Source organism: Bacillus salitolerans (assembly GCF_042680805.1).
Taxonomy (GTDB): Bacteria; Bacillota; Bacilli; order Bacillales; family SA4; genus Bacillus_CJ; species Bacillus_CJ salitolerans.
Genome location: NZ_JBHUEM010000020.1, coordinates 263,114 through 320,784 on the forward strand (window position 1 = coordinate 263,114; position 57,671 = coordinate 320,784).

The window sequence follows — 57,671 nt, forward strand, 5'->3', positions numbered from 1 at the left end:
GAGTTCATCAAATGAATCCATATAAAACACGTGAAGAGGTACCAGTTCATGAAACGTGGAGGTTAGAGGACATATATGAGGACATACAAGCTTGGGAAAAGGATTATAAACAGGTGGAAGAGCTTACTGATCAGGTAAAGAGCTATGATGGTAACATAAATAGCGGTGAATCTTTATTACGCTATTTAAAGCTTGAAGAACAAATGGGTTATTTGTATAGAAAGCTGTTCGCATATGGGATGCTTCTCTCTGATCTTGATACCCGAGTTACTTCATCCCAAGCTCTTCGTGATAAAGCAAGTCACCTTGGACAAAAAGTAAGCTCAGCCCGGTCATTCTTTATGCCATATCTTTTAAGTTTAGAAGAGGAGTTATTAAGGAAGTATATCTCAGAAACTGTAGGTCTTGAATACTTTGAGAAAGAGCTGTATGAAGCATACCGTTACAAAAAACATGTTTTATTAAAAGAACAGGAAGAAGTACTAGCATTAATGGGTGAAGCATTATCTGCACCGAGTAAAATATTTGGAATGATCAATAATGCCGATATTAAGTTTGGTGACGTAACAAGTGATAGTGGAGAAAAGGTAGAACTAACTCGTGGTATGTACGCAAAACTCATTAAAAGTGAAGATAGGGAGAAACGGAAGGAAGCATATGAAGCCTATTACAGACCGTATAAGGCCGCTCAAAATACAATTGCATCAACATTAGCTTCTGCGATTAAAAACAATGTAGTGACCTCAAAACTTAGAAGGTACTCTTCGGCCCTTGAAAAGGCATTATTTTCAGATGCAGTTCCAAGTGAAGTTTATGAAAACCTAATACAAGTGACAAAAGACAACATTGAGCCCATGCACAAATATACAAGAATCCGAAAAGAGATTTTAGGTGTAGATAAACTCCGAACGTATGATTTAAATGTCCCGCTCGTTCAAGGTGTGGAAAAGGACATCCCTTATGAGGAAGCTTACGATATTATGTTAAAAAGCCTAGCTCCACTTGGGGATGATTACATATCTAATTTAAAAAAATTTAAGGAACAAAGATATTTTGATGTGAGGGAGACCCCCGGTAAACGTTCAGGAGCTTATAATATGGGTTTATACGGTGTACATCCATATGTTTTATTAAATCATCAAGACGATATTAGGAGCTTATTTACACTCACACATGAAAGTGGTCATGCGATGCATTCCCATTACAGTAGCAAGCATCAACCTCATATCACTGCAGGATATTCAATATTTGTAGCAGAGGTTGCATCAACTGTTAATGAGATTTTACTAATTAGGTACTTGCTCAAAACGACAGAAGAGGTTCAGATGAGAAAGTATTTATTGAACTATTTTATGGAAAGCTTTAAAGGAACATTGTTTACACAAGTGATGTTTGCAGAATTTGAAAAGCGTATTCATGAGAAAGCAGAAAATGATGAACCCCTAAATGTAGATGTGTTTAATTCGATATATAAAGAAATTTTTGCTATTTATAATGGTAAAGATCTTGTTCTTGATGATGAAGTAAAGTACGGTTGGGCTCGTATTCCACATTTTTATCGCCCATTCTATGTATATAAATATGCGACAGGATACATATCTGCAATCCAAATTGCTGATAAAATACTAGAGGGAGATCAGCAAACACTTGAAAACTATTTATCCTTCTTAAAAAGCGGGAGCTCAGATTATCCACTAGAACTATTAAAAGCAACAGGTGTAGATTTAAGGAAACCTGAGCCAATCCAACATGCCTTAAAGATATTTAGTGACTTAGTTGACGAATTTGCTTCTATTTAAATCTTGATGTTAGTAGGTATATATAAATATGTACCTACTTCAGTTTGACGACAAAAGGCATCCGAAATAACCTTATTCGGATGTCTTTTTAGTATTTCAATGGATTATCTGTTGTTTCCAAACCTCTACTGTGATCTGCTTTATGGCTTTGCTGACTTTGCCTTGGGCTGCTTGCCTTCATTTTTAAGGATTCATGGTAGCGAATAAATAAAATATTACTTCTTGTATATTCTAAAATGTAAGGGAGGATGTAAATAATGAAATCTTATCAAATTAAACACATGATTATTGATGAGGAAAATTACGGTGAAGAAACGGTTACGACTGAGTTTTTATATAACCTCAGGCAATACAGTATATCGTTTGTAAAATCAGATCTTGAAGTAATCAATACCTGGCTTCTTGATGGAGAATCGTCTGTTCCAGCTGAGCTATCAGAGCATGTAATTGAATCAATAAAAGAAGAAGTAAGAAGTAGAATCTAGATTCATTCTAGATTTTTCAATTTTTTATTAGGGAGTATAATTTTCTAGTGTTTTCCTTCTACGATGTTCTTAGATGTAGTCTGGATCCAGCTCCTAGCCAAGATGAAATGGCGACGATCTTTTCTTTTCATTCTACTCGAGGTCAAATAACTCTAGGAGAATAAAAGGGAAAGGGACCTTAGCCTTTTGGCCTGATTCATCTAATTGTCTTGTCTATCTATTACATAACATAGGGACTATCTTATTACGAAGGAACAGATGCAGTGGATAAAAAGTGCGATATACAAAACGGTTGACCTTTATTTGTTTATACTTTTCTTGATTTAATATTACGATTGTCCCCAACATACTAAGTAGCTGAATAGATGACCAATCAAAAAAACTCCATACAGCATTATGTAGAAGAAAATGCCCCAATAGTTGATGGTATCCATGATAATTTCGTAAATTCCATATTCTGCTAATTCAGAAATAATACTTATCACTATGGAAACCGGAACCCATATATACCATTTAGTTACATCTACTACCCAAAGTATGATTAATGAATAAAAGAGAGTAAAAATAACATTTAAAGTCAGACTATTAAAAGCCAAAACATAGGGGATTTGTGAAATTATCATAAGAGTTGCAAGACGTAGCATGCAACTTTTCATACTATGTGTAAAGCGATATCCTTGAGTAAGAGCAAAACAATAGATAGGAAACGCTAATCGACCTATATAGCGAAATAATTTATGTTCAGGAAAAAAGATTACCCCAACATGATCGATAAACATACTAACCATCCCGCAATCATTTCTAGCATTTCATTTCCCCTTCCTATTATGATAACACTTTTCCATTTTTGTCCTTTACAATACTATATAGCATCATTCAAAATCGTAAGTGAACACCTTCTTTTTAAAGAAATGCCCCAAATGAAAGATTTTATTATCCATGATCTATAAGAAGGAATTCAAGTGAATAAGTGTTGAAAAAGGTATTTTTGTAGGGATAGGGAAGTGTAGTTAATGAATCAACAAAAGCATATGAATCATGTTGTAATCGATTTACATAGTGATTGTGAGAATTGTTTTAGTCTGTGCTGTGTAGCTTTACCATTTGCAAAGTCTGCAGATTTCGCTAATGATAAAAGTAGTGGCATACCATGTGATAATCTTCAGAATAATTATCGTTGCAGGATACACAAGGATTTACGTGAAAAAGGATTTAAAGGGTGTACGGTTTATGAATGTTTTGGGGCTGGACAGAAGGTTTCTCAATTCACGTACATTTATACATACGAAAGAATGGGAGGCTCTATGAATATTTGAAACAGAGAAAAAACAACAAGCTACCTATTTGCAAGACTTGATCTTGGTATAGGTAGCTTGTTATAGGCAACAAATGATAGATTTTTTAAGCCGGTTTCACTTGATTACTAGTAGAATCTGAAAGCTGCTTACGACCTTCGAGTTCTGGAATAATTGTTGCGTAAATAAATACACCAGCCATTCCTATAGCTAACAATAGGATGGACATCCATATAGAAGGTAGAAATGCACTTAATGTTACGAATAGAGAAGAAACTAACATAGCACCATTAAAAGTTAAGCCATTTATGGCCATATATGTGCTTCTTGATTCTGCCGGTGGAATAGAAGCTAAGTAGGCATGTTGTACTGGTACCTTGATTACTTCACCTATGGTTGTAAATAACATAAAGGCAAATAATACCCAAATGTTATTAAAATATGATATAGCAGAATATCCAATAACATACATGGCAGATCCGACAATGAGTACATTTCCATCCTTAAACTTTGTAATCATTTTAGCAGCAAATATAGATGTTAGTACAACTAGAATGGTATTCTCTGTACGAAGGAATCCAACCATGTTTACTCCATCGATTTGCCACAAGAAAAAAGTTTGGAGGGGCATTTCATTCGTAAGTCGAATGGCCATATAATTCGTTAAGCTTAATTCTAATGTGAATATTAATAGTCCCGCAAGAACATACATAACAAACAGACGATCTTCCAAAACTTTTCCATAACTTTTGAATATCCCTCTTGGATATAAACTTGGTTTAGTATCTTGTGTTGGAGTGAAGCTTTCCTTTATGAAAAACACTACTAATACTGATACTAGGAAGGCAACTGATGCAGTTGCAACAAACAATTCAAATAGATGTGTTTTAAAGAAAAACCCTCCTACAATTGCACCAAGGGCAATTGACAAGTTTGTAGCCCAATACGTTATAGAGTACATAAGCTTTCGTTGCTCTGGCGTTGATACATCAATTAACATGGCTTGATTTGCAGGGCCTGCTAATCCCCAGCAAATACTGTTAATTGTCATCATGAAGAAGGTTAAGAGCGGTAGTTCAAACCAAGCAGAGTTAGCAAGTGCCATCGTAGCAAAAGCTAAAAATCTAACAACCTCCGCAAACGCCATTAATTTCTTTCTACCGAATATGTCAGAGTAGTACCCTCCTAAAAAGTTAACAGCTGCTCCAACGATAACATTAAACATTAACAATATTCCAGCAAGCTTTGCACTAAAATGACTTGCCAAATAAATCGCCATAAAGGGAAAAACCATCCCACCTACTAGCCGACTTAAGAATGTTTCTACTATTCTAATTTTGATATTAATATGAAAATCCCTAAATTTCATTCCATTCACCTCAGATGTTTTTCAATTTCTCTTTAAAATATACCTCTAGTTAAGCGAAGACTCATCGTGAATGAGATGGAACTATCATCATACTTTCGTCTTAGAAACTAGCAAATTAATCGTACATAAATAGACTTATTTCCAAATTATGTATTGTTAATTTTTGTGAATATTGTTCCTTATTATAGACAGATAGTATTCTTTTCGCAATACGAAAGATTATTCTGACTATTTCATTGGAGAAGCATATCTTTACGATTCAGTTGACAACTGAACTTTTTTCCATTATTATACTGAATAATTTTGCAAAATTATAAAACTGATTCACCAAACAGCGAATCAAATGGAGATGGTTTTTATAGAATTACAGCGCTGGTTTCAAAAACATGTTCACGTAAAATATTCACCATTTTATGAAATGCTAGTTAGCTTACATGTCTTACACGAACCTAAACATCACACACACAGGTTGAAATGGGCAAAAGAAGTGTGTGATCAATTGGATAGAAATCTATCAAAAACACTATATAAACTAGGTGATTTATCAAATAAGTGGCTAAATATTCTTGATTATCTAGATATGCTAGAAGATAAATCAAAACAACCAGAAGAAATAATTGATGGAATACGTCAATTAAACGATGATAAATTTGCTAGGTTACTGACAGGAAATAATTCAGAGAGAACGCTCGGTTTATCATTACATACGTTAAAAAGTGAATTGTGCGAGGCTCTATACGATTACCATCAACACATTTTTGCAAGAGAACTCTACAGGATAGAACCTTGGCTTATACGTTCTATACATGAAATTAGTGATGGTTTACAAATAGATGGCGGTGCAACCATTTTGAGCTTACACCCAAGAATTGGAGTTTCGGAACATTGGATTAAATTTTACAAGGCAGAAACCTATCAGTATTTGTGGAAAGATTTGGATTCTATCACCCTATATCCTTCAACATTTGTAGCCCCTCATTTATTGGTAGGACTTGATGCACCACATCTATCCATCGCATTTCATGTTGAAATACCTGGAAATGAAATGAAACAGGAGTATGTCCCTGAAGACTTATTAACTGTATTAAAGTTGATAAGTGATGAAACAAGGTTACTTATCTTGCAGAGACTGCTATACCACTCATATTGTACACAACAGCTAGTCGATATATTTGGATTAGCTCCTGCAACGATTTCTAAGCATTTAAAAGTTTTAGAGAAAGCTAAACTTATTTTTTCGGAAAGAAGAGGACACTATGTCTTTTACTCTACCAATAAAATGCAACTTTCTCTATTGAAGGTTGATTTAGATCAGTTTTTCGATCAGCCTCTATTATCTAAATAAATTAAAAGAGGGGATTCATGTGTGGTTAACAGTAAGTGCAACCTTTACAAGAAATTTCTTAATAATGAGACGTGCGTATCCTTGGTCCTTTTTCATTGGACATATTTTAAGTGGAACGTACGTTGTCATTTTCGCTTATCTTACATATTTTTATGTGTTTGAAGGTGACATGGATAGTCGTTTTAATCAGCTAGCAGGAACGAATGACTATATCTCTTACACAATATTAGGTGGACTATTATTTTCTTTTTCAGTTTCTCTTCTCATGATTGTTAGTAGAACACTGATTACAGAATTTCGAGAGGGAACACTCGATAGCTTATTGTTAACTCCTTCTTCAAGAAATGGATACTTTTTAGGTGCCACTGCACAAGGATTGATGAGACTAGGTCTTGAGTTTCTTGCAATCATACTAGTTGGCGGATTATTTGGATTATCTTTCTATAATGTCAATGTTCTAGGTTGTTTAGTCATATTATTCGTTCTAATTTTTGCAACGTTTTCACAATCTCTTGTACTTGGTGGATTTATGTTGTACTTCAGAGATACATATATCACTCAAAATACACTATTTGTATTAATGGGATTAGTATGTAGTATAACCTTTCCAACTGAATACCTACCTTTAGGTGTGCACTGGATTGGTGAAATGATGCCATTAACACATGGGGTCGATGCATTCCGTCAAATGTTTATTGAAGGGACTCCAATTACAGAAGTTAAGTTAGAGATTTTTAAGATGATTGGACTTGGTTTTATTTACTTACTTGTTGGAATGGTATTAATTCGAAGAATGGAAAAATTCATAATCGAGAAACACTTTGGATAAGGGGGAGTATGTATGATTCAAGCTTCTGGTCTTGTAAAAGAATATGTAGTAACGAAAAAGAAAGGTTTCTTTCATAAAACAAAAGAACGAGTGGTAGCTGTAAATGGATTAGATTTATCTATTCATAAAGGAGAAATCGTTGGCCTTTTAGGATTAAATGGAGCAGGAAAAACGACTACAATTAAAATGCTGTCAACGTTACTTTCACCCACTTCTGGAACAATTCTTGTAGATGGTGAAGACATAACAACGAATGCCAAGCGTACTAAACAAAAAGTGAATATGATTGCTGGCGGGGAACGAATGCTTTATTGGCGTTTAACCGGTTACGAAAATCTTGTATATTTCGGAAAATTATATGGACTTTCAGGTCAATCGTTATCAGAAAGAATTTGGTCATTACTTGAGATAGTTGGTCTATCTGATGTAGCACATAAACCTGTAGAACAATATTCAAAAGGGATGAAACAGAGGTTGCAAATTGCTCGTGGCTTAATTAATGACCCGTCCTATATATTTTTAGATGAGCCTACTCTTGGATTAGATACACCTATTGCCAAGCAATTACGGAAATTAATTCGTACACTTGCAACAGAACAGGGGAAAGGTGTCCTATTAACCACACACTATTTGGACGAAGTCGAAGAACTATGTGATCGTGTGTACATCATCAATAAGGGAGAACTACTAATGCACAATAGTCCTGAAAAGATAATAGAAACTGTTGTCAAGGATTATAGTGTGACGGTGATAACTGAACCTTTGCGTATCGATTCTATTAAAAACATTGAATCTACTTTAAATAAGAATCATATTTCAGTCCATGCGTCCCTAGTACAAGAAGGTCAGTTGCTTAGTTTTAATGCACCATATGATCCAACCACTACCATACTAAATACCTGCATGGAGAACGGACTAACCATACAAAAGTTTGAAGTAAACCGTCCAAAACTTGAAGATGCCATTATACATTTAGCAGGAGAAGCATCATGAAATATATGATAAGTATACTAATGGCAGAGATGAGGAAATCTCACCTAAATCATTATCATAATAAACTCATATATTTCTCATTACTGATTTGGCCAGCACTTCTATTTGTTACAGCCTATTATTCGTTTAAACCATTTAATCTAACCCAATCAAGTCCATTGGCGAGGTTTATCGAGATCGAACACTTATCTTTGTTCTTGTTAACTGGCTATCTTGGTTATATCTTTTTCTGGTGTCTCATTCAGTCAGCATGGCAAATGTCCTATGAACGTATGTCGGGTACACTGGAATTAATTTTCCTTACCCCAGCTTCCCGAATAGCAGTAATGTACGGTAGAGCAGCTGGTAATTTAGTTGAGGCTGTTTGGCTATTTTCACTCTTTTCATTATTAGCTGTATTTGTCATTGGTAAATCACATGAAATTATTTGGTGGAACGTACCAATTGTTATGGTAGTATTAACCATTTCTGCAGTCATCTGGGGAGGATTCTTGAATGTTATCTTTTTATTTTCAAGAGATGCCGGGATACTCTTCACGGTACTTGAGGAACCAATGCAATTCTTTTCTGGGGTTCGTTTACCGGTTGCAACATTTCCATTATGGGGGAAAGGAATCGCCTATATTTTCCCTCTTACTTATGTATTAAGTATTGTAAGAGAACTATTAATGGGTCGAGTAGAATGGTTTCAACTTATTAAACCTTTAGGTATGTTAGCTGGAATACTTCTTGTATTATTATTCTTCACCTTTTTACTCCTTTCAAAGGCTGAAAATCATGCTAAGGAAACTGGAAACATGACCTTATACTAATAAATGTATTGGGATTTTAGGGCATCGCGGGATTATCCCGGATGCTTTTTATTTTAAGCTAAGAAAGCATATATTTCTGGTGTTTAGTTCTATACAATGGTACGACTAAATCCAGCTCCAGCGTTCAGCCAAGATGAAATGGTGACGACCTTTGCCATTTTCATCCTACTCGAGGTCAAAAACAAGTCATGAATAAAAGGGAAAACCACCCTTTTTTCATGACAGAATATTTGCTCTGTCTTAGGCAAACGGGGCGCATGAGCCTTTTTGTTCCTATGGGACATATTTAGAGAATGATGTTGAAACTTTTATTGGGGTTAGCCGTAAAAGTAAATAAGGCATAAATATCATAATAAAAGGGTGAGAGTATGTTCAAAAAGATTATTAAAGAAATAATTAAGAGTAAAGTGCATCATAAACGATATTCGAGTAGTGATCGTAAGAAAAAGTATTATGGTCACAATCCTTCTAAATATGGACACGGATATTATAAAAAGAAGCACAAGTCTAGCGGTTTCTTTGGGAAATCTTATAGTAGTAGCTAATGATTTCTCATTTAAGTGAATTATTTGAACATTATTATCTAAAAGGCAGTAGGATAAAAGAACAGTATCAAGTAATAAGAATTCTTGGTAAAGGAAGTTATGGAATTGCATATCTAGCTAACGATTTACGAACAAATAAAAAGGTGGTCGTAAAGCAACAAAAAAAAAGAAGGCTTAAAAGAAAGAAAAATCTACTAGCAAATGAAGGGTATATTCTCAAAAGCCTATCGCATTACGCTATCCCAGAGTTTATCGATCTATTTCACTATAATCACAACTTATTTTTAGTAATGGATTATATAGAAGGAAAAAATGTCGAAGAACTTATTTTCTATGAAGGGAAAACATTCACTGAAAAGGAAAGTTTTCATCTTGTTCTAAAAATATTATACGTTTTAAAGTATTTACATGAGAACCAAATCGCTCACAGAGACATAAGACTACCGAATATTTTACTAAATGGAGATGAAGTATTTATCATTGATTTTGGCCTTGCCGTCTTTAAAAATCCCGATGGAAATGAAGTAATGAATGAAGAATACTCACAGAAGAATAGAATCTATCATGAAAAGACTTATACTAGTGACTTCTACGACATTGGGCATTTCTTACTTTTCCTATTATATTCAAATTATCAACCTAAAAAAAAGGAAGAAACAAGCTGGGAAGAGGAACTCACGCTTGATGATCAAACAAGGAAAATAATTAGAAAACTACTAAACATAGATTCTAACTACGAAAATATCCAAGAAATAATAGCAGATATTCATTCCTACCTAAAAAAAGAAACCAAGTAACTAATATAATAGTTAGAGTTTCTATGGAGAAACATATGAAATGTCATACTAAATAGCAGACCAAATCGCACATGATTTGGTCTTTTGTTTTCCTCTTTATATCTACGTTTATTTGATAATAACATCATTTTAATAGCATACATAATCGCAACCCCAAACATCGGTGGCAACCTCCATATAAAAACAAAAAATATTAAAATCTATGATGAAAACAAAATGGAATACTCTCTTAATGAGTTGGCTTCTGTTTGTCGGCAATATTGTGGTATATAATTTATTTTCTTATTACATTAACGGGTGCAAGAATGCAATAAGGATTTGGCGCGATTGTCACCTGTTTTCTGCCAAAAGTAGAGAGGTTTCTTAATAAGAAAAGAAATCTTATTTTAAAAAACGTAGTAAAAAATTGTTTGACTCTTACATTCAAAATATTACCAGTTGAATATATCGAGGGTCACACTTACTATTTTACATATAGGATTTATAGAGATAGTGAATGAGGACCTTAAGTCTGATATCAAATTTGTGAAAGAAGTGAGTAACTATGAAATATCTAAAGGGATTTTTACTTTTTCTATTAGCAACATCTGTACTAATGCCTTATAGTGCAGAAGCAAATTCTGAATTACCCAAAAGCATTGGCAAGGCACCCTGGATGTACACCCCTCATGATATTAGTGATCATTGGGCAAGGGAGACGTTGCTTGAATTTTTGCATGCGGACATTATGACGGGGTATATTGAACACAATAATGCAACTGTCAACTTGGAGCCAAACAGTCCCATCACCCGAGCACAGTTTATAAAAATCTTATCTAACGCTTTGGAGTTGCAATATAATGAAACTAGTCCTTCGCAGTCATTTAGTGACGTACACTCAACAGACTGGTTTAGTAAATATGTGGAGATTGCTAGCAGTTTGGGAATCATAAAAGGTAGCGAAGGTGCTTTTCACCCAAATTCATTTATTACAAGAGACCAGGCTACCGCATTAATAATAAGGGCATTTGGAGAAGATATAAAAACGTCTGTTCCCGAGACTCAGTTATTCAAGGACATTAAAACCGACTATTGGGCATATGATTTCATACAAATAGCTAAAATTCAGGGGATAATTAATGGATATGTTGATGAATTTCGACCACGAGAACTAGCTACTCGTGCACAGGCTTCAACTATGATTAAAAATGCATTATTGATGAATTTATCAAAAGACAATACAGAACCACTACTTGTTTTTGAAGACTATTTGACAAAGAGAATGGAGTTAATTGCTGAAAAGGATCTTATCGGTTTATTTACTCTCACAAACGAACTAACGTCAAACTACTTCTTATCTATTAGTGAAGGGGAAATTAATTTTATTGAATCGCTTGAATCCTTAAAAGGTTTAGAGTTGATTAGTATTGAAACATTTCCAAACTGGAATACAGAACTTTTATATGCGACTGAACGTTACGCCGCGATTAAAATGACCGGTTTTAAATACACGTTGACCACACGAGATCCAATATATAATATGAAGACTATTCATACCGAGACCTGTGACGGGGTATATAATCTAAAGAAAACCGGTAAAGAATGGAAGATATATTCATACGTGCCATCGAACTATTGGAACAACTAAAATATAATATCTGATTTGGCAATATAATAACTAAGAGTTGTCTAATAAGACAGCTCTTTTTTGTTAAGCTATCGGGGGCTCTAATTCTAAAAGGATTAGAGCTTCTTTTATTGAATTATAGAAGCAGGTTTGTTCACAAAGGTGTATTCTTAAAAACTAATTTAGTTTTAATATTCAAATGAGGGATATTCAATGTAGTGTGGGAACCATACGAAATAATTGCAAAAATAAGAAATAATTATAAGATTGGTAATGAACACTACCTTCCTCTTGGTGCAAAAAAAAGATTTTTCTTGGCAAACTGCTAAACTCATTGGACTTGCCAATAAAAAATATTATATTACTAGAGCTAGAACTTTTGAAGAGTCTTTAAAAATGGAAACAAGACCTACTGGATATGATGAACAGGCACATCTTGTTATGGAAGGTACTTTAGCTAATAAAGACCTTATATACCAAAGATGCGAATTATTATGGATAGGCTTAAATGAATGGTTTTAATGAGCTTGGTATTGCGTACAGATTAAAACAACTACCATTATAATATCTGAATCAATGCTATTACATGCTACTTTATCGTTCACGAAAGTACTTATGATTATAGTTTAATTGAAATAAGAAGCGAGGTTGTTCATATGAATGAGTTAATTGAAAAGATTAAAACATACTTGGAAGAAAAATACAACTGTCATACTTTAATCTTATATGGTTCATACAATTCAGGTGACTTCACGGCAGAAAGCGATATAGATATAATTGGATTTTCTCAGGAAGTAGAAGAACTGAATGATGTAAATTCTATTGAAGGTAAACAATTGGATGCTTGGATATATAACACGAATAAGATAAAACAACCAGAGCAATTCTTGAGAATAAATGAAGGGACAGTACTAGTAGATACGATGGGACTTGGAGTACAACTATTAACCGAAATTCAGACAATATATAATAATGGTCCTAAAAAGCTAACACAAGAAGAAAAGGACTTTTTAAAGGGCTGGCTTAAAAAGATGTATGTAAGATCTATAAAGTCTGATATTGAAGGGAATTATAGACTTAATTGGATGCTTAAAGACAGTTTGGAGATATATTTTGAACTAAAAGGGATATGGTTTCTAGGTCCTAAAAAAGCATTTAAGTGGTTAAAAGAGAATGATAGTATGGCTCTTCACTTATTTGAAAAATCTTTAGATAGAGAGGCCGATAACCAAGATATTAAAAAACTAATTGAATATATAACATTACTTTCTTAGATAATAAAAAAACTTTCATTGATGTTGATATTGAGTTAACTGGCAGTCTAGCACAAGAAGCTGTGTACTTTATTAGCTATTAGTCATTTCTAATATGGGAGAGTGGGAGCTATGAGGTTAATTTTATTATTTACTACCATTTTATTTATTCTATCTGGTTGTAACACAGGGTACACAAGTCTTGAAGAAGCAGTTCAAAGTCATTGGAAAACACCTATAAAAGTAATTAACCAGGATGATAATAATCAATTAGTTTATTACTTAGACCAAACATAGCATATTTTAGGAGTTTATGAATTTGAGAATGGAAATTACAAATATAACAATGAACAAAGTGTTGGTATAACTTTTGAATCAGAAAGCGGTTTACCTTTTTTAGTTTCGGCTAACTATTTTGAAGGAATAGGATATATTATTCATGGTGCTATCACTACTGATGAACATGAGATAGAAAAATTTGAAATTCATTATAAAAATGGAGAAATACAAGAAATTAGTGCAAAGAATAATACGTTTATAACAGAAATTCCATCTTTTTTAGCAGTAGACGTAGAAATGTTTTTTTCTGAAATTGTAAACGCTGTGGGATACGACCAAAATGGAGAGATTATTGAAAAATGGAATAGGAATGCTGAATTAAATAATTAAAGGGGAATTTTACACTAACGAGTGGCTTTACTTTAAAGAAAATAAGAAACAGAACGCTTGGATACTAAATTCCAAGCGTTTTTAGTTTTCTATTTCTACTGCTAATAATGGTGTTAAATTAATGTGATTTGGTATGTTATTTCACCGGTTTTTTACATTTTTCCAACAGTATAGGAACGTGTATAACTAATTTGAGGGTTCTTTTTTGGGGTTAGTAATAAGGAGAAGAAGGATAATTTCTTGTATAAAAAGCCCAATAATTTAGACAATAACAAGGTATAAATTCGGATTCCTAGCAATATCGGTTAATAATTGATAAGATAAAATAAAATCTCAATCTGATAGGAGACTACAAATGACAACATTTAATGAAAAGCTAGAAAAATATGCTGCCCTTGCAGTAGAAGTAGGAATAAACCTTCAAAAAGGCCAAACTTTAGTCATTACAGCACCACTTGAGACCGTTGATTTTACAAGACTTGTTGCAAAGAAGGCATATGAACTTGGTGCAAAGCATGTAAAGGTTGATTGGGTAGATGATCAGCTATCGCGTTTGAAATTTGAATCCGCTCCAGAGGAAGCGTTTACAGAGTATCCTAACTGGATGACAAATGGTCGTAATGAATTAGCTGAAGAGGGTGCAGCATTTTTACATATTGACTCAAAAGATCCAGATCTTTTGAAGGGAATTGATCAAACTCGAATTCAAAACTTTACAAAATCTGCTACAAATGCATTGAAAATATATCGCAATCGTATGATGAGTGACAAAAATAGTTGGTCAATTGTTGCAATGCCAACACAAGCATGGGCTGACAAAGTGTTTCCTGACTTAGAAGCGTCTAAGAGAGTCGATGCATTATGGGATGCAATCTTTCAAGCTACTCGTATTCATTCAGAAGATCCTGTAGCAGAATGGAACAAACATACAGAAACACTCGATACAAAAGCAGCACATTTAAATGCAAAGAGATATAAAGCGTTACACTACAAGGCACCAGGAACAGACTTAACGGTTGAATTAGCAAAAGACCATATTTGGGTTAGTGCAGGAAGTGTAAACGAAAACGGTGTAACATTTATTGCTAATATGCCGACGGAAGAAGTATTCACTGCTAATGCTAAAACAGGAGTGAATGGGGTTGTAACAAGTACAAAGCCATTAAGTTATGCTGGTAACTTAATCGAAAACTTTACGCTTACATTTAAAGATGGAAAAGTCGTGGAATATAATGCAGAAAAAGGATATGATACCTTAAAACAACTAATTGAGACAGATGAAGGCTCTAAATACCTAGGAGAAATCGCACTTGTTCCTCATCTATCACCAATTTCTGAAACAGACTTGATTTTCTTCAATACATTATTCGATGAAAATGCATCAAATCACTTTGCAATTGGTAAAGCCTATCCTTTCTGTGTAGAAGGTGGAAAAAATATGAGTGAAGATGAAATTATTGCGCACGGTCTAAATGATAGTTTAACACACGTTGATTTTATGATTGGTTCTGCAGAGATGGACATTGATGGAATTACTGAAGATGGAACAAGAGAACCGGTATTTAGACAGGGGAACTGGGCGTTTTAATAAATGAATGTCTTAGGCACAAATCATGATAATTTGTGCCTTTTTCTTTTATATGGATAATTCAGCCAATTATCACAAGACTCTTAAAACAAAATACTCTATAATATAGTAGAATAGTAGATTTTTGCAGATGAGGGACACAATGGAAAATCATCTCACTAGTAACCGTTATTACGATTTAGATAGGATTCGAATCATTGCCCTGATATTAGTTTTTTTATTTCATTGCTCCATGTTTTATATACATTCCGTTCCATTTGGATGAAATATATATACCTTCCATTCTTTTCATTTCTTTTTGTCATCTTTACTTATCATTTCATGATTAAACCTATAAATTCTATTCGAATATTATTTGGACTATAGGTAATTCGAAGTAAGAATAACAATGATAGAACTTTTGTAAAATAATTTGGAGGTTAAATATGGGTATTTTAACAATTTTACTTACTCTCATTCAGTTTTCAATATTATTTTATTTGTTTTTTAAAGTCAAAAGCATTGCTAAAATAGTTGAACAACATCAAGTAGAACAAAACGAAATGATAGTTTTACTGAAAAAAATAAATGAGAAGTGATTAAAGAAATCATAAGTTTTGAGCAATTGCAAATCAAAATAGCTACATTTGTATTAAGAAGTGTGGAAATATAGGGGAATTGTCTACACAAATATTTATTACTGATACTATACATTAATAAAAACATAGTACATAAAGAAGGTGCGATAAATGAAAATAAATTTACTAGTTCTAGTCTCGTCATATAAGGAACAGAATAAGAATAATGTATCCACATTAATTAAAACAATTGAATCAACAATTCGACCTGTAGAAGGAGATATCATCGATGACCCTGGGTTCGATCCTGGATTTCACAATGGTTATAAAGTGGTTAAAGTTACACTTAATTATGCGTCTAATACCTGCTGGGTTTCATTGTCTCCACTTGAAATAGAAGCAGAGGAGATTTCTGTTCAATCATACGTGAACAAACTCGAGAAGAATGGTTGGAAAGTTGTTACAAAAGAAGAACTGCTAAATATGTAAAATTATAAAGGACCACGTTAACTAAATAACCATTACAACCCTTATACTCCTTGACCTTTTTTACAAATAACGCTTGTGGAATCTATGACTTCTGTACAATTTCTATCATTTATATATCAACTGCTAGCATTGTGGAAGTAGTAGATATTCTGTCATAATCCTAACCTTATCCAATCAGAATAAAGTAGGAATGCGTTTATAGAAAGTTAATTCGAGATATTTAAACTAAAACATGGTTATTTATTCACTGGGTTACAGGCTTGAGTTATACGTGATGAAGAGACCCCTAAGGGTCTCTTTTCTGATCAACAATTATTGACCTTGTTGATCACGAAGGTGTTGTTCTGCTAAAGCAACGAGACGTTTTGTCATCTCGCCACCAACAGAACCATTTGCTCGCGCGGTCGTATCAGCACCAAGTTCTACTCCAAACTCTCCTGCAATTTCATACTTCATTTGTTCGAGTACATTAGCTGCACCTGGAACAAGTAGTTTGTTTCTTGCCATGATACATCACTCCCGACGAAGTATTGAGCTATAAAAATAGCTCCTGCTTAGGGTTGCCTTGCTTTAATATTCTCATTCCTTATTTTCAGTTAACACCTCTGAAACATAATCTTAATTCTACAGTTTACATCTGGGGTTTGATATTCCCTCTGAAAAAAATTGGTCCTATAATAATTAGACTGGAGTAATGTTACATGTTTCTTACCATAGAGTATTTAAAAAGTGGCACTACTAAACAAAGAGACGCATATGAGGCAATTATTGATCTTGCTATTATGGAGGATTTATCCTCTTATACTCCCATCTTGTGCGGAACTATTCCGATTGACATTGGACTGTCCCATTCGGATTTAGATATTATTATGGAAGTTCATGATTTTAAAAGTTATGAGAAACAAATAAGAACTCTGTACGAATCAATGAAAGGATTTCGACTAAAACAGTGCATGATTAGAGATAACAAGGTTATAAAAACAAATTTCTCTTATAGGTCCTTTGAATTTGAGCTTTTTGGTCAGGAAATCCCAGTCATTCAGCAAAATGCCTATTTACATATGATTATCGAGCACGAACTATTACAACGATTCCCACATCTCCGAGAAGAAGTAATTCAATTAAAATTAGAGGGGGATAAAACTGAACCCGCTTTTTGCAAACTTCTGGGACTTAAGGGGGACCCCTATATGGCATTACTTGAGTATGGGAGATCACTAAATATCATTGATTAGATTATAATCTAAACAATGATAACTGTAAGGAGAGGATTATTTGAACAAGTATTTAAGTTTCATTTCAATCATTGTTCTTAGCCTATCAATCGTTTATTTAGGGTACCAAGTAGGACAACATGCTAGCAATAGGGAACATGCTGTTAGTGAAAAACAAGAAGTAAAAAAAATCGTTCCGTTTGTAGATAAAGGGCTTTGGACACTCGAGGAAACAGCACAATATTTAAGTATTCCTGTAGAAGAACTTGAAAGAACGATTTTGAAACAAGACGTAGAAAGAAATAAACAAACAAGTTTTTCAACATATGAGTATATTCCATACATTACGCTAAACCAAAAAAGATATTTTAATAAAAATGATTTAGATGAATGGATTCGATATAATTCTCTAAGATGGAACGAACTTAAATAAATTTCTCACTCTAGTTTACTAAGCTTGAATCACAAAATTTAGAAAAGCCTATCACAATTGATAGGCTTTTCATCTATACTGCGCTTGGGTTTTCTTCCGTTTTATTCGAGGAAATTCTAGCCGAAGTTACCATTCGGTCTATTAATACGTAAATTCCTCCAGCAATCATACAACCGATACCTAAACACACAAACATAATGTTTCCTAAAGAACGATCAAGCAGAAATCCAGAAATTAAAGGACCAATTGCTCCACCCAAAATCCACTGTAGTCCAGAAGCCCCCATATATGTTCCACGTAAGTGTTCTGGTGCTATATTTGAGATAAAGGTCATTTGCACAGGGGTTATGAGCATTTCTCCTAATGTGTATATACCATAAATTACAAGCATAATCAGCATAATACTGAGGAAACTAGCGTGTTGCTCGTAAAAAATTGAAGGCAAGATCCCGATTGCAATTTGACCTAATCCAAATAAAAAGGCACCTATCATCATAACCGATCCAATCTTTTTTCTTCCAGCCCAGCTCGAAATTGGAAACTGGAATAAAACAACGAGTAGACCATTAAATGCCATTAAATATGGAAATGGATTCCTCTCTGCTGGAATATGTCGTAATTCATTATCAAAATGAAGTGGTAACATCCCTTCCGTTTGTGAGAAAGACATGGAAATTACGACACCTGTTAAGATAAATACAAGTAAAACTTTGTCCTGTAATAAAACTTTAAATGGAGAGGGTAGGTGATCTGGTTTACCTTCATCCAGTTTAGCTTCATTTCGACCTTTTTTCGGTAAGCTTTCGTATATGAAAAGTGCAACTACTAAAGAATAGAGCAGGACAGAAGTCGCAGCAATCATAAAAATGACAGATTTTGAAAACACAATAATTGATGCACCGATAAGAGGACCTACAGTAGCTCCTACATTATGACCTAGTCGAAGTAATCCAAATGCTTCCGTTCTTTTTTCAGGAGGTGTTACATCTGCCACCATCGCAGATGCTGCTGGGTGAAATAATGAGTTAAAAAAGCCCATAAATGCAGAAAGGATTACAAAAGCGATAAACGTGTCAAAAAATACGAAACCAATCATTACAAGACCATTTCCAATCATGGATCCAACCATTATCGGCTTTCTTCCATACAAATCAGCCATTTTCCCACCAATCATTGTTCCAAACACAGAAGCGACAGGGGCAATAGCTATTACAACCCCAACGAGCCACAAGGAATCGACTTTATCTTTTAAATAGAGAGCAAAAAAAGGCATAAGCATCATAAACGCTATTCCGTTTATAGCTTCTCCAACAAATCGAATCCATACGTTACGGTCCATTTCTTTTAGCTGATTAAAAGTATTCATTGTTTCTCCTTCTTTAGGTAAAGATATCCTAATCATACCCTAAAAAAAGTAAATATTATGTTTTTTAAAATTTCAGCTAATTCCGAAATATTTCTTGGGAAAGCGCATAAAACTACAACTTTAGCCATTTCCTGTCACTAATATAGAAGAAAAGCACGAATATGAACGAAAAAATATATTATTTTCGTTCCTGTAACTCGTAGTAAGTCGAAAATTGTTACTACGGTTTTCACACTCCCATATAATAAAATAAAGTTTTTTACTTATTATGTGGAAAATATTCATTTTAGTTATACATATTGGTTGCATTTTCATTCTAAATATCTTTAAAATGAGTAATACTTGGATTGTTCATGAAATGAAGGTACACTTAAACATTCATGGCATAAGCACAGGAACGAACTTTTTATTATTGGTGGTGGATTGTAAATGATTGCAAAAACAGAGCGAGATATCGTTGCTTTAAAAGAAATCGGAAAAATTGTTGCAACTATTCGAGATGAGTTGGTAAAACAAACAAAGCCTGGCATGACAACAAAAGAGTTAGATAATCTTGCAGGTGAAATGTTCGAGGAGAATGGAGCTATTTCTGGTCCAAAGGGAGAATATGATTTCCCTGGTTTTACTTGTATTAGTGTAAATGAAGAGGTTGCTCATGGAATTCCAGGTAATCGTGTTATTCAAGAAGGTGACTTAGTCAATATTGACGTATCTGGTTCAAAAAATGGCTATTTTGCTGATACAGGAGTATCATTTGTTGTTGGAGAAGGTGAAGATATACGACATAAAATATGTGATGTCGTGAAAGAGGCGTTTGAAGCAGGTCTGAAAATGGCTAAACCCGGATCAAAGAAGAGCAGAATCGGAAAAGCGGTTTTCCAAACTGCTAGAAAACATGGTCTGACCGTGATTAAGAATCTAACCGGTCATGGTGTTGGGCGTTCATTACATGAACCGCCAAATCATATTTATAATTTTAATGAAACATGGGACGATGAGCTATTAAAAGATGGAATGGTTATTGCATTTGAACCGTTTATTTCAACCCTCGAAGAAGAAGTTTATCAATTAGAGGATGGATGGACATATGTAACGGAGAAAAGCCATGTTGCCCAATATGAACATACCATAATTCTTACAAAAGAGGGGCCAATAATTATAACAATGTAGAAGAGCATAAGCTCTTCTTTTTTATAAGTTAAGAAAGCTGTTAAATTTATACCATCTTACTCCTAAATCCAGCTCCTGCGCCCAGCCAAGATGAAATGGCGACGATTTTTGCCATGTTCATCCTACTCGAGGTCAAATAACCTGACATGAATAAAGGGGAAAACCACCTTATTTCCATGTCAGAACATACGCTCTAGCTTAGGGTAAACGGGGCGCATGCGCCTTTTGTTCTTGCAGTGATGAATTTTCAAGTCTGTTATACAATAGAAAGTAGTAAACTCCAATTGGCAGACAACACTCCTCCTTAAGATAAAGTCAACATACAAAGACAGATCATATTAATGAAAAATCGGGCAAAAATAACAATTATACGAAGGAGGAATGATTAATGAAAGAGCATGAAAAAGCCATTACAAATGACTACGAAATAAGTCCTACGGGTTACGGACTAGTTTCAACAGATGATGAAACGACAACTATACTGAAGAATCGCGAAGAAGACAAAAAAACTCCTCCAACTTGCGGGGGTCTATAAAGAATTTATTAGTTGCCAATAAGGCAACTTTTTTATTGGACCGAGTAAAAGGTTTTTTCAAACATGTAGCGAAGTATAATCATTAAAGAAGCGTCTACGAGAGAAGGATTAGACCTTCTTTAAAAGTAGACTTGTTATTTGTCTAAAATCTCAATCTTAGGGAGGAATAGTAAGGTGAATAGAATTAACTTAATTACACTGGGCGTGCGAGATTTAAATAAGTCTTTAACATTTTACAAAGATGGCCTTGGATTTAAAACGACAGTAAGTGAAGATAACCCAGGTATTGTATTTTTCCAAAATGCTGGAACAAAATTAGCACTATATCCATTAAACGAGTTAGCTAGAGATATCAATGAAAACAATCCGCCTACTGGCAATGGATTTTCTGGGATAACATTAGCGTATAATACTAAATCCAAGGGGGAGGTAGATCAAGTCATAAACCAAGCCATTGATGCCGGTGGTACACTTTTAAAATCACCAGCCCTTGTATTTTGGGGAGGTTATAGCGGTTATTTTGCAGATCCAGATGGCTATATTTGGGAGGTTGCATACGGTGAAAATTGGGAGTTTGATAACAACGATATGTTAATTATAAACTAACCAGGCATTTCGTTTAATATTTTTTAAACAATTAAACGTTAAAAAATTCACGTACATAAATTAAACAAAACCAATTAATCAACTTTTTATGGAAAGGTCATATACTTTGACCTTTCTTTTTTGTTACTAAGGTAAGTAACAAATTAACTGGGCTCACATATAATGTTTAAGCAAACTTCAACTATAGAATTATTAGTATTAAATATGCTAAATAGGGATGTAAACATAGGTAGAAGGAGGAAAAATCATGATGGCTGAGAATCTGTTGCTGGCATTTGGATTAACACTAATGGCAGGACTTGCAACAGGTATCGGAAGTATTCTTGCTTTTTTTACATCGACTACTAACACCAAGTTCTTATCGTTATCTCTAGGTTTTTCAGCAGGCGTTATGATCTATGTTTCAATGATTGAGATTTTTGTAAAAGCTAAAGATGCATTGGTTGGCGAACTGGGTATTGAACTAGGCAATTGGTTAACAGTAGCTGGATTCTTTGGGGGAATGCTCTTAATTGCAATGATAGATAAGTTTATTCCAAAACAAACGAATCCACATGAGCTAAAGAAAGTAGAAGATATGAATCGTCCAAAGGGAGATCAAGCTGATTTGAAAAATTCCAATCTACTAAAAATGGGGACATTTACAGCCCTTGCTATCGCCATTCATAACTTCCCGGAAGGAATCGCTACCTTTACTTCAGCTCTACAAGATCCTGCTCTTGGAATTGCGATTGCATTTGCCATCGCCATTCATAACATCCCTGAAGGTATTGCCGTTGCTGTTCCAGTGTATTTTGCTACAGGTAAAAGGAAAAAGGCATTTAAATTATCATTCTTATCAGGGTTATCAGAACCGATAGGAGCCGTTATTGCTTATTTACTTTTAATGCCTTATTTAAACAATATTATGTTTGGTCTTATATTTGCTGCCGTAGCAGGGATTATGGTGTTTATTTCATTAGATGAATTATTACCCGCAGCAAAGAAATATGATGAAGCTCATTTGTCTATCTATGGGCTAATAGGTGGGATGGCCATAATGGCATTGAGCTTACTAATGTTTGTTTAACTTACCAGCCAACAGTCATGTTGGCTTTTTACAATTATGATAATAATAGTCGACATGTGTTATGGGTAAAATGTTATAATCTATTGTATTAACTTATTTTACTTAATTTATAGGTTACTACTTATTATGCACCCGAGTCAGGATTAATAAAAAAGGAGTGATTGTCTCTTCATGAGATTAGTTAAATCCATTCCAAATATGTTTACACTTGGAAATCTTTATTGTGGATTCTTATCTATAGGTTTTGCTGCATATGGCCAATACAATAATGCAGCAATTTTAATATTAATTGGGATGATGCTCGATAGTATGGATGGTCGATTAGCGAGAATGCTAAAAGCAGATAGTTCACTTGGAAAGGAACTAGATTCTCTTGCTGATATTGTTACATTCGGTGTTGCCCCATCGTTTTTAGTATATTATACATACTTCAATCAATTTGGTTTATTAGGCTTTGTTGTTGCTGGGCTTTTTCCATTATTTGGGGCATATCGCTTAGCTCGCTTTAATATAAGTTCCGACAAAACTTCGTTAAGTTATTTTATCGGGGTTCCCATTACCGCTGCAGGGGGAATTTTAGCCTTACTGACCATATTTGGCGACTACATACCAGATATTATTACAACCGTTGTTTTTACAGCACTTAGCTTTCTAATGGTTAGTAGAATAAGAATCCCGAGTCTTAAAGATATACCGCTTCCAAAATACGGAACAATCATAACCTTATTTTTAGGTTCTTTATTATTTGTTATATATAAAGGTACTTATCAGCATTTTCCATATTTGATTTATATTGCCACTCCATTATATATAGCATTTTTAGCCTATCGATTCATCAAATGGAAAGGCAAAAGGGAAACAGAGTAATCCCTACTAATTAAAGATTTTTTCATATGACCGTTTGATACGGTCTTTTTTCTGTTATTATACGACAGTGTTTATGTACAGCCTAGCAAAACGCTGTTATAATTTGGGAAAGGTATGAGGTAAACAGGAGGGAGTACCGTGAATAAGGCTTTAATTGGGATAACTACAATCATTCTCATGATTTTACTGAGCTTTACAAAGTCATTATATGTTGAATGGAACGAGCTTATTATTGTCATCATTTCTATCACTATTGGATCGTTATCCTATCACTACTCAACTCATAAACTTGAATCTTCTCATTTACTTGGTATATCTGCTGTAAGTGGATTCTTCTTTTGTGTATTACTAGGGATAATTGATATTACCATAGATCACTTTCTTTACTTTTTGCCAAGTGGAAATGAGGATGGCGATCCACTATCACTACGCTTTAAAATTGAAGAATATAATGATGATTTATTTATAGAAAGTTTAATAAGCTTCCTTTGCGTACCCATTCTGTCGTTTATTGCATCAAAGACAATCTCTTTCTTTACAAAGAATAATTAGTGCTTTTGGCAAAACATGAACTTTGATAAAATCAGACTATTAACATTTTTTATCGTGGAAAGAAGGAAAGTGGATGATGGAGTCGTTTTTAAAGAAACACCAGCCCGAGATGCTAAAAATGATTGAAAAACTCGTGAATATCGATAGTGGTTCGTACTATAAACAAGGAGTAGATCAGATCGGACAAATCCTTAAAGATTCCTATGAACAGCTTGGTTATCAAGTGAAAGTGGATAATCAGAATAAACTTGGAAACCATCTTATTATACAATATGCAGAAGCAAAAGAACCTCAAATCTTGGTCCTTGCTCATATGGATACTGTATTCCCGGAAGGAACAGCTAAAGAACGGTCATTTCGGATAGAAGGAAACCGGGCATATGGACCTGGTGTTATTGACATGAAGTCTAGTTTAGTGACTCTCTTATTTGCAATAAAAGCATTGCAACATAATGGTGACCAAAGCTTCAAGAATGTAAAAATCATGATCAATAGTGATGAAGAAATTGGTTCCCTTACATCACGGAAACTTATTGAAAGAGAAGCGGTTAGTACACAATACGCATTAGTAATGGAACCTGCTAGGAAAGATGGTTCTTTAGTATCATCAAGAAGAGGTAAAGGTAATTATACAATAATTGTAGAAGGAAAGGCTGCCCATTCCGGAATCGAACCTGAAAAAGGTAGAAGTGCGATTGAAGAATTAGCTCACAAAATTATACAATTACACGAGCTTACGGACCACGACAAAGGTATAAGCGTCAATGTCGGTTTAATTGAAGGTGGATCAAGTGCTAATACGGTATCTGATCATGCTGAAGCACAAATAGATGTCCGAATTTCTGAAATGGAGCAAGCTGAAATTATCGAAGAAAAACTTGAGGAAATTTGTTCAACAACAGATGTATCTGGTACAAGGGTATCCCTTGAAGGAGAAATAAACCGTCCACCTATGGAGAAAAACAAGAAGACTAATGCCTTACTGCGTATCATTCAAGATGTAGGAGATGAAATTGGCGTAGAGATTGAAGATACCGCGACTGGTGGAGGATCTGATGCGTCATTTACATCAGCTCTAGGAATTGCGACAATTGATGGACTTGGTCCGGTTGGTGGTAATGCACATAGCGACAAGGAATACTTAGAAATCCCATCTTTAACCGAACGTTCCTTGTTATTAGCAACGATAATAAGTCGATTAACATATATGAATGATAATATGTAGTGGTATGTAGTCATCAAACACTACATTTCATACGCTTAAAACATGAAAAGGGGCTGTCCCATAAGTTCCTAAAGAAATTGTCCTTTCTTGAATGTGAGTTAATCACTCACATTCTACTAGATAGGATGATTTTTTTGTGCTTTTTAATAGTTGGCTAGGTTAAGCTCAATCTCAAGCTGTTGATAGAAGCGGAAGAAGCGAAGAATTCTGCTAGAGTAGAGGGCAGGGAGAGAACCCGCAGGTTTGTAGCACCAAAAAAGCTCCACGTACCACTCGCAGATCGAAGTGATTGAAGAGCAAATCAACAGACAGAGTTAAACACAGTAAGACAAATCTTTGAGGGACACTCAAAGATTTAGCTACCTGTATTTTATACAGTCCTTTATCACTTTTAGACTAAACAAATTTGCTCATTTAGGGGTAGCGTCAGGAAAATGCGGATTTACAACGATAAGGAAATTCCAAATTAAAAAGCCCAACTTCTCTGCAAAACAAAATAGAGAAAGTGAGCTTTTCAGTTACTTCATTATTTTTTATTTGAACTAATATAAAACTGCTAAGTTGATTTTTTAGCTCAGCTATTTATTGAATTCATTAACTGGAAGAAGTATTCAGGTTTATGAGTCTTATTTAGGTTATACCATGAATGTAATGTATCTGGTGCAAATACATCTAATTTTTTCAGTACTTCCATCGCAAATTCCAGAGGAGCTATTCCTGATGCAGTAACTAAATTCGCATCAGATACCGCAGATCCCACCTCATAGAACTTTTCTCCTTTATAGTTAGGACATACCATTTTAGTGTATTCTAAATTATTACTGGTATGCTTTCTAGTATCTAAGTATCCCATATTCGCAAGGGCCTCATTTGCACCACAAATTGCAGCAACAATAGTGCCAAGCTTTAAAGCTTGGCCAATTCTTTCCAAGATAGGTTGATGAATTTCTTCATTCCAAGTAGTCCCTCCTGGTAAAATTAAAAGATCTTTACTCTCAAGAGTACATTCATCAAGGGAAATATCTGGTTTTATGCTCAGTCCTCCCATAGTAGTAATCATTTCTTTATTAGCTCCTACTGTAATTACTTTTAAAGGTACTAAATCTTTTTTGAAATATCTTCCTGAGTTTAGTTCAGCAATTAAATATCCATATTCCCAGTCCGACATTGTATTAAATACATATAGAAAAACTTTTTTTGTTTGCATCCAATAACACTCCAATCACAATTGATATAGCTATTATAATATAACTTCCCTGACAGTTAACGTCAGGGAAGTTATCATACTTGATGAAATTTTATTAATTCCGACAGAATTTCAATAAGTCTTTTCTTAAGACTTATTGGCTCAATAACTTTAATAGATTTATTGTACGGTAAAAGTAAATAAGGTACATATGTATGTATCATATCTTTTTCAAGAAGAAAAACTGCTTGATTTGAAGTCCGTTCTTGTAAATAATGTCCTAAAAACCAATGTTGGCAAATATCAGCCAATACACTTTTATCCCCATTAATAACCAAAGAAATAATCCCTTCCTTATCTTCTATAGTTGGAAGAAGATTTTTTATAAAAAAGTCACGTGCTGAAAAATTTTCTGGCCGGTTAAACTTATTTTCGGTTAGCATTAGACTTTCAATTCGATCTACTCTAAAACTACGGATATCATTCCTAAGATGACAAAATCCAATCACATACCACTTATTATTCCAATAGATAATTCTGTACGGATCGACCAATCTATAATTTAATTGCTTTTCGCCACTTTTATGGTAAAGAATTTTTACTGAGTACCCGTCAGCTAAGGCCTGCTCCAACTCCTTCAAAAAAGATTCCATAGAGAGAGAACTTAATCGACTTATTACTTCAAGACTAGATAAATGTTGGTTTATCTTTGTTTCCTGCTCTTGATTTGAGTATTTACTTAGTTTTGAAATGGCTCTATTTAGTGCTTCACCTCCATAATATCCGGCTTCTTTTGCAAAAACAGCAGCGTGAAATAGTGAAGTTTGCTCCTCAAAATCAAAAAAAAGAGGAGCCTCAATAAAATTGTTCAATAAAGTGTAACCACCGTTATGTCCTGGTTCTGAAATTATAGGTACACCACTTGTTGAAATTGTATCAATATAACGATACACAGTCCTTATATTAATTTCTAACTTTTCCGAAATTTGTTTTGCAGTAATTTTTTCACCTGAACGAAGCATCCATAGAATTGCTAACATATTGTCAATTTTAGGCATATAATTCCACCTCTATATGAAATTTATTTTCTATTATACATTTCCGATTTTTGGTATAACTCATCAACTGTTCCTTTCCGATAGCTTTCTATACAATGAGGCCCTAGACACATTTGTGATTTCACAAATTTGATTTACAGTCATATCTCCCTCTTTATAAAGCTTTACTGCATAATTCATTCCTGCATGATTTTTATGGTACTTCTTTAACCGACCTTTAAACTTTCCTTCTTTCTTAGCCAGTTCAATCCCTTCACGCTGCCGCATACGGATAAGATCACGTTCTAATTGGTTTACACCCGCCATAACTGTAATTAAGAATTGGCTGTAGGGATTATCTTCTGATAAATCTAGCCATGTATCTTTTAAGGATTTTAATTTTGCATTTTTACTCCGTATGTTATCGATTAGTTCAAATAAATCTTGTGTACTACGAGTAATCCTAGTTAAGTCTGTAACATAAATGATGTCACCTTCTTGTATATCCTCTAACATTTTTTGAAGTTGCTCACGATCTTTTGTTGCTCCGGAAACTTTTTCTTCAAAAATAATATCCATTCCGATTTCGTTCAGTTGCTGAAATTGCCTTGAAGGATTCTGGCTAGTTGAACTGACACGTATATAACCAATTTTTCGCAAAATATCACCTCATTTTTGAGACAAGTCTTATGAGACGCTCTTAACTTTGATTTTATCAGTCTCCTACACTTGTATCAATAGAGTACACTCTATTGATATATAATTGAACAAATTAACTGAATAATCACAGAAATGAGATGGTACTGTATGAAAATGGCGAGAGGTAGAGAATTACTTACACCGGAACAGCGACAAGCCTTTATACAAATTTCTGAAGATGAGTGGGTGCTAGGAAGCTACTACACTTTTTCCAAACGAGATTTAGAAATTATAAATAAGCGAAGGAGAGAAGAAAACCGTTTAGGGTTCGCGGTTCAATTGGCCATTCTTCGGTATCCCGGTTGGCCATACACTCATATCAAAAGCATCCCAGATTCAGTCATACATTATATATCGAAACAAATCGGTTCTACTCCATCTTCGCTTAGTCTTTATCCTCAAAGAGAAGATACACTTTGGGATCATTTGAAAGAAATTCGAAATGAATACGACTTTGTAACTTTTACTCTAAAAGAATATCGAATGACATTTAAGCACCTTCATCAATTAGCTTTGGAAAATGGTGATGCCATTCATCTACTACATGAATGTATAGATTTTCTAAGAAAAAACAAAATCATACTGCCTGCTATCACTACACTTGAAAGAATGGTGTGGGAAGCAAGGGCAATGGCTGAAAAGAAGTTATTCAACACGGTTAATCAATCTCTAACAATTGAGCAAAAAGAAAAACTTGAAGAGATTATTACCTCACAACATCCATCCGAATCCAATAAAACGATATTGGGTTGGTTAAAAGAGCCACCGGGTCATCCTTCACCCGAAACATTTCTAAAAGTAATAGAACGACACGAATACATACGAGGGATGGAATTAGAAACGGTACAAATTAGTCATTTGCATCGCAATCGCCTGTTACAGCTATCTCGCTTAGGTTCACGATATGAGCCTTATGCATTCCGTGACTTTCAAGAAAATAAACGATATTCAATATTAACCGTCAATGTATTACAACTTACTCAGGAGTTAACAGATAAAGTTGTTTGAAATTCATGACAGACAAATACTAAGTCTGTTATCAAAAGGTCGTAAGGCTCAAGAGGAAATTCAGAAACAAAACGGAAAAAAGCTGAATGAAGAAGTCATACACTTTACGAACATCGGACAAGCATTAATCAAAGCTAAAGAAGAGAAATTAGACGTTTTTGAGGTTTTGGAATCTGTTATTGAATGGAACTCTTTTGTTTCTTCCGTGGAAGAAGCCCAAGAACTTGCACGCCTAGCTGACTATGATTATTTAGACTTACTGCAAAAACGATTTTATTCACTTAGAAAATATACGCCAACGCTATTAAGGGTATTGGAATTTCATTCTACAAAGGCAAATGAGCCACTTTTACAAGCTGTTGAGATTATCCGAGGAATGAACGAATCCGGAAAGCGAAAAGTGCCTGATGACTCTCCTGTGGATTTTATTTCAAAACGTTGGAAAAAGCATTTGTACGAGGAAGATGGTACAACAATCAATCGTCATTACTATGAAATGGCTGTTTTAACAGAACTTCGGGAGCATGTTCGGGCAGGAGATGTTTCCATTGTTGGCAGCAGACAATATAGAGATTTTGAGGAATATTTGTTTTCAGAAGATACATGGAACCAAACGAAGGAGAATACGAGATTATCAGTTAGTTTAACATTCGAAGATTATATGACGGAGAGAACCAGCAACCTTAACGAAAGGTTAAAGTGGTTAGATGCCAATTCCAACAAGTTAGATGGGGTTTCTCTTGAAAAAGGAAAGCTGTCACTTGCACGCTTAGAAAAAGATGTTCCAGAAGAAGCAAAAAAGTTTAGTGCAAGCCTTTATCAAATGCTACCAAGAATTAAATTAACCGATCTACTTATGGATGTTGCCCATATAACAGGATTTCATGAGCAATTTACTCATGCTTCTAACAACCGAAAACCAGATAAAGAAGAAACAATCATTATTATGGCTGCTCTTTTAGGTATGGGAATGAATATTGGATTGAGTAAGATGGCTGAAGCCACACCCGGACTTACATGTAAGCAACTAGCCAATGCTTCTCAATGGCGCATGTATGAATACGCAATGAATAAAGCCCAAGCCATTTTAGTAAATTTTCATCACAAATTACAATTGTCTTCTTATTGGGGAGACGGCACGACGTCCTCGTCAGATGGAATGAGAATGCAGCTAGGTGTTTCATCATTACATGCAGATTCAATTCCACATTACGGAACCGGAAAAGGGGCCACCATCTATCGATTTACAAGTGATCAATTCTCTTCTTACTACACAAAGATTATTCATACAAACTCAAGGGATGCAATTCATGTTTTGGATGGTTTGTTGCACCAAGACAGCTGGTTACACAGACCAAATATTCGGACTGACTCATTTATTAGGATTTAAATTTGCCCCAAGAATAAGGGATTTATCAGACTCGAAATTATTTAACAATAGATAAAGCAAGTGAATATCCAAAATTAGAAGCCATTTTACGTGGACAAATAAATACAAAGGTCATTAAAGAAAATTATCAGGATGTTTTGCGATTAGCTCATTCTTTAAAGGAAGGAAAAGTTTCAGCATCCCTTATTATGGGGAAACTAGGTTCTTATTCAAGACAAAACAGCTTGGCTACAGTCTTACGTGAGATGGGCCGAATAGAAAAAACGATCTTTATTTTGAGTTATATTTCGGATGAATCATTAAGAAGAAAAATACAAGAAGGATTGAATAAAGGAGAAGCCATGAATGGACTGGCAAGAGCTATTTTCTTCGGAAAACAAGGAGAGCTTTGGGAACGAACCATACAGCATCAATTGCAAAGAGCCAGTGCTTTAAACATAATTATCAATGCCATTAGTGTCTGGAATACCCTACATCTGACAAAAGCAGTTGAATACCAAAAAGGTTTAGGTAATTTTAATGTAGATTTGTTGCATCATATGTCTCCTTTAGGCTGGGAGCATATCAATTTACTAGGAGAGTACCGTTTTAATTCTGAAAAAATGGTTGTGTTAGATTCTCTAAGACCACTAAAACTTTCTTAACGTTGTTAAAACTGGGGTAATCGTCTTGAAAATAGGCTTAGCGATTTTCCTGACGGTACCCCATTTACAATTTTCGAATCACAATGTTCATTTCATTTTATACAATATAGTAAGTTTAATCATTCAAAAAATCGTTTGACTGTTCTATTCCTGTCAATTATACTAATATTCAAATAATCATTTGATTAATGGGGTGATGACAATCGGTAAGAAAGATATTTGTGAAATTACTTGCTTTGATTCAGAAAAAGTAAATCGATTAACGAAACTAGTTACCAATACTAACACTTTGGAAGTATCTAAAATATTTAAGGCATTAGCAGACGATACTAGAGTAAAAATTGCTTATGCCTTGACCATTGATCATGAACTATGCGTTTGTGATGTAGCCAACATTGTAGGGTGTACGTTAGCGACTGCTTCACATCACTTGAGGCTATTAAGAAACATGGGATTAGCGAAATATCGAAAGGAAGGTAAGCTTGTCTTTTATTCACTTGATGATGAACATGTAAAACAATTAGTTCAAATTGCAGTAACTCACCAAAAGGAGGTGGAAACACGTGACTGATGTGGTTGAAAAATCCATTCAAAAAACTGTTTTTCGTGTCCAAGGCTTTACTTGAGCAGGGTGTGCGACTAAGTTCGAAAAGAACGTCAAACACCTGGAAGGTGTTTTAGATGCAAGTGTTAATTTTGGCGCTTCGAAACTCACTGTTTATGGTGAAACAACCATTGAAGAGCTTGAAAAGGCAGGAGCGTTTGAAAATATTCGTGTTATACCTGAAAAAGAACGATTTGAAGAGAAAAGTGAGCATCTGATCAAAAAACATGCAAATGTAATACTCTCAGCTTTCTTCCTTCTCCTTGGTTGGTCTCTTGGAGAAGCAATGGATGAAAGTAACATCTTTTCAATTGTTTCTTATTTCATCTCCATCGTTATTGGGGGCTATCGACTATTTCAAACAGGATTTAAAAATCTTATCACTTTGCAATTTGACATGAGAACCCTCATGACAATTGCCATTATTGGAGCTGCTTTCATAGGTGAATGGGGGGAGGGAGCCACGGTCGTCATATTATTTGCGATCAGTGAAGTACTTGAATCTTATTCTATGGAAAAAGCTAGACAATCCATCAGGTCGTTGATGGATATTGCACCGAGAGAGGCATTAGTGAGAAGAGGTCATCAAGAATTACTTGTTCCTGTAGAAGAGATTCAGATAAATGATATTATGATTGTAAAACCAGGCCAAAAAATTGCAATGGATGGGATTGTAATAGGTGGATATTCGGCTGTAAATCAAGCGGCAATAACAGGCGAATCGGTACCTGTAAATAAATCACTTGACGATGAAGTATTTGCAGGAACGATTAATGAAGAAGGATTACTCGAAGTAAGAGTAACAAAGCATGTAAATGATACAACTATCGCCAAAATCATTCACTTAGTTGAAGAAGCACAAGCAGAACGTGCTCCTTCCCAAGCTTTTGTTGATCGATTTGCAAAATATTATACACCAATAATCATGCTAATAGCTCTTGGAGTTGCGATTACCCCCCCATTATTATGGGACGCAAGCTGGAGTAATTGGATTTATCAAGGCTTGGCTGTGTTAGTTGTTGGATGTCCATGTGCTCTCGTTATATCTACTCCTGTGTCAATTGTAACAGCGATTGGAAATGCTGCTCGAAATGGAGTCTTGATTAAAGGTGGTATACATCTTGAGGAAACTGGTTCTCTTAAAGCAATTGCCTTTGATAAAACCGGTACTTTAACTAAAGGAAAACCAGTTGTAACCGATTATATTCCTCTATTAACCGAAGAGTCACCTGAGCAACTTTTAACGACCATCGCTGCTCTAGAAAACAAATCACAGCATCCCCTCGCTGGTGCAATTATGAAAAAGGCTGAAGAAGAAAAATTGCCTTATCAATCAATCCTAGTTGAAGAGTTTTTGTCAATTACGGGTAAAGGATTAAAGGGAAGAATAAACAATGAGGAAATTTTTGTAGGAAATCCAGAGCTTTTTGATGAATTGATGGAGATTGATAATCACAATAGAGCTATAATCCATCAACTTCAGACCTCAGGTAAAACAGTGATAGTCGCAGGAACTAAAAATAGATTGATGGCCCTTATTGCAGTGTCAGATGAAGTAAGAGATAGTAGTCAATCTGTTATTCAAAGATTGCATGAACTCGGAATTGAAAAGACTATTATGCTTACGGGTGATAATGAAGGTACTGCTCTTGCAATAGGAAACAAAGTAGGGGTTACTGATGTAAAGGCGAATCTCTTACCTGAAGATAAGCTTGATTTTATTAAGCAACTAAGAATAAAGTATAATAATGTTGGTATGGTAGGTGATGGGGTAAATGACGCACCTGCATTAGCCGCATCCACAGTTGGGATTGCCATGGGAGGAGCTGGAACAGACACAGCCTTAGAAACAGCGGATATAGCACTCATGGGAGATGATCTTAGAAAATTACCGTTTACGATTAGGTTGAGTCGAAAGGCTCTTACCATCATTAAACAAAATATTGCATTCTCTTTAGGAATAAAATTATTGGCACTACTTCTGGTCATCCCTGGCTGGCTAACTTTATGGATAGCCATATTTGCAGATATGGGAGCAACGTTACTCGTAACCTTAAATGGACTGCGGTTATTACGAGTTAAGGACAAATAACAAAATGAAAGGCTTTCCACTTGTGGGAAGTCTTTTTATATGCGCTCATGAGCATTTTATGAAACTTATTACTTCCGCTTACGTCTACACTAGAAAGGAGGAAAAGATGAAAACAATCATAATCGTATTATCATGTATGTTTTTGCTTGTAAGCTGTGAAGCTAGACAGTTGATGGTAATAGCCCCAGAAAAGCAAGATGTCAACGGATTTAGGGAACCAACACCTAATGAATGGGCGGATTATATCATACCAGTTAGAGAATATTTATACTTACGAACACAAGCTGTAGTTAAGAATGATATATCTGTTTTATGGAATAAGTATCCAAATTTAAAAAGTCCGATAAGACCAAAAGATGGTATAAACAGTGAGAGATACGAAGTAGAATCTTTAAATAGAAGTTTTACTTTCATAGATGCTAATTTTTCAGAGGAAGGATACGGAAGATTAAAAATGAAGGAAGTAAGTAATACCGAAATCATTTTACTTGTCCATGGAGGAATTGGATATTTACGTCATGACTTTCAAACTTCAGGGGGAGAGCTTTTAATCGAACTATATTTAGAGTATGATGGGAATGAATGGAATATTATTCAATCAGACGAATACATGCTCCCAGAATATAAGGAATGGGTAAAAAAGAGTCAATAATGGGGTCTAGAATATGGGAAACTTATTTCATTATCAATTACCAGAATGGTTTATTCTATTTGCACTGATTGTGTTAATTGGATTCATTGGGTTCTCAGTATGGTGGACGAATAAATAAACCTGAGTGCACACAGTTGCACTCTTTTCTATGAATGTTAATTAATCATACTTACATATTCAAAATAGGGAGAGGAATCTAAACTGATGGAAATGATAAAAATATTTGACGCACAAAGAAATCAAATCGGTGTTAAAAATCGCATGGAAGTACATGAAAAAGGCTATTGGCATGAAACGTTTCATTGCTGGTTTGTAAGTAATGAACAAGATACCAACTATATTTATTTTCAATTAAGAAGCAACAACAAGAAGGATTTCCCCAATTTATTAGATATAACAGCAGCAGGTCACCTGCTAGCTGACGAATCAGTTGATGATGGTATTCGAGAAGTTCAAGAAGAACTGGGCATAGAGCTTTCCCTCAGTGATCTAATACCACTTGGGGTTGTCAAAGATTGCATTAAAACTGGCCAATTTATTGATAATGAACATGCACACGTATTTCTTTATGAGAGCAAATATGAGTTAAATGACTTTTCATTACAGGAAGATGAAGTATCTGGTATTGTAAGAACAGAATTTAATGCTTTTTATGAGCTGTGTAATGGAATTCGAAATGAGATTCTTATTGAAGGAATGAAGGTAATCGAAAACGGACAGAAAGTAATACTAAAAGAGACCGTATCAAAACAAGGTTTTGTACCTCATCCTGATACATACTTACAAGAGGTTTCAGAACTGATACATAATGTTTTAAAGGGGATATGATGATCTTCGTGAATTAAAAGTTGTTATAACTAAAGTGGGTTTCACACAAGAGTGTACAACTTTTAGTCCTTGTGATTTTTGAGAAAATAGGATATTTTATAGTAGAAATAAGAAAGGAGCTATCCGTAATACATGAAAATTAAAGAATTTATTCAAACGTATGAGAACTTTTTTTTTAGTATACTATTCTTTTTAGTAGCTTGGCCCATCCTTTATTACATGATTGATTTAGAAAATACAACATATCGTATTATTTTTTATATATTAACAATTCTGTATCTCCTTAGTAATGTAGCGATCTTCGTCTTAACGTATATGCAAAATAATAAGAATAAGAGCTCTTAAATTATTTTTTTGAAGGTGAAAGTAGTTTTATTTTAGGAACACCAGGTATAAAAAATACAGGATTTAAGCCTATATAATTTGGAGGAATCATGTTAACTTTTGCTCAAAAATTGTCAATTATAGAATCTTTTCCAGAACTAAAGCGTAAAGAGGTATCATTAAATCGTGTGAACTTCCATTACGAAGAAAGTGGTAGTGAAAAGAAGAACGTTGTATACCATTTACACCCAAACGGCAATGGATTTGTTTATGCAGAACATCTTAATGAATATGAGGTTGATCATAAAGGAATGGTAAACATTCGTGACTTTAATGAGAAAGAATTACGAACGATTATTGAGAAATCAATAGAATCTCTAGCACCAAGATCTACAAAAGAATTAGCTGTTATCGGAGATCATGAAGAGCAGCGATGGGTGAATAATGAGAACCATACTTTACTTCTAGTATTTGAAGATGAGATGTGGAATGTTTATGCAGGACTAAATCTAGATGGAACATTTCCTTCCTATAATGAAGCAAAACAATATTTAGAAGAAGAAGGCTTTTGGCAAATACAATATAAATAAAAAAGGACTCCGAAATATGGAGTCCTTTATACATATTACTTCTGAACGTTTGCAGCTTGTGGTCCACGTGGGCCTTGCTCGATATCAAAAGAAACCGTTTGGCCTTCTTCTAAAGATTTAAATCCATCACCTTGAATAGCTGAAAAGTGTACGAATACATCGTCGCTACCTTCAACTTCGATGAATCCAAAACCTTTTTCTGAATTAAACCATTTTACTTTACCTTGAGTCATGTGTGTTGCCTCCTACGTGAATTACACGAATAATTTACTATCCTTGCTCAAGTATTTCCTTCAAGATGAACTTCCTTTACAAAAGGTTTTTCTATCAGATAATCCGAACAAAAATAATTAAGTTAATCATAACAGGGTTTACTATAAAATAACAAGTTTTCTTTTAAATCAATTTTATTAAGAATACAGAGAATATAAAAGAATGTTGAGAATTAGATGATAATTTAATCAATTTCCTCAATTTCTTCTTGAAAATAAAAGGTATTAGGATACTCTTTTACAGTATATGAGTATCTTTTCATCATAGGTACATAACTGAATTTACTAATTGTTACGGTTTCACCTGTTGTTTTAATACGAACTTTATCCTCGTTTTTAAATTTATTTTTACCTTTCACTTTTAACCAACTCTTTTCGTTAATATCTTAACTAATAGTATGATTATCTCATACTTTAGTTCCTATTGTTAGTTATTCTAAAAATACATCTGAACAATTTATCAAAAGTTGTGGTAGTTTCTGCTAATAATGGATATACTATAAGAGCGGAGGGATGAACCCTTTGGGTCTTCTATTGTGTAGGCTCATTGGTAGAACGTGAGATCTACAGTAGAAGGGATGAAACATAATGACAGAATTAGTATATCAGGCAAAAGCTGGAGATGGCTATTTAAAGAAAGGGATGAAAAGAACGAATACGTTCTTTATGTCTGCTCAAGAAGCTGTGGCAGAAGCCCTAGCATTAAAAGAGAAAATGGATAAGAAGTATAAGAATGAAATTCAATGGGATTACAATACAAAGTTATCTCGTTCATCAAAAACGGTAAATATTTTAAAAGGCTATTTAGGTGGAGTTAGAGAGACAAGTCCTTTTTATTTACAGATTGTTTGTATGGAGCAAGATCAAGATTATGATATCTCTACACCAATAAAACCAAAAAAAATGAATAAAAATGATAAAGAAGTTGTAAACAAAGTCGTTAAATTTTTAAATTAATTCAAGATAGTAAAACCCTCCGTGTAAAAATTGGAGGGTTTTTTCAGTTTATTCAATTTAAGCTACTACAATTTGGTCATCAATTAAGCTAATAGTAACGAAGTTAATCTTTTCATTATCGATAATTAAGTCAGCAATTCCATCTTCAATTATTTCTTGTATGACTCGGCGAAGTGGCCTTGCCCCAAATGTAGAACTGTATCCTAATTCAGCTATCTTAACTTTTGCTTCACTTGCAATCTCTATTGTAATACCTTGTTCTTTAAGGTTCTCAATTAAGTCGGATAACATAATATCTACAATTTTTAAGATACTTTCTTTTTCAAGATGCTTAAATTCAATTATAGAGTCAAAACGATTTAGGAACTCTGGACGGAAATAGTCGCCGAGTGATTCCAGGATTGACATATACTCATCAGTTGTATTTGTTCCAAAACCAAGTTCACCTTTTTTCTTTTGTGAAGTACCTGCGTTAGATGTCATAATAATTACTGTATCTCTGAAGCTTGTTACTCTTCCTTGGCTATCAGTTAGTCGACCATCTTCCATAATTTGAAGGAACATGTTCAAAACATCTGGATGTGCTTTTTCAACTTCATCCAATAGAAGGATAGAATAGGGATTCCTTCTTACTTTTTCTGTCAATTGACCTGCTTCTTCATGACCAACGTATCCAGGAGGAGAGCCAATAAGCTTTGAAACAGAGTGCTTCTCCATATATTCACTCATGTCTAAACGTATCATTGCATCCTTACTGCCAAATAGTTCAGCGGCAAGAGTTTTGGTTAACTCGGTTTTACCTGTTCCCGTTGGTCCAACAAAGAGGAAGGAGGCAGTCGGACGAGTTTTCGATTTTAGTCCTGCACGTCCGCGGCGAATTGCTTTGGCTACTTTCTCAACCGCTATTTCTTGTCCAATAATCTTTTCCATCAAACGCGCTTGAAGATCCTTTAATTTTGCTTGTTCACTTTCCTGAAGTTTCCTTACGGGAATACCTGTTTTTGATTCAATTATGGCTTGAATATGTTCGATTGTCACAATAGATTGATTACCTGTTGGTGTAGTTTCTAGCCTTTCTCTTAATTGATTCTCTTCATCTCGTAGCTTTGCGGCTGTTTCATAGTCCTCTTTTGTAGAAGCTTCAGTTTTTAGCTTCGTAATTTCATCCAGTCTCTGCTGAATTTTTCCTTTATCTGTTTCTACCTGATCCAGATTTAACTGAGATCCCGCTTCATCTAATAAATCGATCGCTTTGTCTGGTAAGTAGCGATCTTGTATATATCGATTTGATAGGGTTACACAAGCCTTTAAAACATCATTTGAATACTGAACATCATGATAGCTCTCATAAATGGGTCGGATTCCTTTTAAGATTTCAAATGCTTCATCGACAGTTGGTTCTTTTACAATAATCGGTTGAAAACGTCGTTCCAGTGCTGGATCCTTTTCAATTATTCTATACTCCTTTAATGTTGTAGCCCCGATAATCTGCATATCACCACGTGCTAGAGCAGGCTTAAGAATATTAGCAGCATCCATTGATCCTTCTGAAGTTGACCCAGCACCAACAACCATATGAAGTTCGTCAATAAACAATATAATATCATCTCGCTTTTGTAACTCCTCAACGAGTTGTTTCATATTTTCTTCAAATTGTCCTCTATAACTTGTTCCAGCCACAAGAGAATTTATATCAAGAGTATAGACTTGTTTATTTCTAAGTTTTTTAGGCACTGTTCCTTCTGTAATTTTCAGCGCAAAACCTTCAACAATCGCAGTTTTTCCAACACCAGCTTCTCCAATTAGAACGGGGTTATTTTTAGTTCGACGGTTCAATACTTCAATTAATCGTTCAACTTCTTTATCTCGGCCAATAACTAAATCAATTCGTCCTTGCTTTGCTTCGTTCGTTAAATTTTTACCATGCTGATCTAAAAAACCATTTTGTTTAATTCGTTGTTGATTTTGATTCATTTCTTGATGAGCCTGGCCAGGGCTAGGAGAGAAGAACTGTTTAAAAAAATCATCAATATTTGAAGAATGACTATTAAACTGTGCATTAAAAGGTTGTTTTACAAAAGCATAGCACTCAGTGCATAAGTGTAATTGCTTTCTTTGTTGATTAACTTGTACATTCATTTGAACAGTTGCTTGGTTCTGTTGACATTTTTGACACATCATCATGCTAAACCCTCCTAAATTTGATTCTTTGACTTTGACTAACTTTGACCTTATAAATAAAAAATAATAGATGGAAATCCATCCAAACGATTATGCTATCATTGATGATATTTGTCTATATTATATTTGACCTTTTTTGACTTTTCAAGTGGTTTGCTTTGAATTTGTTGAAGAGTAAAATTTCTATTAAAAGAAATACAGTTACTATTACTGGCGAATTTCTGAATTATGTTATATGTTGGAAATATCTATAATTTTTATAGGGAGATATATGTATGACCGTTATGAAACAAAGCAACAAAGGAATGATTATACTTGACATGTATAATCCAATCTATTTATCAACATTAGAAACCTTTTCACTCCCAGATGAACAAAGGCAGTTTACAGGGATGCCACTAGAAATGATTAAATTAGCAAAAGAAGATCATAGTCGAAATCCAATTGTGATTTTAAACCACAATAACCCAGTAGGTTTTTTTGTTCTTCAAAATGGTGCTAGAGTTGTGGAGTATACCGATAATCCAAATGCATTATTGTTAATTGCCTTTTCTATTAATGAAACAGAGCAAGGTAAAGGATTTGCAAAGGATGGACTTCAATTATTAGATAAGTTTGTAAAACAACACTTTCCAACTATTAATGAAATTGTTCTCGCCGTCAATATGAGGAACAATGCCGCTAGACAACTTTATGAGCGGGTAGGATTTATTGATAAAGGTATAAGGAAAATGGGTCAAATTGGAGAGCAAGCGATTCTATCCCTTCAATTGTAAGGTTAGCATTTTAGGAAGGGGGTATAAAACATGCCAATGGAACAAGAAACAATAACTCTACTTAAAGGTGGATTCTCGGTAGTAATGGTGATCTCTGTACTCATCACTGTTGTATTATGGTACAGGTTCCGGAAAGGTAGATTGACTTTGCATTTTGCCTTTATATTTACTCTCTTTCATTTTCTTACATTAAGTACGGCCATTCATTCAGCAATTCAAACGATATCATATGATTTTTTGATGGTTGAAGATGGAATGACCACTATACATCCTATGGCATCAGAGGAGATCTCTTTAAAACTTGGTGCTACTGGTGTAATATGGGGAACAAGTATGGTATGTTTACTTATTTCTATCATTTTGTTCTCACTATCATCAAAGGTTAAGTATTAAGGAAAGAAAAGCTATGTGCAATTATCCATTCCAATTGTATTACTTTAATCGTCTATACTTGAACAATAGTGTTGAAACGTCTATTCTAAAATAAGTAAAATCAAACTAAGCTACGATGAAGAGAGCTTAGTTTTTCTATTGATTCCACAAATCGTTTTATTGTATATAGAAAGGAATGCTTCGATGAATAAACAATTAGTATTAGCTGAGAAACCTTCAGTCGGCAGAGATCTCGCTAGAGTATTAGGATGTCATAAAAAAGGGAATGGATATTTTGAAGGAAGTCAATATATTGTAACATGGGCTCTAGGGCATCTTGTTACGTTGGCAGACCCAGAACGATATGAAGATAAATACAAATCCTGGAAATTAGAGGATCTTCCCATTTTACCTCCATCATTGAAATTAACAGTGATCAAACAAACTGGGAAACAATTTAACATAGTTAAAACTCTGCTTTCCCGTAATGATGTATCTGTGGTCGTTATTGCAACAGATGCTGGTCGTGAAGGGGAACTCGTTGCCAGATGGATATTAGATAAAGCGAAGGTAAAGAAGCCGCTTAAAAGACTCTGGATTTCATCTGTAACTGATAGGGCAATAAAGGAGGGCTTCCAGAAGCTACGAAGTGGAAATGAATATGAAAACTTATATGCTTCAGCCGTTGCACGATCTGAAGCAGACTGGTTTGTAGGGATAAATGCAACACGAGCCTTAACAACTAAATATAATGCCCAGCTCTCATGTGGGCGTGTTCAGACACCTACACTCGCTATGATTGCAAAAAGGGAAGATGAAATTAAAGAATTTAAGCCGAAAGTATATTATGGAATTTTAGCAATAACTTCACACTTTACCTTAGCCTGGCATGACTCAAAAACAAAGGAAAAGCGATCATTTGATAAAAATCGAATTGAAGACATCGTAAAACGGCTAAACAATCATAATGCTATCGTCGAAGATGTCCAAAAGAGTCGAAAGAAAAGCTACTCACCACAGCTTTATGACTTAACGGAATTACAAAGAGACGGTCATAGGTTGTTCGGATTTTCTGCAAAAGAAACACTATCAATCATGCAGAAGTTATATGAACAACATAAGTTAGTCACGTATCCACGAACCGATTCAAGGTATATCTCTACTGATATGGTGGATACATTAAAAGATCGTATTGAGGCATGCATGATCCCTGACTATGCACAATTTGCTAAGAAAGCATTAAGGACTATGCGTCCAAATTATTCTTTTGTTGATAATAGTAAGGTTTCAGATCATCATGCGATTATTCCAACCGAACAAAGGGCAAATATAAGAGAGCTTAGTGAAAAAGAAAGAAAGATATATGATTTAATTGTTAAGCGTTTCTTAGCAATGATGTATCCACCCTTTGAATATGAGCAAACAAATGTAATGGCAAAAATCAGTACAGAAGTGTTCAATGCAAAGGGTAAAACCGTTGTTTCACTAGGTTGGAAGGAAGTATATAATCAATCAAGTGATGAAGACACTGATGATGAACAAGCCTTACCAGTTATTCAAAAGGGAGACCGGTTTGAAATAATAAACCTGAGGTCTACAACTGGAGAAACAAAGCCACCAAAACGATTCGATGAGGGTACTTTATTGTCAGCTATGGAAAACCCGGCAAAATTCATGACTGGGGAAAGTAAAGATTTGATTCAAACGATTGGAAAAACAGGCGGGCTTGGGACTGTTGCGACAAGAGCTGATATCATTGAAAAGTTGTTTAACAGTTTCTTAATAGAACAAAAAGGGAAAGAAATTTTTATTACAAATAAAGGTAAACAGCTACTAGAGTTGGTACCAGAGGATCTAAAATCGCCTGCATTGACAGCTGAATGGGAACAAAAGCTCGAGCTTATTTCAAAAGGTTTATTAAAGAAGGAAATGTTTGTTCGCGAAATAAAAGAATATACGAAAACGGCAATAAAAGAAATTAAAAACAGTGGTGCACGATTTAAGCACGATAATTTAACTGGTACAAAATGCCCTGATTGTGGGAAGCTAATGCTTGAGGTAAATGGAAAGAAGGGAAAAATGCTTGTATGTCAGGATAGGGATTGTGGACACAGAAAGAATATTTCCAAAGTTACTAACGCCCGATGTCCGAATTGTAAAAAGAAGCTTGAACTTCGCGGAGAAGGAGACGGACAAATATTCTTCTGTAAATGTGGTCATCGTGAAAAACTCTCTACTTTCCAGGAAAGAAGAAAGAAAGACCAACATTCTAAAGTATCAAAGAGAGATGTAGCGAGTTATTTGAAAAAGCAAGATAACGAACCGGTTAACACCGCACTTGCGGATGCACTAGCAAAACTAAAATTTAATAAATAAAAAAAAGACGAGAACAAGGTTCTCGTCTTTTTAGTACTGTGAAACTAAATCTATTTCTAATCTGAGCCAACTAAGCATTTCTAGTAAGTTCTTTCCCCTTACATAAAGAATAGGTACATGGATAGATAAAAAGATTGAATACATGTAATAAGGACCATTTTTTGTAAAGAATCGTAAATTCCCCCCTATAAGACATTTCCTGTTCGAACCTTTTAAGGGAATAGATGGAAAGGGGAGCGGAAAAAGAATATTTGTTTCACATCACAATCTGCCAATCAAAAAATGGAGGAAACTGGAATGAAAAAAATTCTTACTATCAATCTTTACGTGTTAACTGCATTCGTTTTAATGGCAAGTTTGATTATACCTCAAGGTAAGGTTTCAGCCGCAGCAAGCATCCATCTACATATTGATGGAGGGGAGCTAAGTGATGATACAAAAGTGACCCTCGTCTATGAAGAGGATGATGATGAAGAAGAAATCAACATGTACAGACATAATGGAACGCTCTATAAAGCAGGAAAACCAAGTGGATTCCAAGCAACTCTAGATGTAACGTTTGAAGTCGAAGAAGATGGTAAAACGGAAGCCTATGATCCTGTTAAAGTGACAGGGAAAAATGGGACCATTAATTATTGGATTACAATTGATGGTGATGATGACGAAGAGGATACTGACAACAACGATAACCTTACTACATTTGTCCAAAATAAGCCATTAACGCCATTTGTAAAAGATGTCTATAACAATGGGGATGGTACATTTACAGCATACTGGGGATACAAAAATGACAACCATGTAAAAGTTGATGCAAAAACAAGTATCTTTACAAATGGATATGTCTACAACCAATTAACTCCATTAAAAAAAGGGTTTCGTGAAGGGAGAGTAGAGGAAGCATTTAAGAGCGTTTTTACAGGAGCTTCTCTAACTTGGGAATTAACTGGACCAGATGGGATTAAGAGAAGTGCAACCGCTTTAGCAAGTTCGGCTAAATCATATCGAAACATTCACCCTTTATTAACAGGAGTATACAAAAATCTCGATGGTACGTATACAGCTTATTGGGGATACCATAATGAAAACCATGTGACCGTAGACTCAAAAGCAAGTCAATTTACTACTTCAGTACTAAATCAAGCCGAACCAATGAAAACGAATTTTTTACCTGGTTTTGTAGAAGCAGCATTTAATACCAAGTTTAACACTGGTACACTAGGATGGAACTTCATTGGACTGAATGGTAGTAGTTCTACAGTTACAGCAAACATTAGCGTTGCACAAAACTATGGAGACCTTTTACCAAAAGTTACTGCTGTTTATAACAACGGAAACGGTACGTACACAGCTTATTGGGGCTACCAAAATTCAAGTGCTGTATCTGTAGATGCACTAGAAAGTAAATTCATCTCAGGAACTGTATCAGACAATGAACAACCAATGAGCAAAAACTTCTTTAAAGGATCAAAAGATGCTGCCTTTAAAACTGTGTTTAAAGGAGATCACTTAATATGGCAATTAAGAGGACCTAATGGAGAGAAGAGAATTGCTACTGCCATCACAAATAATGCCATACCATACTCAGCATTACTTCCATTAGTCAATAAAGTGGTGAGTAATGGTGATGGTACTTATACTGCCGTTTGGGGTTATCATAACTTAAATACCGTCGAGATTAGTTCATCAAATAGTACGTTTAAGGGAACTGTTTTAAAAAACGAAGTGGCGTTAAATCAATTTAAACCTGGATTACAAAATCAAGTTTTTGAAACAACCTTTAAGGGAACAGGTTTAACATGGGAGGTAGAAGGCCCAGATGGAGTGACAAGGACGGTAACAGCCTACTCTAAAAATGCTATAACACAATAAAACAAAAGCTGCTAACCATCTGTTAGCAGCTTTCTTACTGTTTACGATCCTGTAGTACATCCTCAATAACTTCAATGTGTAGACTTGCCCAAGCCTTTTCATGAAAATGTAAGTAAATCCCCCAAAATAATAAGATGATATAGATAATCACAAAAGGAATCCACAAATTAAAGGCTCCAAACAATAGTTCAAGGAGAGGTTTTGAAAAAATAAATAACAACCAAGGAACAGTCGTCACGATAAGAGGAATGGAACCACTAGCCTGTTTTTCCTTTATCATTTTTAACTTGATTTTTTTTAGAACAGAGTTTGGTAAATCTTGATAAAATCTTATGATTTCTGAAATTTCGTTCATTTCTTTTATATGGTCAATCTCTTGCTTCAAGCTTTTCAATCTTTTTAGTTTTAGAAAAAATTTGTGTGCATCACCGCGAAAACTAAACATTACTCCATCTCCTCCCTATATTAGATTAGACGGAATGAGTGATATCTAAACAAATAAGGTGAATCTCTTTTAAAGGTGACTCCTAACTAAAAAAAAAGCTAATTCAATTTAGAATCAGCTTTGTAACAACTATTGTACAAGTTCTCTATTTTTAAGCGTCGCAAGCTGAAGAACACCAACCCCAATGAATTGCATACTCACTTTAATGATGACTTGACCTAATATTGCCATCCACACGAATTCCCAAGGTATAAATCCAGCACCGAGTGGAGAAAGGCCAATGATAACAAATATGGCTGAATCAAGAATACCACCAACAGCTCCACTATATAATACTCTAATATTCAGCGGTAATTTTAATCGAGAATAAATTTCTGTATCGGTTGTTTCTGAAATCGCGAAACTTACAGCACTTGCAAACACAATCCACAAAGTATCTCCTAAAGAATAGCTTGAGAGTGCAGAAAGAAGTAAAGCTAGGCAAATGAATACGTACGTTTTTTTCTTCCCATATTTATTTTGAACAAAGTCACGTAGGATAAATGTTGCGCCGATTAAGAACGATCCCATTGGAATAATAAATACACCTAATTGTAGGGGAGCAAACTTCGCAGTTAAAACATTTGCTAACACAATGACACTTAAATAAAACAAAATTCTCATGAGGTCATCTCCTTTTTTTATTTCTTTAGAACAAAGGAGGTTCAAAAATACTCTAAAAAAGAAAAAACTACATCCTAAGGATATAGCTGCCTTAGTTTTTTATAGAGGGTATTATCTAGAACCTCTCCTGCATGATGCAGAATTAGATTTATATATTTATAACACTGATTAATATATCATATGTTTTCAATTTGTAAAGTAGAAATTTATTTATAATCAAAATATCACACAATTCTTATTTCTTCCGTACAAATATTTATTTTAAGCAATAAAAGAAAGTCTTATAATAAATTAAATACCATTTACTTCAAATCAAATCAAAGTATAAGGAAGAGGTTTTATGAATACTATCCTACCACTACAAGTAAATAATCGAATGATAGGAATAACACTCGTGTTAATAGCTGCATCTCTTTGGGGAATCTCCGGGACTGTCGCTCAGTATTTATTTCAATTAAACGGGTTTACGGCAGAGTGGCTAGTCGTTGTCCGGCTACAAATCGCTGGGTTTTTGATGCTTTTACTCGCCTACCGTAAGCAAAAATCAAGAATCTGGCATGTATGGAAAATGAATCAAACTAGAAATCAATTAATATTGTTCAGCCTAATAGGTATGTTAGGTGTTCAATACACTTACTTTGCTGCCATTGAGGAAAGCAATGCTGCTACCGCTACGGTCCTTCAATATTTAGGACCCGTATTTATCGCCATTTATATAGTTGTAAAAGAAAAAAGAGTACCTACATCAAGGGAACTTTTCATCATATTTTTGGCACTCCTTGGAACCTTTCTCCTCGTTACAAATGGACAACTAACATCATTGTCGTTATCTATTTGGGGTGTATTTTGGGGAATTGCTTCTGGTGTTGCTCTTGCCTTTTACACACTTCAGCCTTACACATTAATTAAGAACTATGGCACTATGATTGTAGTAGGGTGGGGGATGTTTATTGGTGGATTAGGATTTAGTTTGTTTTTCCATCCATGGAATATCTCAGGAGAACTTAATGCAATGACACTTATGGCTATTTTTTTCGTCATAATATTTGGGACACTCATTCCATTTTATTGTTACTTAGAAAGCTTACAGTTTTTATCCGCATCCGAAACTAGCATCCTATCATGTGCAGAGCCTTTATCAGCAGCGATTATTGCTGTTGTATGGTTACAAGTTTCGTTAGGTATCATGCAATGGATTGGAACACTATTTATATTATTAACAATCATCTTCCTGTCAAAGCAAGGTAAAAAGGGCAAAGAGATGAATAGATAAAATAAACATTATAGAAATAGAGTTGGAAGGGATGTCAACAATGAACATTAAAGCAATTGTATTTGATTTTGATGGTTTAGTAGTAGATACTGAATCAGTTTGGTTTGAAGTATTCCAAGAAGTAATGAGGTCTGAATATGAATTTGACTTTAAAATTGAAGATTTCTCCATATGCATTGGAACTTCCGATGATTTTTTATTTGAAAGACTCTCACATCTAGCTGATAGGGAGCTCGATCGTTCTTTGATTAAGGAAAAAACACGGGAACTATACGAAACCAAAATGATTGAATTGAGCATTCGAGATGGTGTCATAGATTACTTAGAAACGGCTAAACGTCTAGGGTTAAAAATTGGACTTGCATCGAGTTCAAGTAAAGCTTGGGTAGAGGGATTATTAAATAGATTTCAGATAAGAGAGTACTTTGAAGTAATAAAAACATCGGATGATGTAAAGAGAGTAAAGCCTGACCCAGAGCTTTACTTACAGGCCATTCAAGGTTTAGGAGTGCTCTGTCATGAAGCAGTAGCCTTTGAAGATTCTAAAAATGGACTTATTGCAGCTAAGGAAGCCGGTCTATTTTGCGTCATTGTACCAAACCCAGTTACAAGCTTACTAGATTTTAATGGTCATTTGTATCGCTTATCATCTATGGCAGAGATAGGACTAAATGAGCTTTTAATCCTTCTTAAGGATAAGTTCGAAACTAAAGAGTAGTAGTGTGCCTCTCTGAATTTTACATCACGGAGATATTAATCAAAATGGAGTATACGTTATGACGTTGAAATATAGACAAGATATGATGGAAAGTCGTAACCAATAATGATGAAACCTAAGGTAGAATGATTGTTTTAGACGATCAGAAGTTATGAAATCATAGAATAAGATTTTTTAAGAAGGCTGTTTTCGTATAGATTGTTGCTTTCTTGATCAAACTTTATAAAGGTTGATATAATGGGGTTTAAGGAGGCGTTCAAGTATGTGGAAAGATGTATATGAGGATTTCAGCGATTTAACAAAATCAGAACAAATAGCACTATTCGAAGCGGTGAAACAAGATTGATTTCCAGAAGAACCAGATAAAATCACAAAACTACTCAGAACCATTCGTGAAGCACGATTTGCTTCAGGTATGGCTTGTGTTCACTGTGGAAGTACATCCGTTAAACGCAATGGCAAATATCGTTCACGACAACGCTACTTATGTAAAGATTGCAACAAAACATTCAATGATATGACCAATACACCATTTTCAGGCTCACGATACCCTGAAAAATGGGTAAAATACATTGAACTAATGGTAGAAGGCAATACGCTACCAAAAATCGCTAAACGACTTAAAATACACATCTCCACTGCATTTTATTGGAGACATAAAATCTTGAACGCATTAGGAAGTATTGGCTTCAATCAACTTCAGGGCATTGTTGAGAGCGATGAAACGTTCTTTCGTGAGTCTATGAAAGGTAGAGAAATCACCCATAGGAAATCTAAGAAACGTGGTGAGAAAGACAAGAAGAGAGGTATTTCTAACCTCAAAATTGCTGTTATAGTAGCACAAGACCGCAATGGAAATATGATTGCTCGTAAAGCAGGAACAGGTCGTGTTAGAGCCGAAGAAATTGACAATGTTATAGGTAAATTTATTCATCCTTCTGCTTTGATATGTACTGACACAGCAACTAATTATAAGAAGTTTTCCAAACTAAAAGGTTTGCTTCACGAAACAGTCAACGAACGACAGAAACAACGTGTGAAAAAGGGTATCTACCACATTCAACACGTTAATAATTCCCATAGCCGTTTAAAGAGTTGGATAGAACGTTTCCAAGGGGTGGCAACCAAATATTTGGATAACTACCTCTACTGGTTCCGTTGGCTTGAATTAGGCAAGGATTTAGCATTTGATAAACGTGTAGAGCAAATGCTTATTTCAGCCTGTCAAAAATCAAATAATACAACCGTTGAATTGCTAAAAGGTGCATAATAAAGGATCTCAAATAAGAGATCAATTTATGAATGTTTATTCCTTATCTACCTTATCCTTTGTTGTAAGATATGAGGCAAAAAATAATGCAATTCCAAGACAAACAAATGATAATGATAGATATTGCTCCTCAAAGACAAATACTTCTTTGAATTTTTGAACAAACAAGAATATGCCAAGTATAAAGAAGATAATTCCTAATCCAAAGTTTATCTTTCCGAATAGAGTAACATTTTTCATACATTACATCTCCTTTCTGTTTTTAAGAGTCTATCATAAAATACAACCATTATTTATACGATTTTAATAACTGATAAGTTTCATTGATAGTAATATATATTATTATTATATATATTTTAACATACACTGTTTATTTATTAAAAAACAACAAAGTTTACGAAAACAGCCTTTAAGAAAGTGTAAAAAGACGCATGGATTTGATATGCGTCTTTTTACGTCTTAAAGGTTAGTCTAGAGCCAATGAATGGTTTTGGTTTGTTTCTTTGCTAGAAGTTAATTTATAAAATATTCGTAATGTAACAGTTCCCATCAAGACAAATAAAAAGGATATAACAAAGGGTGGAAGGATACTGCTAATAATGATAAAAAATCCTGCTGAAGTAGCACCTAGAATGGTCATTTGCCCAAAAACAGCCATATATGAACTTCTCGCATGGTCAGGCACCATATTTGCTAGTAATGTCTGTTTAACTGGTATGTGCATTAATTCACCAATCGTTGCAATTGCCATTGCAATCAATAAAATAAATGGGACTTGGTGAAAACTAATAATAGTAAACCCAAGAAAGTATAGGACGATACCTGACAGTAATACCGACCGATCCTTCCACTTCTTTAATAGGACTGATACGACAATTGTTAAACATACAACGAGTACCGTATTTTCAGTCTTTAATATACCAAGAAGATTGATACCATCCACTTCAAGTGAAAGAATAGGAAAGAGTGGAACAGGGTCTGAAAGCTCTTTTGATAAGCGTATACCAATAAAATTAGTTAATTGTTCTTCAACAGATACAATAAGGAGATTGGCAAATGCAAGAGCTGCAAATTCCTTGTTCGTTAAGACGTCTTTATACATGTTGAATAAAGGTGTTAATTTACTTTTGGTCATACTAGGATAACCGTTTAAACCCGTCAATTTCTCTACATTCAGTGGTACATATGATTCTTTGATAAAAAAGACTGTAATTAGTAGAGATAGAAACGTAATAAAGCTAACGACAAGGAAAAGAATAAAATGATAGTTCATAAATAAAAAAGCACCAATTATCCCACCAGTTGCTACAGCTAAATTGTTTAACCAATAGGAAAAGGTATAGATAGATCTTCTGTTAATCGGGTTACTTTCATCTATAATTAGTGCTTGATAGGCAGGGCCAGCCATCCCCGTAAAAAAATGAATAATTACAAACAATAGAAAGGTTATATATGGAAGACTTACCCATGGTGAATTGACAAAGGCTACAAATAAAAAACAAACAAACACAAACAATTCTGCCCATATAATTACTTTTTTTCTCCCATTACGATCAGACAAGTAACCACCGGCAAATGTCCCTATAACACTTGCTGTCATAACACCTAAAAACATAAATCCGGTGACAACAGTGCCTAACTTACTAGAAAAATAGACAATTAGGTAGGGAGTCACAGACATACTTGCCATCATCGTTAAAAACTGAAGACCAAGCCGAATTTGTATGGTTTTATTAAACGAAAATATCGTCATAAAGATTCCTCATTCCTATTGATTGATTAATCAATCATTTTTGTTGTACAAGTAAGACCGAACACTATTTTTGTTTCGGTCTAAATAATTGCAGGGCATAAGGTACAAATTGCTCCCATAATTCTTTGTCAGGTGAATCAGTATGATTTAAACGAAGTCCCATCAAAAGACTAGTATAAGCAGTTGCAGCGAATATTGGCTTATATTCATGAAGCTGTCCATTCTTTTGTCCATTTATCACAAGCTTCACTATTTTTTCTCGAAATTGCATGTGAAATTCATCAAGCTCTTTAAACTGATCTTGAAACCGGTTATTCTGTCCTATCACCTGGACGACCAATCTTAAGTAAATCCCTAAGTTAGAAAAAATCTTAATATGATGTTTGATCATTCTTTCTAGTTCTAAAAGAGGGGTATTTGTATCAGGATCAAAATCTAATAAACTTTTGGATATTTCACTCAATGGATCAATGACAGCACAATGAAATAGCTCTTCTTTTGTAGGAAAATAAGTGAAGACACTACCAAAGCTTACACCTGATGCCTTGGCGACCTTGGCAATGGTTGTGTCATTATAACCTTGTTCTGAGAAAAGAAGAATAGCTTGCTCTAGAACCTTATCACGTTTTTGCTTCATTTTAGCAAGTTGATTTTCTGAAAGCGGCAATTTATCACCCCGTTAGTAATGATTGATTGATTAATCATTATTATAATGAAATGGATAAATATTGTAAATATTTTTTTAAGAAGGAATGTAACGAACAAAAATAGAAGATTCTCTAATTAGTGGAAAATTTACCTTTTTCTAATCATCTTAATAAATGGGAGAGATCATTTTGAAAATTTTTATATCAGCTGATATAGAGGGTGTAACAGGAGTAGCAACGAGTCAACAAATAAAGGTGAATAGTGAGTATCAAAGATTTCGAAGATTTATGACAATGGATGTCAATGCGGCAATAGAGGGAGCTTTTAATGGGGGTGCTACTGAAATTGTGGTAGCAGATGGTCATGGGAACATGTCAAATATTTTATTAGAGGAACTTGATCCAAGAGTCCGTCTTATACAGGGTAGTAACCGAGTCATGTGTCAACTGGAGGGACTGGATGACAGTTTTGATGCAATCATGTTTGTAGGGCACCATGGTCGTGAAGGGGGGTCTCTGAGAACTAGTATAAGTCATACTCTTGCTGGTATTTGTGTAAATGAAATGAAAATTAATGGTAAAGTAGTCGGTGAAACGGAAATGAATACAATGGTAGCTGGTGACTTTAATGTACCTGCCATCTTCATTTCAGGTGACGACGCTTATGTAGCAGAAGTAATGGAAACACTTCCTCAGGTTGAGGTAGCTGTTGTAAAAAGAGGAATTGACCGGTTCTCTGCAGAATTAATACACCCTGACAAAGCCCATTCATTAATTAGAGAAAGATCAGAAGTTGCAGTAAAAAGAATCCATGAATTTACGCCATATAAAGTAGATGGACCCGTTACATTTGAACTTGAATTTAAAGCACCAAGTCAAGCACTCATGACTACTACTATTCCATCCGTTACATTAATTGGTCCAAAAAAAATCACTTTCACTTGTGAAGATATGGTAACGGCATACAAACATATGTGGGCTTGTGTAATTATTGCTATCTCAGCTACGAACAGTATACTAGGGCACGTTAATTCCTAGAAAAAACCAGTTGATTTTCCGGAATCAACTGGTTTTCTAATTAGTATACCATTTTTGATTGAATGTAATGATATAGAAGCTTTGCTGTGTTTTCGATCGATTCCTTATGTGTTCTCTCAAATGCATGGGAGGAATCAATTCCAGGTCCTATTAATCCATGTATAATGTCATTTCCTGAACGAATCGCTGCTGATGCATCAGAACCATAAAAAGGATAAATATCCAGTTTATAGCCTACACCATTTTCTTCAGCTAATTTTGTTAAATGTTTTCTAAGTTCGTAATGGTATGGACCGCTTGAATCTTTCACACAGATCGAGACTGTATATTCATCCGTTGATTGCCCATCACCCATGGCCCCCATATCAACTGCTAAATATTCAACCGTTTCCGGCGTTATATTTGAGTTTCCACCATAGCCAATTTCCTCATTATTTGAGATTAAGAAATGTGTAGTATAGGGAAGAACAAGGTTCTCTTCTATTACTTGTTTGATTAATTGAAGAAGAATTCCTACACTTGCCTTGTCATCTAAATGACGTGACTTAATAAATCCATTGTCTAACACTTGAACACGAGGATCAAATGAAATAAAATCACCGACTTCAATTCCTAACTTACGAACATCATCAGCATTTTGGACCTTCTCATCGATCCTAACCTCCATGTTATCTTGATTACGTTCAGCTTTTCCTGCGTCTTTGTATACATGGACAGATGTTTGATGCATTAAAATAGTCCCTGAATAAATTTTTCCTGAGGATGTCTGAATTTGGCAGTATTCACCTTCAATTGAGTTATATCGAAAGCCCCCAATTAAATCTAGCTTTAATCGCCCACTTGATTTGATTTCTTTGACCATAGCTCCAAGCGTATCAACGTGAGCAGTTAGCATCCTATGTTGACTTTGATCTGCACCTGGAAGTGTAGCAATTAAACCACCTTTTCGGTTTCTCTTAGTTTCAACATTTAATTCACGTAAGTACTTTTCTACGTATGTAATTACTTCTTTTGTGTTTCCTGATGGACTAGGAATCGATACTAGTTCTTTAATTAATTGAATCGTATCATTGACATTATCAATTTTCATCTTTACATCCCCCACTTAACATAGATAATTAGATTAGATTTCTTCATTATTATATTATACATATTTAGCCTAGGTTTTTCGAAACATTCCCTTTAAGACTAAAGGATGAGACAAAAATCAAGACTAGGACCGAATGGAATCAAACGATATTGCTTTAAGATAAAGATAGATAGTAGAAAGGAGAAAAGATTATGAAGAATGCAAAAATTTATGAAACTCATGTTCATACAAAAAATTTAGAGACAGCTATTAATTTTTATGAAAGCCTGGGACTACGGATAGCTTTTATAATCGAAGATAGAAGAGTCGCTTTTTTTTACTTGGGAGAAGAAGGTTCAAGAGAACAGATGCTTGGGGTTTGGGAAGTAAGAAAAGAGGAGTTTACAAAAAGTCATTTTGCTTTTTCTGCAACATATGAGGAATTATTAAACATACCAAACTATCTCAAAGAGAAAGGTATTACATTACGCCCATCATTTGGATTAAAGCCTACTGAACCAATTGTTCACAGTTGGATGCCGGCAGCTTCCTATTATTTTTATGATCCTGATGGGAACTCGCTCGAATATATAACATTACTTGAAGGTGAGCCTATACCTCAATTAGGTCCTGTTCATTTAAGCACTTGGTTAAAACATAACGAGAACCCACAGTCTTAAATATGACTGTGGGTAAATCTCTAGTAAAATCTTTTATGATGGTGATGGGGAGGACGGTGTGGACCTTCTAATAGTTCCCCTCCTAAAAATCCAAGACCCAAGCCTAATAGCCCTGCACCTAGAGGGCTTCCTAGTGGACCTGCTCCATAGCCTCCTGGGTACCCGTATCCAGGAAATGGTCCATAGCCAGGTCCTGGGTATCCATACCCTCCATAAGGTCCTACACCTGTTCCTGGGTATCCATATCCTCCGTAACCGGCTCCTGGCCCATAGCCACCAACTCCGGGTCCAGGATAACCAAATCTCTGATCCACCAACGGTTGATTTATATACATTTGATGATTGCCTCCTTCATTCTTTCACTACATTTTTTATACTCAAGCAAACTTAACTTGCTGTTAATAACGTGTACAGTGTAGCGTATGTGAATGATGAATATGCGGACTAGACAAAAGCCCTTTTTACAAAAATTTACGAAAATTAGTAAAAATGCACAGGCAATATCAAACAAAGTTCTACCCTTTTTGTTCTTTTATTGCTTTATCTAGAATAGTATATACATAGCTTCGTATTCTCTAGTAAAGGGGAGGCTATATTGTACAAACATTTTTTTCTAGTATGTATTCAGAATCAATTAACGATTACAAAGAAATCCAATGCGACCCTTGCAAATATCACCATATATCTTGGTAATAAGTGTATAGGACAGGTTTCCACTATGCAACAAATCGTATTTTTGTTAGGTAAAGTTAATCCAAAACCTTCTATAATAACAATTAGAGCATTCACTCTTCAATATGGTAATTGGTATCCAATCGAAGAAACACATGTTGTTTATCCAAGAATAAATAAGAATATCTCTAGAAACAATGTAACGTATAAAGCTGGAGATATATTAGTAGGGTCTGATAATATGAATGGTTTACCTCAAGGATATATGGGTCATGCTGCACTTGTCGTTGATGATAAACACATTATCGACTCAGTCATGTCAGATCCCATTGTTAGAAAAGTACCGATTGAAGAGTTTTTAATGAATCATCCAAACCATGCTCACTTTAGACCTAAGTCAGAGAAGATGGGGCAAGATGCTGCCCAATACGCAGAGTCTTATTTGAAAAATTTCGAGAAAAATGTAGAAAAAGGGATTGCAAAGCCTATTTTTTATTTCACCATCCAAACACCTTTACAAGATGAATGGACCTATATATATTGCTCCAAATTGGTTTGGCTTAGCTACTATTATGGGGCAAGTTATGAATTTACAAATGATCACCTTTGGTTTGCACCAGAGGATTTGTACACAAATATGATGAATAATCCAGATTTTGAACTTATCTATATTCATCCTGACTACGGATTTTATATTGATGTTTAGGAAAGGGAGAGAATGCTTTAATGGAAAATATCCATTGAGTATTTTCTCTTTTTTCATAAAGTTAGGACAAGCTTAATATTTGCTAAGGGACATAAATGGAATATACTCATAAGTAAATCATTAGAAAAGGAGAATGAAAATGTCCAAGGTAAAACTAGGGATAATCGGACTGGGTGCGATGGGACAAAGACTCATTCAAACAATTATACACTCGCATTCAGACACAATAGAAATAACAGCAGTCTGTGATTCCAGCGAAAGTTTAACTAAACAAGTGGCCGAAGAACTACAAGTAACTAACTATACAACAGACTACCATGTTCTACTAAATAACGAAGAAATCCAGTTGATTTATATTGCTGTTCCACCAAAATTTCATGAGAGGATTGTTCTTGATGCTGTACAAAAACATATTCTCTGTGAAAAACCATTAGCCAATTCACTTGAAGAAGCGGGTCGGATGTTAGAAGCAGTTGAAAGAGAAAACGTGCTCCACATGATGAATTTCCCACTAAATTATCAAGGTGCCATGTATAAAATGATGGAGCTACTTGAAGATGGGTATATCGGGAAATATAGACGAATTGACTTAACCCTTCACTTTCCAAAGTGGCCTAGGTCTTGGCAAAAAAACAGCTGGGTCGGCAAACGGGAACAAGGTGGATTCATGTTAGAAGTTGGTGCACACTGGATTCAGTTCATACTAAAGAATTTTGGCCAAATCCTACACATAAAAGGGGATGTACACTATCCAGAAGATCCAAATGCAAGTGAATCAGGAGTAATTGCCACACTCACATTAGAAAATGACATAAAAGTTCATGTTAATGGACTCAGTCAAATGGCTGGTAATGAACGTGTGGAATTAGCCATTCATGGAACAGAAGGATCAGTTATGATTGAAAATTGGGGAACATTGAAAGCAGGGAAATCAGGAGAAGCATTTGAGGAAATTCCCATTAAACATAAGGGGAATAATCGACTCCTCGATCATGTTGTCGCTGCAATTAAAGGGGAAAAAGCTGACATTTATGATTTTAGAATCGGTTATAATGTACAAGTTGTTCTCGAAGCATTTAAGCAACAAAATCTACAACAAGGTATCGATTTGAAAAATAAGTATAAATAAAGTGAAACTTCAATCAGTGGGGGTGTTCCTCATCCCCCACTGATTGTTAGCCCCGGCCCACACTGTGGGTCACACAGACGTTGCCACAAGAGGTGGCGACTTTAGTCTGTGTTCCTTTTCAGGGTTCTTACTGGCGCTTATCCCCCACTTAAACTTCTCTATTCATCTAAAGTTTTGAAGTGGGGGTCTTAGCGCCAGTTGGAGCGGGATAAATTGAAAATGGATGAATGCAAAGGTATACATTATTTCCAGCATTAGGGTTGACACTTTGTAACCATCTGCA

General features: G+C 34.8%; 57 protein-coding genes, 3 pseudogenes and 1 riboswitch. Of the genes and pseudogenes, 43 read left to right on the forward strand and 17 right to left on the reverse strand.

The genetic code is table 11. The annotated features are described in order from the left end of the window. Window positions 1-11 precede the first annotated feature (11 nt). Both pepF and ACFSCX_RS12940 read left to right on the forward strand, forming a co-directional pair. On the forward strand, window positions 12-1,799 hold the full coding sequence (gene pepF, locus ACFSCX_RS12935; RefSeq protein ID WP_377928668.1) for an oligoendopeptidase F: 1,788 nt from the start codon (window positions 12-14) through the stop codon (window positions 1,797-1,799). A 257-nt stretch (window positions 1,800-2,056) separates the two neighbouring features. Continuing rightward, window positions 2,057-2,284 (forward strand): hypothetical protein, encoded by a 228-nt coding sequence (locus tag ACFSCX_RS12940; RefSeq protein WP_377928669.1) that lies wholly within the window; start codon window positions 2,057-2,059, stop codon window positions 2,282-2,284. A 329-nt stretch (window positions 2,285-2,613) separates the two neighbouring features. Here the strand turns inward: ACFSCX_RS12940 and ACFSCX_RS12945 are convergent, their stop codons facing one another. Continuing rightward, window positions 2,614-3,063, reverse strand: a complete 450-nt coding sequence (locus ACFSCX_RS12945; protein ID WP_377928670.1) for a TraX family protein — start codon at window positions 3,061-3,063, stop codon at window positions 2,614-2,616. Between the two features lie 234 nt (window positions 3,064-3,297). On the opposite strand from ACFSCX_RS12945, the pseudogene ACFSCX_RS12950 reads away from it, so the two are divergent. After that, a pseudogene (locus ACFSCX_RS12950) lies at window positions 3,298-3,558 on the forward strand (pentapeptide repeat-containing protein); the annotation flags it as partial. A gap of 127 nt (window positions 3,559-3,685) precedes the next feature. On the opposite strand, the gene ACFSCX_RS12955 reads toward ACFSCX_RS12950, so the two are convergent. Next, window positions 3,686-4,948: an MDR family MFS transporter gene (locus ACFSCX_RS12955; protein ID WP_377928671.1), complete on the reverse strand. Its 1,263-nt coding sequence runs from the start codon at window positions 4,946-4,948 to the stop codon at window positions 3,686-3,688. 343 nt (window positions 4,949-5,291) lie between these two features. Here ACFSCX_RS12955 and ACFSCX_RS12960 point away from each other — a divergent pair, with 343 nt between their 5' ends. From ACFSCX_RS12960 to ACFSCX_RS13015, 12 genes are all read left to right on the forward strand, one after another. Next, a complete protein-coding gene (locus ACFSCX_RS12960) occupies window positions 5,292-6,293 on the forward strand; it encodes an ArsR/SmtB family transcription factor (RefSeq protein ID WP_377928672.1) in 1,002 nt (333 codons plus the stop codon). Window positions 6,294-6,312: 19 nt separating this feature from the next. Further along, the gene (locus ACFSCX_RS12965) at window positions 6,313-7,122 is read left to right on the forward strand and encodes an ABC transporter permease (protein ID WP_377928673.1); all 810 of its coding nucleotides are present in this window, start codon (window positions 6,313-6,315) and stop codon (window positions 7,120-7,122) included. A 12-nt stretch (window positions 7,123-7,134) separates the two neighbouring features. Next, window positions 7,135-8,115: an ABC transporter ATP-binding protein gene (locus ACFSCX_RS12970; RefSeq protein ID WP_377928674.1), complete on the forward strand. Its 981-nt coding sequence runs from the start codon at window positions 7,135-7,137 to the stop codon at window positions 8,113-8,115. Continuing rightward, window positions 8,112-8,927, forward strand: a complete 816-nt coding sequence (locus tag ACFSCX_RS12975) for an ABC transporter permease (protein WP_377928675.1) — start codon at window positions 8,112-8,114, stop codon at window positions 8,925-8,927. The genes ACFSCX_RS12970 and ACFSCX_RS12975 overlap by 4 nt, the downstream gene beginning before the upstream one ends. Window positions 8,928-9,471: 544 nt before the next feature. Then, a complete protein-coding gene (locus ACFSCX_RS12980) occupies window positions 9,472-10,269 on the forward strand; it encodes a protein kinase domain-containing protein (RefSeq protein WP_377928676.1) in 798 nt (265 codons plus the stop codon). Window positions 10,270-10,813: 544 nt separating this feature from the next. Next, window positions 10,814-11,896 (forward strand): S-layer homology domain-containing protein, encoded by a 1,083-nt coding sequence (locus ACFSCX_RS12985; RefSeq protein ID WP_377928677.1) that lies wholly within the window; start codon window positions 10,814-10,816, stop codon window positions 11,894-11,896. A 252-nt stretch (window positions 11,897-12,148) separates the two neighbouring features. Continuing rightward, window positions 12,149-12,397 (forward strand): kanamycin nucleotidyltransferase C-terminal domain-containing protein, encoded by a 249-nt coding sequence (locus ACFSCX_RS12990; protein WP_377928678.1) that lies wholly within the window; start codon window positions 12,149-12,151, stop codon window positions 12,395-12,397. A 134-nt stretch (window positions 12,398-12,531) separates the two neighbouring features. Beyond that, a complete protein-coding gene (locus tag ACFSCX_RS12995) occupies window positions 12,532-13,149 on the forward strand; it encodes a nucleotidyltransferase domain-containing protein (protein WP_377928679.1) in 618 nt (205 codons plus the stop codon). A gap of 111 nt (window positions 13,150-13,260) precedes the next feature. Further along, window positions 13,261-13,425, forward strand: coding sequence for a hypothetical protein (locus ACFSCX_RS13000; RefSeq protein ID WP_377928680.1), 165 nt, complete (start codon window positions 13,261-13,263; stop codon window positions 13,423-13,425). Window positions 13,426-14,152: 727 nt separating this feature from the next. Further along, window positions 14,153-15,385, forward strand: coding sequence for an aminopeptidase (locus tag ACFSCX_RS13005; RefSeq protein WP_377928681.1), 1,233 nt, complete (start codon window positions 14,153-14,155; stop codon window positions 15,383-15,385). Between the two features lie 425 nt (window positions 15,386-15,810). Next, a complete protein-coding gene (locus tag ACFSCX_RS13010) occupies window positions 15,811-15,963 on the forward strand; it encodes a hypothetical protein (protein ID WP_377928682.1) in 153 nt (50 codons plus the stop codon). A gap of 150 nt (window positions 15,964-16,113) precedes the next feature. Next, window positions 16,114-16,431, forward strand: coding sequence for a hypothetical protein (locus ACFSCX_RS13015; RefSeq protein WP_377928683.1), 318 nt, complete (start codon window positions 16,114-16,116; stop codon window positions 16,429-16,431). A gap of 312 nt (window positions 16,432-16,743) precedes the next feature. On the opposite strand, the gene ACFSCX_RS13020 is transcribed toward ACFSCX_RS13015, so the two are convergent. Then, window positions 16,744-16,938, reverse strand: a complete 195-nt coding sequence (locus tag ACFSCX_RS13020) for a small, acid-soluble spore protein, alpha/beta type (RefSeq protein WP_377928684.1) — start codon at window positions 16,936-16,938, stop codon at window positions 16,744-16,746. A 194-nt stretch (window positions 16,939-17,132) separates the two neighbouring features. Between ACFSCX_RS13020 and ACFSCX_RS13025 the strand changes: the two genes are divergently transcribed. Both ACFSCX_RS13025 and ACFSCX_RS13030 read left to right on the forward strand, forming a co-directional pair. Then, window positions 17,133-17,666: a DUF4269 domain-containing protein gene (locus ACFSCX_RS13025; RefSeq protein WP_377928685.1), complete on the forward strand. Its 534-nt coding sequence runs from the start codon at window positions 17,133-17,135 to the stop codon at window positions 17,664-17,666. Window positions 17,667-17,706: 40 nt separating this feature from the next. Beyond that, window positions 17,707-18,078 (forward strand): hypothetical protein, encoded by a 372-nt coding sequence (locus ACFSCX_RS13030; RefSeq protein ID WP_377928686.1) that lies wholly within the window; start codon window positions 17,707-17,709, stop codon window positions 18,076-18,078. A 73-nt stretch (window positions 18,079-18,151) separates the two neighbouring features. On the opposite strand, the gene ACFSCX_RS13035 is transcribed toward ACFSCX_RS13030, so the two are convergent. Further along, the gene (locus ACFSCX_RS13035) at window positions 18,152-19,444 is read right to left on the reverse strand and encodes an MDR family MFS transporter (protein WP_377928687.1); all 1,293 of its coding nucleotides are present in this window, start codon (window positions 19,442-19,444) and stop codon (window positions 18,152-18,154) included. A gap of 429 nt (window positions 19,445-19,873) precedes the next feature. Here ACFSCX_RS13035 and map point away from each other — a divergent pair, with 429 nt between their 5' ends. From map to ACFSCX_RS13070, 7 genes are all read left to right on the forward strand, one after another. Continuing rightward, the gene (map, locus tag ACFSCX_RS13040) at window positions 19,874-20,614 is read left to right on the forward strand and encodes a type I methionyl aminopeptidase (protein ID WP_377928688.1); all 741 of its coding nucleotides are present in this window, start codon (window positions 19,874-19,876) and stop codon (window positions 20,612-20,614) included. Window positions 20,615-21,002: 388 nt separating this feature from the next. Then, window positions 21,003-21,149 carry a hypothetical protein gene (locus ACFSCX_RS13045; RefSeq protein WP_377928689.1) on the forward strand — a complete coding sequence of 49 codons (147 nt, stop codon included), beginning with the start codon at window positions 21,003-21,005 and terminating at the stop codon, window positions 21,147-21,149. Window positions 21,150-21,323: 174 nt separating this feature from the next. Continuing rightward, the gene (locus ACFSCX_RS13050) at window positions 21,324-21,755 is read left to right on the forward strand and encodes a VOC family protein (RefSeq protein ID WP_377928690.1); all 432 of its coding nucleotides are present in this window, start codon (window positions 21,324-21,326) and stop codon (window positions 21,753-21,755) included. A gap of 250 nt (window positions 21,756-22,005) precedes the next feature. Further along, entirely contained in the window at window positions 22,006-22,824 is an 819-nt protein-coding gene (gene zupT / locus ACFSCX_RS13055) for a zinc transporter ZupT (protein ID WP_377928797.1), read from the forward strand. Between the two features lie 171 nt (window positions 22,825-22,995). After that, entirely contained in the window at window positions 22,996-23,691 is a 696-nt protein-coding gene (gene pssA, locus ACFSCX_RS13060) for a CDP-diacylglycerol--serine O-phosphatidyltransferase (protein WP_377928691.1), read from the forward strand. Between the two features lie 138 nt (window positions 23,692-23,829). Continuing rightward, complete coding sequence (locus tag ACFSCX_RS13065) at window positions 23,830-24,243, forward strand: hypothetical protein (protein ID WP_377928692.1); 414 nt, start codon at window positions 23,830-23,832, stop codon at window positions 24,241-24,243. A 76-nt stretch (window positions 24,244-24,319) separates the two neighbouring features. Beyond that, window positions 24,320-25,468, forward strand: a complete 1,149-nt coding sequence (locus ACFSCX_RS13070) for a M20 family metallopeptidase (protein WP_377928798.1) — start codon at window positions 24,320-24,322, stop codon at window positions 25,466-25,468. A 574-nt stretch (window positions 25,469-26,042) separates the two neighbouring features. On the opposite strand, the gene ACFSCX_RS13075 is transcribed toward ACFSCX_RS13070, so the two are convergent. The 3 genes from ACFSCX_RS13075 to ACFSCX_RS13085 form a co-directional block, all read right to left on the reverse strand. Further along, on the reverse strand, window positions 26,043-26,675 hold the full coding sequence (locus ACFSCX_RS13075; RefSeq protein ID WP_377928693.1) for a type 1 glutamine amidotransferase family protein: 633 nt from the start codon (window positions 26,673-26,675) through the stop codon (window positions 26,043-26,045). A 74-nt stretch (window positions 26,676-26,749) separates the two neighbouring features. Further along, window positions 26,750-27,712: a helix-turn-helix transcriptional regulator gene (locus tag ACFSCX_RS13080; RefSeq protein ID WP_377928694.1), complete on the reverse strand. Its 963-nt coding sequence runs from the start codon at window positions 27,710-27,712 to the stop codon at window positions 26,750-26,752. Window positions 27,713-27,775: 63 nt separating this feature from the next. Next, on the reverse strand, window positions 27,776-28,351 hold the full coding sequence (locus tag ACFSCX_RS13085; protein WP_377928695.1) for a recombinase family protein: 576 nt from the start codon (window positions 28,349-28,351) through the stop codon (window positions 27,776-27,778). 147 nt (window positions 28,352-28,498) lie between these two features. Here ACFSCX_RS13085 and ACFSCX_RS13090 point away from each other — a divergent pair. From ACFSCX_RS13090 to ACFSCX_RS13120, 7 genes and pseudogenes are all read left to right on the forward strand, one after another. After that, a pseudogene (locus ACFSCX_RS13090) lies at window positions 28,499-31,432 on the forward strand (Tn3 family transposase). 196 nt (window positions 31,433-31,628) lie between these two features. Beyond that, complete coding sequence (locus ACFSCX_RS13095) at window positions 31,629-32,003, forward strand: ArsR/SmtB family transcription factor (RefSeq protein WP_377928696.1); 375 nt, start codon at window positions 31,629-31,631, stop codon at window positions 32,001-32,003. A gap of 1 nt (window position 32,004) precedes the next feature. After that, window positions 32,005-34,128, forward strand: a complete 2,124-nt coding sequence (locus ACFSCX_RS13100; protein ID WP_377928799.1) for a heavy metal translocating P-type ATPase — start codon at window positions 32,005-32,007, stop codon at window positions 34,126-34,128. Between the two features lie 106 nt (window positions 34,129-34,234). Further along, window positions 34,235-34,780: a hypothetical protein gene (locus ACFSCX_RS13105; RefSeq protein WP_377928697.1), complete on the forward strand. Its 546-nt coding sequence runs from the start codon at window positions 34,235-34,237 to the stop codon at window positions 34,778-34,780. A 204-nt stretch (window positions 34,781-34,984) separates the two neighbouring features. Next, window positions 34,985-35,608 (forward strand): NUDIX hydrolase, encoded by a 624-nt coding sequence (locus ACFSCX_RS13110; RefSeq protein ID WP_377928698.1) that lies wholly within the window; start codon window positions 34,985-34,987, stop codon window positions 35,606-35,608. Between the two features lie 132 nt (window positions 35,609-35,740). Further along, a complete protein-coding gene (locus tag ACFSCX_RS13115) occupies window positions 35,741-35,953 on the forward strand; it encodes a hypothetical protein (RefSeq protein ID WP_377928699.1) in 213 nt (70 codons plus the stop codon). Window positions 35,954-36,042: 89 nt separating this feature from the next. Continuing rightward, window positions 36,043-36,522, forward strand: a complete 480-nt coding sequence (locus tag ACFSCX_RS13120) for a hypothetical protein (RefSeq protein ID WP_377928700.1) — start codon at window positions 36,043-36,045, stop codon at window positions 36,520-36,522. A 35-nt stretch (window positions 36,523-36,557) separates the two neighbouring features. Here ACFSCX_RS13120 and ACFSCX_RS13125 read toward each other — a convergent pair whose 3' ends face one another. Together ACFSCX_RS13125 and ACFSCX_RS13130 are read right to left on the reverse strand one after the other, a co-directional pair. After that, window positions 36,558-36,755 carry a cold-shock protein gene (locus ACFSCX_RS13125; RefSeq protein WP_377928701.1) on the reverse strand — a complete coding sequence of 66 codons (198 nt, stop codon included), beginning with the start codon at window positions 36,753-36,755 and terminating at the stop codon, window positions 36,558-36,560. A gap of 224 nt (window positions 36,756-36,979) precedes the next feature. Next, window positions 36,980-37,153 carry a hypothetical protein gene (locus ACFSCX_RS13130; protein ID WP_377928702.1) on the reverse strand — a complete coding sequence of 58 codons (174 nt, stop codon included), beginning with the start codon at window positions 37,151-37,153 and terminating at the stop codon, window positions 36,980-36,982. Between the two features lie 229 nt (window positions 37,154-37,382). Here ACFSCX_RS13130 and ACFSCX_RS13135 point away from each other — a divergent pair, with 229 nt between their 5' ends. Next, window positions 37,383-37,751 carry a hypothetical protein gene (locus tag ACFSCX_RS13135; protein WP_377928703.1) on the forward strand — a complete coding sequence of 123 codons (369 nt, stop codon included), beginning with the start codon at window positions 37,383-37,385 and terminating at the stop codon, window positions 37,749-37,751. A gap of 57 nt (window positions 37,752-37,808) precedes the next feature. Here the strand turns inward: ACFSCX_RS13135 and ACFSCX_RS13140 are convergent, their stop codons facing one another. Next, window positions 37,809-39,932, reverse strand: a complete 2,124-nt coding sequence (locus ACFSCX_RS13140) for an ATP-dependent Clp protease ATP-binding subunit (RefSeq protein WP_377928800.1) — start codon at window positions 39,930-39,932, stop codon at window positions 37,809-37,811. A 275-nt stretch (window positions 39,933-40,207) separates the two neighbouring features. Between ACFSCX_RS13140 and ACFSCX_RS13145 the strand changes: the two genes are divergently transcribed. The 4 genes from ACFSCX_RS13145 to ACFSCX_RS13160 all read left to right on the forward strand — a co-directional run bounded on the left by ACFSCX_RS13145 (window position 40,208) and on the right by ACFSCX_RS13160 (window position 45,325). Further along, complete coding sequence (locus tag ACFSCX_RS13145) at window positions 40,208-40,708, forward strand: GNAT family N-acetyltransferase (protein ID WP_377928704.1); 501 nt, start codon at window positions 40,208-40,210, stop codon at window positions 40,706-40,708. Window positions 40,709-40,738: 30 nt separating this feature from the next. Continuing rightward, a complete protein-coding gene (locus tag ACFSCX_RS13150; protein WP_377928705.1) occupies window positions 40,739-41,101 on the forward strand; it encodes a hypothetical protein in 363 nt (120 codons plus the stop codon). A 183-nt stretch (window positions 41,102-41,284) separates the two neighbouring features. Continuing rightward, window positions 41,285-43,456 carry a DNA topoisomerase III gene (locus tag ACFSCX_RS13155; RefSeq protein WP_377928706.1) on the forward strand — a complete coding sequence of 724 codons (2,172 nt, stop codon included), beginning with the start codon at window positions 41,285-41,287 and terminating at the stop codon, window positions 43,454-43,456. Window positions 43,457-43,753: 297 nt separating this feature from the next. Further along, window positions 43,754-45,325, forward strand: coding sequence for a hypothetical protein (locus ACFSCX_RS13160; RefSeq protein WP_377928707.1), 1,572 nt, complete (start codon window positions 43,754-43,756; stop codon window positions 45,323-45,325). Window positions 45,326-45,359: 34 nt separating this feature from the next. On the opposite strand, the gene ACFSCX_RS13165 is transcribed toward ACFSCX_RS13160, so the two are convergent. Both ACFSCX_RS13165 and ACFSCX_RS13170 read right to left on the reverse strand, forming a co-directional pair. Then, on the reverse strand, window positions 45,360-45,770 hold the full coding sequence (locus ACFSCX_RS13165) for a hypothetical protein (protein ID WP_377928708.1): 411 nt from the start codon (window positions 45,768-45,770) through the stop codon (window positions 45,360-45,362). A gap of 129 nt (window positions 45,771-45,899) precedes the next feature. Continuing rightward, window positions 45,900-46,433 (reverse strand): VUT family protein, encoded by a 534-nt coding sequence (locus ACFSCX_RS13170; RefSeq protein WP_377928709.1) that lies wholly within the window; start codon window positions 46,431-46,433, stop codon window positions 45,900-45,902. A gap of 85 nt (window positions 46,434-46,518) precedes the next feature. Further along, a riboswitch (PreQ1 riboswitch) is annotated at window positions 46,519-46,564 on the reverse strand. Between the two features lie 209 nt (window positions 46,565-46,773). Here ACFSCX_RS13170 and ACFSCX_RS13175 point away from each other — a divergent pair. The 3 genes and pseudogenes from ACFSCX_RS13175 to ACFSCX_RS13185 all read left to right on the forward strand — a co-directional run bounded on the left by ACFSCX_RS13175 (window position 46,774) and on the right by ACFSCX_RS13185 (window position 49,694). Continuing rightward, window positions 46,774-47,706: an EamA family transporter gene (locus ACFSCX_RS13175; RefSeq protein ID WP_377928710.1), complete on the forward strand. Its 933-nt coding sequence runs from the start codon at window positions 46,774-46,776 to the stop codon at window positions 47,704-47,706. Window positions 47,707-47,752: 46 nt separating this feature from the next. Next, window positions 47,753-48,424, forward strand: coding sequence for an HAD family hydrolase (locus ACFSCX_RS13180; protein ID WP_377928801.1), 672 nt, complete (start codon window positions 47,753-47,755; stop codon window positions 48,422-48,424). A gap of 262 nt (window positions 48,425-48,686) precedes the next feature. Further along, window positions 48,687-49,694 (forward strand): annotated as a pseudogene (locus ACFSCX_RS13185) (IS1595 family transposase). Between the two features lie 36 nt (window positions 49,695-49,730). Here ACFSCX_RS13185 and ACFSCX_RS13190 read toward each other — a convergent pair. The 3 genes from ACFSCX_RS13190 to ACFSCX_RS13200 all read right to left on the reverse strand — a co-directional run bounded on the left by ACFSCX_RS13190 (window position 49,731) and on the right by ACFSCX_RS13200 (window position 52,114). Continuing rightward, window positions 49,731-49,934, reverse strand: coding sequence for a hypothetical protein (locus tag ACFSCX_RS13190; protein ID WP_377928711.1), 204 nt, complete (start codon window positions 49,932-49,934; stop codon window positions 49,731-49,733). A gap of 226 nt (window positions 49,935-50,160) precedes the next feature. Next, on the reverse strand, window positions 50,161-51,447 hold the full coding sequence (locus ACFSCX_RS13195; RefSeq protein WP_377928712.1) for an MFS transporter: 1,287 nt from the start codon (window positions 51,445-51,447) through the stop codon (window positions 50,161-50,163). A gap of 64 nt (window positions 51,448-51,511) precedes the next feature. After that, complete coding sequence (locus tag ACFSCX_RS13200) at window positions 51,512-52,114, reverse strand: TetR/AcrR family transcriptional regulator (RefSeq protein WP_377928713.1); 603 nt, start codon at window positions 52,112-52,114, stop codon at window positions 51,512-51,514. Window positions 52,115-52,283: 169 nt separating this feature from the next. Between ACFSCX_RS13200 and ACFSCX_RS13205 the strand changes: the two genes are divergently transcribed. Further along, window positions 52,284-53,132 (forward strand): M55 family metallopeptidase, encoded by an 849-nt coding sequence (locus ACFSCX_RS13205; RefSeq protein WP_377928714.1) that lies wholly within the window; start codon window positions 52,284-52,286, stop codon window positions 53,130-53,132. 40 nt (window positions 53,133-53,172) lie between these two features. On the opposite strand, the gene ACFSCX_RS13210 is transcribed toward ACFSCX_RS13205, so the two are convergent. Then, complete coding sequence (locus tag ACFSCX_RS13210; protein ID WP_377928715.1) at window positions 53,173-54,222, reverse strand: M42 family metallopeptidase; 1,050 nt, start codon at window positions 54,220-54,222, stop codon at window positions 53,173-53,175. A gap of 191 nt (window positions 54,223-54,413) precedes the next feature. Here ACFSCX_RS13210 and ACFSCX_RS13215 point away from each other — a divergent pair, with 191 nt between their 5' ends. Next, window positions 54,414-54,881: a VOC family protein gene (locus ACFSCX_RS13215; RefSeq protein WP_377928716.1), complete on the forward strand. Its 468-nt coding sequence runs from the start codon at window positions 54,414-54,416 to the stop codon at window positions 54,879-54,881. Between the two features lie 20 nt (window positions 54,882-54,901). On the opposite strand, the gene ACFSCX_RS13220 is transcribed toward ACFSCX_RS13215, so the two are convergent. Next, window positions 54,902-55,216, reverse strand: a complete 315-nt coding sequence (locus ACFSCX_RS13220; RefSeq protein ID WP_377928717.1) for a hypothetical protein — start codon at window positions 55,214-55,216, stop codon at window positions 54,902-54,904. Between the two features lie 260 nt (window positions 55,217-55,476). Between ACFSCX_RS13220 and ACFSCX_RS13225 the strand changes: the two genes are divergently transcribed. Both ACFSCX_RS13225 and ACFSCX_RS13230 read left to right on the forward strand, forming a co-directional pair. Next, window positions 55,477-56,259, forward strand: coding sequence for a hypothetical protein (locus tag ACFSCX_RS13225; protein ID WP_377928718.1), 783 nt, complete (start codon window positions 55,477-55,479; stop codon window positions 56,257-56,259). Window positions 56,260-56,398: 139 nt separating this feature from the next. Further along, window positions 56,399-57,388 (forward strand): Gfo/Idh/MocA family protein, encoded by a 990-nt coding sequence (locus ACFSCX_RS13230; RefSeq protein WP_377928719.1) that lies wholly within the window; start codon window positions 56,399-56,401, stop codon window positions 57,386-57,388. Window positions 57,389-57,671: the final 283 nt, after the last annotated feature.

What these genes read in the sequence shown, in the direction of transcription:
- ACFSCX_RS13145 (WP_377928704.1), top strand. Translation starts at nt 40,208, where the DNA reads ATGACCGTTATGAAACAAAGCAACAAAGGAATGATTATACTTGACATG.
- ACFSCX_RS12940 (WP_377928669.1), top strand. Translation starts at nt 2,057, where the DNA reads ATGAAATCTTATCAAATTAAACACATGATTATTGATGAGGAAAATTAC.
- ACFSCX_RS13025 (WP_377928685.1), top strand. Translation starts at nt 17,133, where the DNA reads ATGTTTCTTACCATAGAGTATTTAAAAAGTGGCACTACTAAACAAAGA.
- ACFSCX_RS12995 (WP_377928679.1), top strand. Translation starts at nt 12,532, where the DNA reads ATGAATGAGTTAATTGAAAAGATTAAAACATACTTGGAAGAAAAATAC.
- ACFSCX_RS13120 (WP_377928700.1), top strand. Translation starts at nt 36,043, where the DNA reads ATGTTAACTTTTGCTCAAAAATTGTCAATTATAGAATCTTTTCCAGAA.
- ACFSCX_RS13110 (WP_377928698.1), top strand. Translation starts at nt 34,985, where the DNA reads ATGGAAATGATAAAAATATTTGACGCACAAAGAAATCAAATCGGTGTT.
- ACFSCX_RS12955 (WP_377928671.1), bottom strand. Translation starts at nt 4,948, where the DNA reads ATGAAATTTAGGGATTTTCATATTAATATCAAAATTAGAATAGTAGAA.
- ACFSCX_RS13135 (WP_377928703.1), top strand. Translation starts at nt 37,383, where the DNA reads ATGACAGAATTAGTATATCAGGCAAAAGCTGGAGATGGCTATTTAAAG.
- ACFSCX_RS13195 (WP_377928712.1), bottom strand. Translation starts at nt 51,447, where the DNA reads ATGACGATATTTTCGTTTAATAAAACCATACAAATTCGGCTTGGTCTT.
- ACFSCX_RS13140 (WP_377928800.1), bottom strand. Translation starts at nt 39,932, where the DNA reads ATGATGTGTCAAAAATGTCAACAGAACCAAGCAACTGTTCAAATGAAT.
- ACFSCX_RS13010 (WP_377928682.1), top strand. Translation starts at nt 15,811, where the DNA reads ATGGGTATTTTAACAATTTTACTTACTCTCATTCAGTTTTCAATATTA.
- ACFSCX_RS13210 (WP_377928715.1), bottom strand. Translation starts at nt 54,222, where the DNA reads ATGAAAATTGATAATGTCAATGATACGATTCAATTAATTAAAGAACTA.
- zupT (WP_377928797.1), top strand. Translation starts at nt 22,006, where the DNA reads ATGGCTGAGAATCTGTTGCTGGCATTTGGATTAACACTAATGGCAGGA.
- ACFSCX_RS13220 (WP_377928717.1), bottom strand. Translation starts at nt 55,216, where the DNA reads ATGTATATAAATCAACCGTTGGTGGATCAGAGATTTGGTTATCCTGGA.
- ACFSCX_RS13190 (WP_377928711.1), bottom strand. Translation starts at nt 49,934, where the DNA reads ATGAAAAATGTTACTCTATTCGGAAAGATAAACTTTGGATTAGGAATT.
- ACFSCX_RS13020 (WP_377928684.1), bottom strand. Translation starts at nt 16,938, where the DNA reads ATGGCAAGAAACAAACTACTTGTTCCAGGTGCAGCTAATGTACTCGAA.
- ACFSCX_RS13170 (WP_377928709.1), bottom strand. Translation starts at nt 46,433, where the DNA reads ATGAGAATTTTGTTTTATTTAAGTGTCATTGTGTTAGCAAATGTTTTA.
- ACFSCX_RS13155 (WP_377928706.1), top strand. Translation starts at nt 41,285, where the DNA reads ATGAATAAACAATTAGTATTAGCTGAGAAACCTTCAGTCGGCAGAGAT.
- ACFSCX_RS13125 (WP_377928701.1), bottom strand. Translation starts at nt 36,755, where the DNA reads ATGACTCAAGGTAAAGTAAAATGGTTTAATTCAGAAAAAGGTTTTGGA.
- ACFSCX_RS13160 (WP_377928707.1), top strand. Translation starts at nt 43,754, where the DNA reads ATGAAAAAAATTCTTACTATCAATCTTTACGTGTTAACTGCATTCGTT.
- ACFSCX_RS13175 (WP_377928710.1), top strand. Translation starts at nt 46,774, where the DNA reads ATGAATACTATCCTACCACTACAAGTAAATAATCGAATGATAGGAATA.
- ACFSCX_RS12990 (WP_377928678.1), top strand. Translation starts at nt 12,149, where the DNA reads ATGAACACTACCTTCCTCTTGGTGCAAAAAAAAGATTTTTCTTGGCAA.
- pepF (WP_377928668.1), top strand. Translation starts at nt 12, where the DNA reads ATGAATCCATATAAAACACGTGAAGAGGTACCAGTTCATGAAACGTGG.
- ACFSCX_RS13080 (WP_377928694.1), bottom strand. Translation starts at nt 27,712, where the DNA reads ATGCCTAAAATTGACAATATGTTAGCAATTCTATGGATGCTTCGTTCA.
- ACFSCX_RS13045 (WP_377928689.1), top strand. Translation starts at nt 21,003, where the DNA reads ATGAAAGAGCATGAAAAAGCCATTACAAATGACTACGAAATAAGTCCT.
- map (WP_377928688.1), top strand. Translation starts at nt 19,874, where the DNA reads ATGATTGCAAAAACAGAGCGAGATATCGTTGCTTTAAAAGAAATCGGA.
- ACFSCX_RS12970 (WP_377928674.1), top strand. Translation starts at nt 7,135, where the DNA reads ATGATTCAAGCTTCTGGTCTTGTAAAAGAATATGTAGTAACGAAAAAG.
- ACFSCX_RS13115 (WP_377928699.1), top strand. Translation starts at nt 35,741, where the DNA reads ATGAAAATTAAAGAATTTATTCAAACGTATGAGAACTTTTTTTTTAGT.
- ACFSCX_RS13075 (WP_377928693.1), bottom strand. Translation starts at nt 26,675, where the DNA reads ATGCAAACAAAAAAAGTTTTTCTATATGTATTTAATACAATGTCGGAC.
- ACFSCX_RS12975 (WP_377928675.1), top strand. Translation starts at nt 8,112, where the DNA reads ATGAAATATATGATAAGTATACTAATGGCAGAGATGAGGAAATCTCAC.
- pssA (WP_377928691.1), top strand. Translation starts at nt 22,996, where the DNA reads ATGAGATTAGTTAAATCCATTCCAAATATGTTTACACTTGGAAATCTT.
- ACFSCX_RS13070 (WP_377928798.1), top strand. Translation starts at nt 24,320, where the DNA reads ATGGAGTCGTTTTTAAAGAAACACCAGCCCGAGATGCTAAAAATGATT.
- ACFSCX_RS13150 (WP_377928705.1), top strand. Translation starts at nt 40,739, where the DNA reads ATGCCAATGGAACAAGAAACAATAACTCTACTTAAAGGTGGATTCTCG.
- ACFSCX_RS13165 (WP_377928708.1), bottom strand. Translation starts at nt 45,770, where the DNA reads ATGTTTAGTTTTCGCGGTGATGCACACAAATTTTTTCTAAAACTAAAA.
- ACFSCX_RS12960 (WP_377928672.1), top strand. Translation starts at nt 5,292, where the DNA reads ATGGAGATGGTTTTTATAGAATTACAGCGCTGGTTTCAAAAACATGTT.
- ACFSCX_RS13000 (WP_377928680.1), top strand. Translation starts at nt 13,261, where the DNA reads ATGAGGTTAATTTTATTATTTACTACCATTTTATTTATTCTATCTGGT.
- ACFSCX_RS13035 (WP_377928687.1), bottom strand. Translation starts at nt 19,444, where the DNA reads ATGAATACTTTTAATCAGCTAAAAGAAATGGACCGTAACGTATGGATT.
- ACFSCX_RS13105 (WP_377928697.1), top strand. Translation starts at nt 34,235, where the DNA reads ATGAAAACAATCATAATCGTATTATCATGTATGTTTTTGCTTGTAAGC.
- ACFSCX_RS12985 (WP_377928677.1), top strand. Translation starts at nt 10,814, where the DNA reads ATGAAATATCTAAAGGGATTTTTACTTTTTCTATTAGCAACATCTGTA.
- ACFSCX_RS13015 (WP_377928683.1), top strand. Translation starts at nt 16,114, where the DNA reads ATGAAAATAAATTTACTAGTTCTAGTCTCGTCATATAAGGAACAGAAT.
- ACFSCX_RS13095 (WP_377928696.1), top strand. Translation starts at nt 31,629, where the DNA reads ATGACAATCGGTAAGAAAGATATTTGTGAAATTACTTGCTTTGATTCA.
- ACFSCX_RS12980 (WP_377928676.1), top strand. Translation starts at nt 9,472, where the DNA reads ATGATTTCTCATTTAAGTGAATTATTTGAACATTATTATCTAAAAGGC.
- ACFSCX_RS13230 (WP_377928719.1), top strand. Translation starts at nt 56,399, where the DNA reads ATGTCCAAGGTAAAACTAGGGATAATCGGACTGGGTGCGATGGGACAA.
- ACFSCX_RS13005 (WP_377928681.1), top strand. Translation starts at nt 14,153, where the DNA reads ATGACAACATTTAATGAAAAGCTAGAAAAATATGCTGCCCTTGCAGTA.
- ACFSCX_RS12945 (WP_377928670.1), bottom strand. Translation starts at nt 3,063, where the DNA reads ATGTTTATCGATCATGTTGGGGTAATCTTTTTTCCTGAACATAAATTA.
- ACFSCX_RS13215 (WP_377928716.1), top strand. Translation starts at nt 54,414, where the DNA reads ATGAAGAATGCAAAAATTTATGAAACTCATGTTCATACAAAAAATTTA.